58 protein-coding genes and 1 pseudogene are annotated in these 56,010 nt (G+C 72.3%); 38 read left to right on the top strand and 21 right to left on the bottom strand.

Features of this window, described 5'->3' with window-relative positions:
- Positions 1–615 precede the first annotated feature (615 nt).
- The 3 genes from L2C96_RS26525 (at position 616) to L2C96_RS26515 (ending at position 4,419) form a co-directional block, all read left to right on the top strand.
- Positions 616–2,928 (top strand): SulP family inorganic anion transporter, encoded by a 2,313-nt coding sequence (locus L2C96_RS26525; protein WP_237338186.1) that lies wholly within the window; start codon positions 616–618, stop codon positions 2,926–2,928.
- A gap of 38 nt (positions 2,929–2,966) precedes the next feature.
- Complete coding sequence (bioD, locus tag L2C96_RS26520; protein WP_237338185.1) at positions 2,967–3,701, top strand: dethiobiotin synthase; 735 nt, start codon at positions 2,967–2,969, stop codon at positions 3,699–3,701.
- A 121-nt stretch (positions 3,702–3,822) separates the two neighbouring features.
- The gene (locus tag L2C96_RS26515) at positions 3,823–4,419 is read left to right on the top strand and encodes a DUF2567 domain-containing protein (RefSeq protein WP_020421849.1); all 597 of its coding nucleotides are present in this window, start codon (positions 3,823–3,825) and stop codon (positions 4,417–4,419) included.
- A 316-nt stretch (positions 4,420–4,735) separates the two neighbouring features.
- Here L2C96_RS26515 and L2C96_RS26510 read toward each other — a convergent pair whose 3' ends face one another.
- From L2C96_RS26510 to L2C96_RS26500, 3 genes are all read right to left on the bottom strand, one after another.
- Positions 4,736–4,996, bottom strand: a complete 261-nt coding sequence (locus L2C96_RS26510; protein WP_017984038.1) for a WhiB family transcriptional regulator — start codon at positions 4,994–4,996, stop codon at positions 4,736–4,738.
- 246 nt (positions 4,997–5,242) lie between these two features.
- Positions 5,243–5,956 carry an LON peptidase substrate-binding domain-containing protein gene (locus L2C96_RS26505; RefSeq protein WP_237338184.1) on the bottom strand — a complete coding sequence of 238 codons (714 nt, stop codon included), beginning with the start codon at positions 5,954–5,956 and terminating at the stop codon, positions 5,243–5,245.
- Between the two features lie 33 nt (positions 5,957–5,989).
- Positions 5,990–6,628 carry an NUDIX hydrolase gene (locus tag L2C96_RS26500; RefSeq protein WP_027934805.1) on the bottom strand — a complete coding sequence of 213 codons (639 nt, stop codon included), beginning with the start codon at positions 6,626–6,628 and terminating at the stop codon, positions 5,990–5,992.
- Between the two features lie 110 nt (positions 6,629–6,738).
- Here L2C96_RS26500 and nadA point away from each other — a divergent pair, with 110 nt between their 5' ends.
- Genes nadA through L2C96_RS26475 form a run of 5 tightly spaced genes read left to right on the top strand, consistent with a single transcriptional unit; the run spans position 6,739 to position 13,102 of the window.
- The gene (gene nadA / locus L2C96_RS26495; protein ID WP_027936432.1) at positions 6,739–7,746 is read left to right on the top strand and encodes a quinolinate synthase NadA; all 1,008 of its coding nucleotides are present in this window, start codon (positions 6,739–6,741) and stop codon (positions 7,744–7,746) included.
- Positions 7,743–9,389 carry an L-aspartate oxidase gene (locus tag L2C96_RS26490; protein ID WP_237338183.1) on the top strand — a complete coding sequence of 549 codons (1,647 nt, stop codon included), beginning with the start codon at positions 7,743–7,745 and terminating at the stop codon, positions 9,387–9,389. Before nadA ends, L2C96_RS26490 begins: the two co-directional genes overlap by 4 nt.
- A complete protein-coding gene (gene nadC / locus L2C96_RS26485) occupies positions 9,386–10,234 on the top strand; it encodes a carboxylating nicotinate-nucleotide diphosphorylase (protein ID WP_237338182.1) in 849 nt (282 codons plus the stop codon). The genes L2C96_RS26490 and nadC overlap by 4 nt, the downstream gene beginning before the upstream one ends.
- 60 nt (positions 10,235–10,294) lie before the next feature.
- Complete coding sequence (locus L2C96_RS26480; RefSeq protein WP_237338181.1) at positions 10,295–11,575, top strand: sensor histidine kinase; 1,281 nt, start codon at positions 10,295–10,297, stop codon at positions 11,573–11,575.
- 54 nt (positions 11,576–11,629) lie between these two features.
- The gene (locus L2C96_RS26475) at positions 11,630–13,102 is read left to right on the top strand and encodes a hypothetical protein (RefSeq protein ID WP_237338180.1); all 1,473 of its coding nucleotides are present in this window, start codon (positions 11,630–11,632) and stop codon (positions 13,100–13,102) included.
- On the opposite strand, the gene L2C96_RS26470 is transcribed toward L2C96_RS26475, so the two are convergent.
- Positions 13,099–14,175, bottom strand: a complete 1,077-nt coding sequence (locus tag L2C96_RS26470; protein WP_237338179.1) for a dihydrofolate reductase family protein — start codon at positions 14,173–14,175, stop codon at positions 13,099–13,101. The genes L2C96_RS26475 and L2C96_RS26470 overlap by 4 nt on opposite strands.
- Before the next feature lie 93 nt (positions 14,176–14,268).
- Here L2C96_RS26470 and L2C96_RS26465 point away from each other — a divergent pair, with 93 nt between their 5' ends.
- The gene (locus tag L2C96_RS26465; protein ID WP_237338178.1) at positions 14,269–15,309 is read left to right on the top strand and encodes an ROK family transcriptional regulator; all 1,041 of its coding nucleotides are present in this window, start codon (positions 14,269–14,271) and stop codon (positions 15,307–15,309) included.
- A 1-nt stretch (position 15,310) separates the two neighbouring features.
- Here the strand turns inward: L2C96_RS26465 and L2C96_RS26460 are convergent, their stop codons facing one another.
- Positions 15,311–16,381, bottom strand: a complete 1,071-nt coding sequence (locus tag L2C96_RS26460) for a type VII secretion protein EccE (RefSeq protein ID WP_237338177.1) — start codon at positions 16,379–16,381, stop codon at positions 15,311–15,313.
- An 84-nt stretch (positions 16,382–16,465) separates the two neighbouring features.
- On the opposite strand from L2C96_RS26460, the gene L2C96_RS26455 reads away from it, so the two are divergent.
- Entirely contained in the window at positions 16,466–17,101 is a 636-nt protein-coding gene (locus L2C96_RS26455; RefSeq protein ID WP_020421839.1) for a LuxR C-terminal-related transcriptional regulator, read from the top strand.
- 32 nt (positions 17,102–17,133) lie between these two features.
- On the opposite strand, the gene L2C96_RS26450 is transcribed toward L2C96_RS26455, so the two are convergent.
- A complete protein-coding gene (locus L2C96_RS26450; RefSeq protein ID WP_027934814.1) occupies positions 17,134–17,928 on the bottom strand; it encodes a carbon-nitrogen hydrolase family protein in 795 nt (264 codons plus the stop codon).
- Positions 17,929–17,977: 49 nt separating this feature from the next.
- Here L2C96_RS26450 and hisD point away from each other — a divergent pair, with 49 nt between their 5' ends.
- Genes hisD through L2C96_RS26430 form a run of 4 tightly spaced genes read left to right on the top strand, consistent with a single transcriptional unit; the run spans position 17,978 to position 21,148 of the window.
- Positions 17,978–19,303 carry a histidinol dehydrogenase gene (hisD, locus tag L2C96_RS26445; protein ID WP_237338176.1) on the top strand — a complete coding sequence of 442 codons (1,326 nt, stop codon included), beginning with the start codon at positions 17,978–17,980 and terminating at the stop codon, positions 19,301–19,303.
- The gene (locus L2C96_RS26440) at positions 19,300–20,397 is read left to right on the top strand and encodes a histidinol-phosphate transaminase (RefSeq protein WP_237338175.1); all 1,098 of its coding nucleotides are present in this window, start codon (positions 19,300–19,302) and stop codon (positions 20,395–20,397) included. Before hisD ends, L2C96_RS26440 begins: the two co-directional genes overlap by 4 nt.
- Positions 20,394–20,993 (top strand): imidazoleglycerol-phosphate dehydratase HisB, encoded by a 600-nt coding sequence (gene hisB / locus L2C96_RS26435; protein WP_017984025.1) that lies wholly within the window; start codon positions 20,394–20,396, stop codon positions 20,991–20,993. The genes L2C96_RS26440 and hisB overlap by 4 nt, the downstream gene beginning before the upstream one ends.
- A complete protein-coding gene (locus L2C96_RS26430) occupies positions 20,990–21,148 on the top strand; it encodes a CG2302 family histidine operon protein (RefSeq protein ID WP_017984024.1) in 159 nt (52 codons plus the stop codon). Before hisB ends, L2C96_RS26430 begins: the two co-directional genes overlap by 4 nt.
- On the opposite strand, the gene L2C96_RS26425 is transcribed toward L2C96_RS26430, so the two are convergent.
- Entirely contained in the window at positions 21,145–23,322 is a 2,178-nt protein-coding gene (locus L2C96_RS26425) for an MMPL family transporter (protein ID WP_237338174.1), read from the bottom strand. The two genes, L2C96_RS26430 and L2C96_RS26425, sit on opposite strands and share 4 nt — an antisense overlap.
- Positions 23,323–23,506: 184 nt before the next feature.
- On the opposite strand from L2C96_RS26425, the gene L2C96_RS26420 reads away from it, so the two are divergent.
- Positions 23,507–24,079 carry a TetR/AcrR family transcriptional regulator gene (locus L2C96_RS26420; RefSeq protein WP_020421834.1) on the top strand — a complete coding sequence of 191 codons (573 nt, stop codon included), beginning with the start codon at positions 23,507–23,509 and terminating at the stop codon, positions 24,077–24,079.
- A 1-nt stretch (position 24,080) separates the two neighbouring features.
- Here the strand turns inward: L2C96_RS26420 and L2C96_RS26415 are convergent, their stop codons facing one another.
- Entirely contained in the window at positions 24,081–24,506 is a 426-nt protein-coding gene (locus L2C96_RS26415) for a GNAT family N-acetyltransferase (RefSeq protein ID WP_020421833.1), read from the bottom strand.
- 17 nt (positions 24,507–24,523) lie between these two features.
- Complete coding sequence (locus L2C96_RS26410; RefSeq protein WP_237338173.1) at positions 24,524–25,069, bottom strand: RNA 2'-phosphotransferase; 546 nt, start codon at positions 25,067–25,069, stop codon at positions 24,524–24,526.
- Between the two features lie 93 nt (positions 25,070–25,162).
- Here L2C96_RS26410 and L2C96_RS26405 point away from each other — a divergent pair, with 93 nt between their 5' ends.
- Complete coding sequence (locus L2C96_RS26405; RefSeq protein WP_237338172.1) at positions 25,163–25,501, top strand: DUF2695 domain-containing protein; 339 nt, start codon at positions 25,163–25,165, stop codon at positions 25,499–25,501.
- 413 nt (positions 25,502–25,914) lie between these two features.
- On the opposite strand, the gene soxR is transcribed toward L2C96_RS26405, so the two are convergent.
- Entirely contained in the window at positions 25,915–26,376 is a 462-nt protein-coding gene (soxR, locus tag L2C96_RS26400; protein ID WP_020421831.1) for a redox-sensitive transcriptional activator SoxR, read from the bottom strand.
- A gap of 52 nt (positions 26,377–26,428) precedes the next feature.
- On the opposite strand from soxR, the gene L2C96_RS26395 reads away from it, so the two are divergent.
- Positions 26,429–27,127: a thiamine pyrophosphate-binding protein gene (locus L2C96_RS26395; RefSeq protein WP_237338171.1), complete on the top strand. Its 699-nt coding sequence runs from the start codon at positions 26,429–26,431 to the stop codon at positions 27,125–27,127.
- A 3-nt stretch (positions 27,128–27,130) separates the two neighbouring features.
- On the top strand, positions 27,131–28,030 hold the full coding sequence (locus L2C96_RS26390) for a transketolase family protein (RefSeq protein WP_237338170.1): 900 nt from the start codon (positions 27,131–27,133) through the stop codon (positions 28,028–28,030).
- A gap of 545 nt (positions 28,031–28,575) precedes the next feature.
- Here the strand turns inward: L2C96_RS26390 and L2C96_RS26385 are convergent.
- Positions 28,576–28,902, bottom strand: a complete 327-nt coding sequence (locus L2C96_RS26385) for a hypothetical protein (protein ID WP_235716187.1) — start codon at positions 28,900–28,902, stop codon at positions 28,576–28,578.
- 109 nt (positions 28,903–29,011) lie between these two features.
- Here L2C96_RS26385 and hisH point away from each other — a divergent pair, with 109 nt between their 5' ends.
- Positions 29,012–29,641 carry an imidazole glycerol phosphate synthase subunit HisH gene (gene hisH, locus L2C96_RS26380; RefSeq protein WP_237338169.1) on the top strand — a complete coding sequence of 210 codons (630 nt, stop codon included), beginning with the start codon at positions 29,012–29,014 and terminating at the stop codon, positions 29,639–29,641.
- A gap of 51 nt (positions 29,642–29,692) precedes the next feature.
- Positions 29,693–30,433, top strand: a complete 741-nt coding sequence (gene priA, locus L2C96_RS26375; protein WP_020419691.1) for a bifunctional 1-(5-phosphoribosyl)-5-((5-phosphoribosylamino)methylideneamino)imidazole-4-carboxamide isomerase/phosphoribosylanthranilate isomerase PriA — start codon at positions 29,693–29,695, stop codon at positions 30,431–30,433.
- On the opposite strand, the gene L2C96_RS26370 is transcribed toward priA, so the two are convergent.
- Both L2C96_RS26370 and L2C96_RS26365 read right to left on the bottom strand, forming a co-directional pair.
- Positions 30,417–30,797, bottom strand: a complete 381-nt coding sequence (locus L2C96_RS26370) for a PPOX class F420-dependent oxidoreductase (protein WP_237338168.1) — start codon at positions 30,795–30,797, stop codon at positions 30,417–30,419. The two genes, priA and L2C96_RS26370, sit on opposite strands and share 17 nt — an antisense overlap.
- A gap of 19 nt (positions 30,798–30,816) precedes the next feature.
- Positions 30,817–31,665 (bottom strand): DMT family transporter, encoded by an 849-nt coding sequence (locus L2C96_RS26365; RefSeq protein ID WP_237338167.1) that lies wholly within the window; start codon positions 31,663–31,665, stop codon positions 30,817–30,819.
- A gap of 34 nt (positions 31,666–31,699) precedes the next feature.
- On the opposite strand from L2C96_RS26365, the gene hisF reads away from it, so the two are divergent.
- Positions 31,700–32,473, top strand: a complete 774-nt coding sequence (gene hisF, locus L2C96_RS26360) for an imidazole glycerol phosphate synthase subunit HisF (protein WP_027936114.1) — start codon at positions 31,700–31,702, stop codon at positions 32,471–32,473.
- Entirely contained in the window at positions 32,470–32,856 is a 387-nt protein-coding gene (hisI, locus tag L2C96_RS26355; RefSeq protein ID WP_020419687.1) for a phosphoribosyl-AMP cyclohydrolase, read from the top strand. The genes hisF and hisI overlap by 4 nt, the downstream gene beginning before the upstream one ends.
- A 196-nt stretch (positions 32,857–33,052) precedes the next feature.
- Here hisI and L2C96_RS26350 read toward each other — a convergent pair whose 3' ends face one another.
- Positions 33,053–33,667 (bottom strand): TetR/AcrR family transcriptional regulator, encoded by a 615-nt coding sequence (locus L2C96_RS26350; protein WP_237338166.1) that lies wholly within the window; start codon positions 33,665–33,667, stop codon positions 33,053–33,055.
- 94 nt (positions 33,668–33,761) lie between these two features.
- Here L2C96_RS26350 and L2C96_RS26345 point away from each other — a divergent pair, with 94 nt between their 5' ends.
- From L2C96_RS26345 to L2C96_RS26295, 11 genes are all read left to right on the top strand, one after another.
- Positions 33,762–35,324, top strand: a complete 1,563-nt coding sequence (locus L2C96_RS26345; protein ID WP_020419685.1) for an anthranilate synthase component I — start codon at positions 33,762–33,764, stop codon at positions 35,322–35,324.
- Positions 35,302–35,853: a Trp biosynthesis-associated membrane protein gene (locus tag L2C96_RS26340; RefSeq protein WP_237338165.1), complete on the top strand. Its 552-nt coding sequence runs from the start codon at positions 35,302–35,304 to the stop codon at positions 35,851–35,853. Before L2C96_RS26345 ends, L2C96_RS26340 begins: the two co-directional genes overlap by 23 nt.
- Positions 35,854–35,998: 145 nt before the next feature.
- Complete coding sequence (gene trpC / locus L2C96_RS26335; RefSeq protein ID WP_027934829.1) at positions 35,999–36,808, top strand: indole-3-glycerol phosphate synthase TrpC; 810 nt, start codon at positions 35,999–36,001, stop codon at positions 36,806–36,808.
- Complete coding sequence (gene trpB / locus L2C96_RS26330) at positions 36,787–38,022, top strand: tryptophan synthase subunit beta (protein ID WP_027934830.1); 1,236 nt, start codon at positions 36,787–36,789, stop codon at positions 38,020–38,022. Before trpC ends, trpB begins: the two co-directional genes overlap by 22 nt.
- Positions 38,019–38,810: a tryptophan synthase subunit alpha gene (gene trpA, locus L2C96_RS26325; protein ID WP_020419681.1), complete on the top strand. Its 792-nt coding sequence runs from the start codon at positions 38,019–38,021 to the stop codon at positions 38,808–38,810. Before trpB ends, trpA begins: the two co-directional genes overlap by 4 nt.
- Positions 38,811–38,862: 52 nt before the next feature.
- Complete coding sequence (locus L2C96_RS26320) at positions 38,863–39,366, top strand: DUF3291 domain-containing protein (protein ID WP_237338164.1); 504 nt, start codon at positions 38,863–38,865, stop codon at positions 39,364–39,366.
- Entirely contained in the window at positions 39,363–40,040 is a 678-nt protein-coding gene (locus tag L2C96_RS26315) for an MOSC domain-containing protein (RefSeq protein ID WP_020419679.1), read from the top strand. The genes L2C96_RS26320 and L2C96_RS26315 overlap by 4 nt, the downstream gene beginning before the upstream one ends.
- Before the next feature lie 57 nt (positions 40,041–40,097).
- Positions 40,098–40,649 (top strand): Uma2 family endonuclease, encoded by a 552-nt coding sequence (locus L2C96_RS26310; RefSeq protein WP_039791676.1) that lies wholly within the window; start codon positions 40,098–40,100, stop codon positions 40,647–40,649.
- A gap of 23 nt (positions 40,650–40,672) precedes the next feature.
- Entirely contained in the window at positions 40,673–40,840 is a 168-nt protein-coding gene (locus L2C96_RS26305; protein ID WP_020419677.1) for a hypothetical protein, read from the top strand.
- Positions 40,841–40,877: 37 nt separating this feature from the next.
- Entirely contained in the window at positions 40,878–41,819 is a 942-nt protein-coding gene (gene lgt / locus L2C96_RS26300) for a prolipoprotein diacylglyceryl transferase (RefSeq protein WP_237338163.1), read from the top strand.
- Positions 41,820–41,864: 45 nt separating this feature from the next.
- Positions 41,865–42,179 (top strand): hypothetical protein, encoded by a 315-nt coding sequence (locus L2C96_RS26295; RefSeq protein ID WP_237338162.1) that lies wholly within the window; start codon positions 41,865–41,867, stop codon positions 42,177–42,179.
- Here L2C96_RS26295 and L2C96_RS26290 read toward each other — a convergent pair.
- Both L2C96_RS26290 and L2C96_RS26285 read right to left on the bottom strand, forming a co-directional pair.
- The gene (locus L2C96_RS26290) at positions 42,172–43,239 is read right to left on the bottom strand and encodes an NAD(P)H-dependent amine dehydrogenase family protein (RefSeq protein WP_237338161.1); all 1,068 of its coding nucleotides are present in this window, start codon (positions 43,237–43,239) and stop codon (positions 42,172–42,174) included. The two genes, L2C96_RS26295 and L2C96_RS26290, sit on opposite strands and share 8 nt — an antisense overlap.
- A complete protein-coding gene (locus L2C96_RS26285; protein ID WP_020419673.1) occupies positions 43,236–44,018 on the bottom strand; it encodes an SDR family oxidoreductase in 783 nt (260 codons plus the stop codon). The genes L2C96_RS26290 and L2C96_RS26285 overlap by 4 nt, the downstream gene beginning before the upstream one ends.
- Positions 44,019–44,137: 119 nt before the next feature.
- Between L2C96_RS26285 and L2C96_RS26280 the strand changes: the two genes are divergently transcribed.
- Positions 44,138–44,515, top strand: coding sequence for a tautomerase family protein (locus L2C96_RS26280; RefSeq protein ID WP_237338160.1), 378 nt, complete (start codon positions 44,138–44,140; stop codon positions 44,513–44,515).
- Between the two features lie 56 nt (positions 44,516–44,571).
- Here the strand turns inward: L2C96_RS26280 and L2C96_RS26275 are convergent, their stop codons facing one another.
- From L2C96_RS26275 to L2C96_RS26260, 4 genes are all read right to left on the bottom strand, one after another.
- Positions 44,572–44,724, bottom strand: a complete 153-nt coding sequence (locus L2C96_RS26275; RefSeq protein WP_237338159.1) for a hypothetical protein — start codon at positions 44,722–44,724, stop codon at positions 44,572–44,574.
- Positions 44,725–44,831: 107 nt separating this feature from the next.
- Positions 44,832–45,608 carry an ABC transporter ATP-binding protein gene (locus tag L2C96_RS26270; protein WP_237338158.1) on the bottom strand — a complete coding sequence of 259 codons (777 nt, stop codon included), beginning with the start codon at positions 45,606–45,608 and terminating at the stop codon, positions 44,832–44,834.
- Positions 45,605–46,633: a FecCD family ABC transporter permease gene (locus tag L2C96_RS26265; protein WP_020419670.1), complete on the bottom strand. Its 1,029-nt coding sequence runs from the start codon at positions 46,631–46,633 to the stop codon at positions 45,605–45,607. The genes L2C96_RS26270 and L2C96_RS26265 overlap by 4 nt, the downstream gene beginning before the upstream one ends.
- On the bottom strand, positions 46,626–47,549 hold the full coding sequence (locus L2C96_RS26260) for an ABC transporter substrate-binding protein (protein WP_372491271.1): 924 nt from the start codon (positions 47,547–47,549) through the stop codon (positions 46,626–46,628). The genes L2C96_RS26265 and L2C96_RS26260 overlap by 8 nt, the downstream gene beginning before the upstream one ends.
- A gap of 521 nt (positions 47,550–48,070) precedes the next feature.
- On the opposite strand from L2C96_RS26260, the gene gltB reads away from it, so the two are divergent.
- From gltB to L2C96_RS26240, 4 genes are all read left to right on the top strand, one after another.
- Positions 48,071–52,645 (top strand): glutamate synthase large subunit, encoded by a 4,575-nt coding sequence (gene gltB / locus L2C96_RS26255; protein WP_237338157.1) that lies wholly within the window; start codon positions 48,071–48,073, stop codon positions 52,643–52,645.
- Positions 52,638–54,146 (top strand): glutamate synthase subunit beta, encoded by a 1,509-nt coding sequence (locus tag L2C96_RS26250; RefSeq protein WP_020419667.1) that lies wholly within the window; start codon positions 52,638–52,640, stop codon positions 54,144–54,146. Before gltB ends, L2C96_RS26250 begins: the two co-directional genes overlap by 8 nt.
- A 134-nt stretch (positions 54,147–54,280) precedes the next feature.
- Positions 54,281–55,210: a trypsin-like serine peptidase gene (locus L2C96_RS26245; RefSeq protein ID WP_237338156.1), complete on the top strand. Its 930-nt coding sequence runs from the start codon at positions 54,281–54,283 to the stop codon at positions 55,208–55,210.
- Positions 55,211–55,257: 47 nt separating this feature from the next.
- On the top strand, positions 55,258–55,794 hold the full coding sequence (locus L2C96_RS26240) for a GNAT family N-acetyltransferase (protein WP_020419665.1): 537 nt from the start codon (positions 55,258–55,260) through the stop codon (positions 55,792–55,794).
- A 57-nt stretch (positions 55,795–55,851) separates the two neighbouring features.
- Here the strand turns inward: L2C96_RS26240 and L2C96_RS26235 are convergent.
- Positions 55,852–56,010, bottom strand: a pseudogene (locus L2C96_RS26235) (transposase); the annotation flags it as partial.

The raw sequence follows: 56,010 nt of genomic DNA, 5'->3' as shown, positions 1-56,010 counted from the left end.
AGGGGGGTGGTCGGTCTCGCGGCGGCAGTTGTCCGGGTGGGGCCGGCTCGCGGGGACGGGGATCCCGGGATGTGCCGCACCGGGTGGGGCGCCACAGAGGCGGTCGTCGAGGGGGCCGTGGTCGGTCTCGCGGCGGCAGTCTCCGGGTAGGGCCGGCTCACGGGGACGGGGGACCCCGGACGTGCCGCACCGAGCCGTGCGCTCACCCGCGGTCATCCCGCGTCCGCCGCACCCTGGTCCGGTCCCAGCCGCGCACGCCCACGAGCGCGGCTGGGGACCAGTCGCGAGGGTGGTCTGAAGCGCTAATACCTGCCGCCGTGAATAATTCACCCAATCCAGTGTGACCGGGGACACTCAGCCCGCCGTCGTGCACCCTCAGTCACGTTTCGTGTCGATCATCAAGCTGCTCGGTGTCCTGTGTCACGCACACTGATGGCCTGACGCCAATACGCCGTTACTCATCAGTCATGACACTTTGTGAACAAAACGTGAGAATTTCTTTGCATACCGGACATCCCGGGCGTTTTTCGGTATCTCTGGTGCTACAGGCCGTCACTGGGGCCGGTCTTCCTCGGTTCATCCCCATGTTCGGGCACTTCCGCACCGGAGGCGTGAATGATTGACAACTCTGCCCAGGAGCGTGAGCACGCTCCGCCCCGCTCGTGGCGGTCCGCGCTGGACAACCTCCGCCACGACGTGCCGGCCTCGCTGGTCGTCTTCCTCGTCGCGATCCCGCTGTCGCTGGGCATCGCGCTGGCCTCCGGGGCGCCGATCGTCGCCGGGCTGATCGCCGCGATCGTCGGCGGCATCGTGGCCGGCGCGCTCGGCGGCGCGCCGCTGCAGGTCAGCGGCCCCGCCGCGGGCCTGACGGTGATCATGGCGGAGACCATCAACGAGTTCGGCTGGGCCGCCACCTGCGCCATCACCGTCCTGGCGGGCGCGCTGCAGATCCTGCTCGGCCTGAGCCGGATCGCGCGCGCCGCGCTGGCCCTGTCCCCGGCCATCGTGCACGGCATGCTGGCCGGCATCGGGGTCACGATCGTGCTGGCCCAGCTGCACATCGTGCTGGGCGGAAGCGCGCAGAGCTCGCCGATCGACAACCTGCTCCAGCTGCCGGCGCAGATCCTCGACCCGCACGGGCCCGCCACCCTGATCGGCCTGATCACCATCGGCATCCTGCTCGTGTGGGGCAAGCTCCCCGCCGCGGTGCGGAAGGTGCCCGGTCCGCTCGCCGCGATCGTCGCGGTCACCGTGTTCTCGCTGGTCGCCGGCCTGGAGGTGCCGCGCGTCGACATCCCGGCGAACGTGCTCGACATCAGCTTCGCGCCGGACTTCCCGGACACCGGCTGGTTCGACTTCGGCGTCGCGGTCGTCACCATCGCGCTGGTCGCGAGCGTCGAGAGCCTGCTCTCCGCCGTGGCTGTCGACAAGATGCACACCGGCCCGCGCGCGAACCTCAACCGCGAGCTGCTCGGCCAGGGCGCGGCCAACATGACCTCGGGCGCGCTCGGCGGCCTGCCGGTCACCGGCGTGATCGTGCGGAGCTCGACCAACGTGCAGACCGGCGCCCGCACCCGCGTTTCCGCCGTCCTGCACGGCGTCTGGGTGCTGCTGTTCGTCGCCGTGCTGGCCGGGCTGTTGCGCAACATCCCGCTGGCCGCGCTCGCCGGCCTGCTGGTGCACGTCGGCGCGAAGCTGGTCAACCTCAACCACATCAAGCAGGTGCTGCGGCACGGTGACCTGCCGGTCTACCTGATCACGCTGCTCGGCGTCGTGGCCATCGACCTGCTCACCGGTGTGCTGATCGGCGTCGCCGCGGCCGCGCTGATCATGCTCCGCCGCCTGCTGTGGTCCGGCATCCACGCCGAACGCGACGGCGACAAGTGGCGCGTCGTCGTCGAGGGGGCGTTGTCCGCGCTCTCGATCCCGCGCCTGACCTCGGTACTGGGCACCATCCCGCGCGGCGCGACGGTGACCCTCGAACTCGTCGTGGACTACCTCGACCACGCAGCGTTCGACACGCTTTCGGCCTGGCAGCACTCCCACGAGGAGGCCGGCGGCCAGGTGATCGTGGACGAGATCGGGCACCCCTGGTTCGAGCGGGGCAAAGCAGGCGAGCCGACCGTGCACAAGGCCAAGGCCCAGCGGATCGCGCCGCGCTGGTTCGCCCCCTGGTCCGACTGGCAGCAGGCCCAGCAGGAGGAGCCGGTCGAGGTCCCGGAGCAGCGGCAGCCGCGGGAGAGTTCGATGCGGCGCGGCATGGTCGAGTTCGAGCGGCGCACCTCGGAGCTGGTCCGCCCGATCCTGGGCAAGCTGGCCGACACGCAGAACCCGGAGACGCTGTTCATCACCTGCGGCGACGCGCGGATCGTGCCGAACCTGATCACCAGCAGCGGCCCGGGCGACCTGTTCACCGTGCGCAACATCGGCAACCTGGTGCCCGACCACGCGACGTGCGCGGCGGGTTCGGACGCGTCCATCGGCGCCGCGGTCGAGTTCGCGGTCGGGGTGCTCAAGGTGCGCGAGATCGTGGTGTGCGGGCACTCGTCGTGCGGCGCGATGAAGGCGCTGCTCGGTGGCGTGCCGGCGGGCGCGCCCGCGCTGGAGTCCTGGCTCCGGCACGCCGAGCCGAGCGTGGAGCGGGCGAAGACGCACGCGCCGATCCGGATCGGCGACTCGCTGCCCGCGTCCGAGGCCGACCAGCTGGCGCTGCACAACATCCTGCAGCAGCTGGACCGGCTGCGGGAGTATCCGACGGTCGCGGCCGCCGAGGCCCGCGGCGAGGTCGACCTGGTGGGGATGTACTTCGAGGTCGGCGCCGCCCGGGTGCACCTGTACGACCCGAAGGCGAACGCCTTCGTCTCGGCCGACAGCGTCGACGGCGTCGTGAACGGGACCGAGGAGAGCAACCCGATGGTCACCGGGTAGCCACACACCGGAAAGCCGGCCGGCCGGCGCCGGTATTAATGTCGGATCCCGTGAGCGTGCTGGTGGTGACAGGGACCGGAACCGGCGTCGGCAAGACCGCGGTGACCGCGGCCCTCGCCGCGCTCGCGCGCGCCGAGGGCCGCCGGGTGGCCGTGCTGAAACCCGCGCAGACCGGGGTCGCCCCCGGCGAGCCCGGCGACATCGACGAGGTGACCCGCCTGGCCGGGGAGGTCACCGCCCGCGAGCTGCGCCGTTACCCCGACCCGCTCGCCCCGGAGGTCGCGGCGCGGCGCAGCGGCATCGCGCCGGTCGGGCCTGCCGAGGCCGCGGGGGCGGCGAGCGAGCTGGCCGAGACGCACGACCTCGTGCTGGTCGAGGGCGCCGGAGGACTGCTGGTGCGCTTCGACGCCGACGGCGGCACCCTCGCCGACGTCGCGTGGTCGCTGTCCGCGCCGCTGCTGGTGGTCGCCGAGGCCGGGCTCGGCACCCTCAACGCGACGGCCCTCACAGCCGAGGTCGCGACCGCGCGTGGTCTCAACGTGCTCGGTGTCGTCATCGGGTCCTGGCCCGCGCAACCGGACCTGGCCGCCCTGTGCAACGTGTCCGACCTGCCGGTGGCCGCCGGATCGCCCCTGCTCGGCGCCCTCGCCGAGGGTGCGGGCGGGCTGGACCGCGACGCCTTCCTGGAGGCCGCGCGCGCCGGGCTGTCGCCGTGGTTCGGCGGCGACTTCGACGCCGAACGGTTCGAAAAAGGCTTGAACGCCCAGTCCTGACCCGCGTTCTCCGGGTGCACCCGGCGGCTGGATCGGCGACGCGGCCGACACGGTGCGTACACGGGTGGGGTGACCGGCTAATCTCGGTGCGGCGGATCAAGCGGCAACGGAAAGAGGTGCGGTGGCCGACTCGTCGCCGGTGCAGGCCAGGCCGGGAGCACCCGGTCCGGAGCTGTCCGCTGTGCTGTTCCACCGGCGGCCACCCCAGCCGCGGGTGGTCGTGAAGGCCGACCTGCTGCCCGCGGTCAGCCTGCTGTCGCTGATCGGCGTGCTCGGCATCCCGCTCGGCTGGCTCTGGTCGCTGCTCGCCCCGCCCGAACGGGTGCGCGTGTTCGACGGCGGCCAGTTGATCCCGCTGCAGCTGGAGAGCTGGCACCGCTTCGACGACCTCGCGATCTACGCGTTGCTGGGCCTCGGCCTGGGTGTCGTCACCGGGGCCGCGGTGTGGATGCTGCGCGAGCGGCGCGGGCCCGTGGTGCTGATCGCCGCGGTGCTCGGCGGCCTGCTCGCCGCCTGGCTCGGCGTCCAGATGGGTGTGGCCTTCGCCAACAGCGCCTACGCGGTCACGACCACGCCGGCGGTCGGCGACGTGATCGAACGGGCGCCGCGCATCGAGTCGTTGTGGGTCCTGGTGGCCCAGCCGCTGGGCACCGCGCTGGCCTACGGCCTGCTCGCCGGCTGGAACGGCCGCGACGACCTCGGCCGCAGGCTGGGCTAGGTCCTGTCCTGTAGTTGATCTAGCTGCGGTTCGGGCGTGGGCGCGGATCGAGGGGCTCGCGGTCGACGGGGCTGCCGCTGCGGTGCTGCTCACTGGAGGCCAGGCCGGTGGCGATCCGCAACTGCTGCCGCTCCCGCCTTCGACTCTGAGGCCTGCAAGCGGCGCAACGTGGTCGAACGCTGTTTCAAGCGGCTCAAACAGTTCCGCGACTTGGCTGGCCGCCATCATCCTCTGGCTCCGATGACTTACCGGACACTTCCTGGAAACGCGAAACGGCCGGAACCCCGTGCTCGGGGTCCCGGCCGTTCGGCTTGTCTCAGGCCGCCTCGGCGCGCCGGCGGGAGCGGATCAGGCTGCGCCGCTCCTGCTCGGTGGTGCCGCCGAAGATGCCGTTGTCGAGACCGGAGTCCAGTGCGTAGGCCAAGCATTCGGCGCGCACCGGACAGCTTGCGCACACCGCCTTGGCCCGTGCGACCTGCCGGGCGCCCGGGCCCATTTCGGACACGGGGAAGAACAGCTCAGGGTCCTCGTCCCGGCAGGCGGCACGAGTACGCCAGTCGATCACGTCGCGGCTCATGGCGTGCCGCCTCCTTCCATGCGTTTCGTTTCTCAGCTGGCGCTCCAGGCACCAGCAACGGTGACAGGCACGCGTAAGGGCCCATCTGGTTTTTCTTGCTGCGGTATCTGGGTTGCCACGCCGGGCTCGGATCAATCACCTTGATCCGGCGGGCTGGTGGCAGGGGCTGTTGCCAGCGCCGAAGGTCCAACGGTACCAGGAAGATCGTTGTTCCCGCTCACCTGCGGAAACGTTGTGGCCAGCGTCTCAGTTCAGGCTGGCGGGCAGGCCGAGCTGGATCAGCTCGGGTGGGGGAGCGGGCACCGCGCGCAGCTTCGACAGGAAGCCGGCCTCGCGCCGCAGCATCCGGCTGACCATCCGCAGCCGGCGCAGCGGCTGGGTCTCTTCGAGCAGCTGCTGCCGGTCGGCCAGCGGCAGCAGGCAGTCGGCGGCGAGCAGGTACGACAGCGCGCCCGGCCCGGTCTCCGATTCCGGCGCCGCCCACGAGTCGCGGTGCCAGGCGGCCTCGCAGTACGCCGCGTGCGCGGACAGGGCCGCGTCGCGCAGCCCGGCGACCGCCCGTCCGGCGGCAGGCGGCAGCGGGGCGTCGTCGACCCATTCGACGGTGCCGACCAGGTAGGGCGCCCGGCTGTTGTCGATGTCCAGTACGCGGAAGCGGCGCTCGCCGCGGGTGATGATGTCGAACCGGCCGTCGGGCAGCCGCTCGCTCTCGCCGAGCAGCGCGGTGCAGCCGATGCCGTGGACGTGGTCGAGGTGCTCGACCTCACGCACCGCGGAGTTCCGGATCGCGACGATCCCGAACCGGCGGTCCGGCACCGTGCCGGTCAGCAGGTCGACCGCGAGCTGCCGGTAGCGCGGCTCGAACAGGTGCAGCGGCAGCGTCGCGCCGGGCAGCAGGACGGTCTGCAGAGGGAACAGGGGGATGGTCTCTGTCGTTCTTTCCTGCCGCTCCGCATCCACGGCTACACGGTACGTCGATCCGGTGGTTCTCGCTCAACGTCGTTTGGGCGGTGGGCGGAACACCGCGAACGGGTCGGTGACCTGGATGCCCTTCCCGGTGAAGGAGAACAACGCGGCCGGCCGTCCCCCGCTGCGGCCCGGCGCGGCCGTGTGCCCGGTGGGCGAGAGCAGGCCGCGCCGGGCCAGCACGCGCTGCAGGTTCGTCGCGTCGACCTTGTAACCCAGCGCGGCCGAGTACAGCTCGCGCAGCGCCGAGATGGTGAACTCGCGTGGCGCGAGCGCGAAGCCGACGTTGGTGTAGGACAGTTTGGAGCGCAGGCGGTCGCGGGCGCGCAGCACGATGTCGCGGTGGTCGAACGCGGTGCGCGGCAGGTCGTCCACCGGGTGCCAGCGCGTGTCCTCGGGGACCTCGGGGTCGACGTCCGAGGGGACCAGCCCGAGGAACGCCGTGGCGACCACGCGTGGCCCCGGCACGCGGTCCGGCGCGCTGAACACCGCAAGCTGCTCGACGTGACTCAGCTGCCGGACGTCGACCTTCTCCGCGAGCTGGCGGCGGATCGAGGTCTCCACGTCCTCGTCCGGCCGCAGCCGCCCGCCGGGCAGCGACCAGCGCCCGACGTGCGGATCCAGCGCCCGGCGCCACAGCAGGACCTGCAGTGTGGCGCAACGCACCTGCAATACCGCCGCCAAAACCTCGTGTGCCAGGGGGGCGCTGCTGTTAATATGACTTCGCACGGTTTTCGATTGTAAGACGAAAACCAGCGACTGGTCCAGGAGGGCCGATGACTGCAGCGACTGTGGACCTGACCCCGTACGGCGGCGTGGAGCCGGACGAGGCGTGGGCGGAAGAGGTGCGCAAGCTGGCGCGCGAGCGGGATGCCGTGCTGCTGGCGCACAACTACCAGGCTCCGGCGATCCAGGACATCGCCGACCACACGGGGGACTCCCTCGCGCTGTCGCGGATCGCCGCCGCCAGCGACGCGTCGACCATCGTGTTCTGCGGCGTGCACTTCATGGCCGAGACCGCGAAGATCCTGTCGCCGGACAAGACGGTGCTGATCCCCGACGCCCGCGCCGGCTGCTCGCTCGCCGACTCCATCACCGGCGCTCAGCTGCGCGAGTGGAAGGCGCAGCACCCCGGCGCGGTCGTGGTGTCCTATGTGAACACCACCGCGGAGGTCAAGGCGGAGACGGACATCTGTTGCACGTCGTCCAACGCGGTCGACGTGGTGGCCTCGATCCCGGCCGATCGCGAGGTCCTGTTCGGTCCGGACCAGTTCCTCGGCGCGCACGTCAAGCGCAAGACCGGGCGCGAGAACATGCACATCTGGGCAGGCGAGTGCCACGTGCACGCCGGGATCAACGGTCCCGAGCTGGCGCAGCGCGCGGCCGACCACCCGGACGCGGACCTGTTCATCCACCCCGAGTGCGGTTGCGCCACCTCGGCGCTCTACCTGGCCGGCGAGGGCGCGGTGCCCGCGGACAAGGTGAAGATCCTGTCCACTGGGGACATGGTGCACGAGGCCCGCGCGACGAAGGCGAAGTCGGTGCTGGTGGCCACCGAGGTGGGCATGCTGCACCAGCTGCGCAAGGCCGCGCCGGGCATCGACTTCCGCGCGGTGAACGACCGGGCGTCGTGCGCCTACATGAAGATGATCACCCCGGCCGCCCTGCTGCGCGCGCTGCGCGAGGGCGCCGACGAGGTGCACGTCGACCCGGAGATCGCTGCCAGGGCCCGCGCCTCGGTGCAGCGGATGATCGAGATCGGGCAGCCCGGCGGCGGCGAATGACCGGCCCGGTTATCGACGAACAGACGAAAACCGCCTGCTGGGAGGCTCGCGCGGATCTGGTGGTGCTCGGCACCGGCGTCGCCGGGCTGACCGCGGCGATCCGCGCGCAGGAGCTCGGCCTGCGGGTGCTGGTCGTGACGAAGGCGGCGGTCGAGGACGGCAACACCCGCTGGGCGCAGGGCGGCGTCGCCGTGGTCATGGAGGACCAGCACGACGAGGGCGACTCCGTCGCGCGACACGTCGACGACACGTTGATCGCGGGTGCCGGGCTGTGCGATGCCGATGCGGTCGCGGCGATCCTCGCCGACGGCCCGCGTGCCGTGTCGTGGCTGCGGTCGGTGGGCGCGCGGTTCGACCCGGGCGCCTCCGGGCTGCTCGCCCGCACCCGTGAGGGCGGGCACAGCGCGTTCCGCGTGATCCACGCCGGTGGTGACGCGACCGGGGCCGAGGTCGAGCGGACGCTCGTCGCCGAGGCGACCGGCCGCAGGCTGCCCGTGCTGGAGCGGCACATCGCGGTCGATGCGCTGCGCACGCCGCGGGGCGACGTGGCCGGGGTGACGGTGCTCGACCCGGAGGGGCGGCCGGGGGTGCTGCGCGCGCCCGCGGTGCTGCTCGCCACCGGCGGCATGGGGCAGCTCTACCAGGCCACGTCGAACCCGGAGATCGCCACCGGTGACGGCGTCGCGCTCGGGTTGCGGGCCGGTGCGGTGGCCGCGGACCTGGAATTCGTGCAGTTCCACCCGACCGTGCTGTACACGCCGGGCGCCCGCGGCCGGTGCCCGCTGGTCACCGAGGCCGTGCGCGGCGAGGGCGCGGTGCTCGTCGACGGCGCGGGGGCGTCCGTCATGCAGGGCGTGCACCCGCTTGGCGACCTGGCGCCGCGCGACGTCGTCTCCGGCGCGATCACGCGGCGGCTCGCCTCGGCACCCGGCGGGATCGACGACCACGTGTTCCTCGACGCGACCGGCGTGCCCGGGTTCGCCAAGCGGTTCCCGACGGTTTTCGCGGCCTGCCGGGCGATCGGCGTCGACCCGGCGCGTGATCCGATCCCGGTGACCCCGGCGGCGCACTTCGCGTGCGGCGGGATCGTCGCGGGCACCGACGGCCGCACCGGTGTCGCCGGCCTCTACGCGGCCGGCGAGGTGGCGCGGACCGGGTTGCACGGCGCGAACCGGCTGGCGTCCAACAGCCTGCTGGAAGGCCTGGTCACCGGACGCGCCGCCGCCGAGGCGGTGGCCGCCGACCTCGCCGCCGGCCTGCTGGCCGACCCGAAGCAGGCATCGGCACCCGCGTGGGGGCGGGTGCGGATGGCTGAGCGGGACGCGCTGCAGCGCGCGATGAGCCGTTACGCGGCCATCGGGCGGGACGCCGAGGGGCTGGCGGTGGCCGGCGCGGTCCTCGATCTGTCGACTTCGGACGGTCCACTGCGGACCCACGCGGACGTCGAGAACGCGTCGCTCACCTTGGTGGCGCAGGCGTTGCTGGCCGCGGCCGCGCGCCGCACCGAATCGCGCGGCTGCCACGTCCGCGCCGACCACCCCGGCCGGGACGACGTGACGTGGCAGCGCAGTCAGCTGATCCGGCTCAACCCGTCGGGGCAGCCGGTGCTGGCCGACCCCGTGTGCACGGAGGAAGTGGCATGAACCTGGACCTGGAGGACGCCCGCCGCGTCGTGGAGATCGCGCTGGCGGAGGACTTGCGGTACGGACCGGACGCGACCACCGCCGCCACGGTGCCCGAGTCGGCGACCGCGGTCGCGGAGATCACCCCGCGCGTGGACGGGACGCTCGCCGGTGTGCCGGTGGCGCTGCTGGTGTTCGACGCGGTGCTCGGCGACGGGTACGAGGTGCTCGACCGCGCCGAGGACGGCACCCGGCTCGTGGCGGGCAAGCCCGCGCTCGTCGTGCGGGGACCGGTGCGCGGGCTGCTCACCGCGGAGCGGACGGCGCTGAACCTGCTGTGCCACCTCTCCGGCGTGGCGACCGCGACGGCCGCGTGGGTGTCCGCTGTGGACGGCACCGGCTGCGCGATCCGGGACTCCCGGAAGACGCTGCCCAGCCTGCGGCTGCTGGAGAAGTACGCGGTGCGCTGCGGTGGCGGCGTCAACCACCGGATGGGCCTCGGCGACGCGGTGCTGATCAAGGACAACCACGTGGTGGCCGCCGGTTCGGTCACCGCCGCGCTGGCGGCGGCCAGGGAGCACGCGCCGGCGCTGCCGTGCGAGGTCGAGGTCGACACGCTCGACCAGCTCGACGAGGCGCTGGCCGCGGGCGCCGACGAGGTCCTGCTGGACAACTTCACGCCAGGGCAGTGCGCGGAAGCCGTGCGCCGCAAGGACGAGGTGTCGCCGAAGACGCGGCTGGAGGCCTCCGGCGGGCTGAAGCTGGCGAACGCGCGGGCCTACGCCGAGACCGGCGTGGACTACCTGGCGGTCGGCGCGCTGACCCACTCCTCGCCCGCGCTCGACCTCGGCATGGATCTCCGCTGAACCTTGTTCCGGCCTCCCCCGGCTTGCTATGACTGGGGTCCGGGGGAGGAAGGAACGGGCATGGCTGGCAACTTCCTGCTCACCTTGCTGCGCAAGGGGGCGGGGGTGCTGGCGTCCACGCCGGGCGAGTTGCCGGCGGAGATCGACGATCCGGAGCCGGTGTCCGCGCTCAAGCGGATGGGCGCCGTCGCGGCGAGCAGCACCGACGGGCCGCGCTCCTCGCTGATGGTGCGCGCGACCCGGTACGCGGTGCTGCTGCCGCTGGTCTACCGGATCGGGGTGCTGCCGATCGCTTGGGTGTGGCTGGTGGCCGCGCACGGTTTCGTGCTCTCGGCGACGGTGGTCGCCTGGGTGGGTGTGCTGGCGAACCTGACCGCGCTGGTGTGGGTGCTGCGCGTGCCGGACCGCAGCGGCCGCACCACGGGGTTGCTGCTGGCGGCCGATCTGGTGTTCGCGGTCGCGGCGGGCGTGGCGGTCAGCGCGACGGCCCCGGCGGAGCTGTACTGGGCCGCGGCGTGGGTGCCGTTCCTGAACCTGACCGGGACGGTCGGGTTGTGGACGATGTGCCGGGGCGTGCCGGCCGGGCTCGCGCTGGTGGTGCTCGGGGTGCCGTTCCAGGTGGGGGCGCTCGCGCTCGGCGGGCAGCTGTCGATGTGGGTGCCACCGCTGGTCAGCGGGACCGGGACGATGCTGGTCGCGGTGGTGACGGCGGCCGGGACGCTGGTGCTGCTCGGGGTGGCGACGCGCTTGGCGCTGGCGATCGGGATGCGGCTCGGGGTCGCCGGGGAGCGGGCACGCACGGAGCGGGCGCTGCACGACACGGTGCTGCAGGCGCTCGAAGCGATGGCGATGCACCGGGGCGGGGATCCGGCCGCCGAGCTGGACCGGGTGCGTGCGCAGGCGCGGGCGCAGGCGGCCGAGCTGCGGCGGGGGCTGGGCACGCCGGGCGGTGGCGGCCAGGGGCTCGCGGGGGAGCTGACCGGGCTGGCGACGGAGATGGCGCGGGAGGGGTTGCGGGCGCAGCTGGCGCTGTCCGACCTGGCCGACGACACCCTGACGGAGGCCCGCCGAGCAGCGGTCCGCGACGCGGCGCGCGAGGCGTTGCGGAACACGCTGAAGCACGCGGGCACCCGGGAGGTCGTGATGCGCCTCGCCGAGCACGAGGGCGGAATCGCGGTGGTGATCCGGGACCACGGAGTCGGCTACGACGAGGACGCACGCCCGGCGGGCTTCGGGGTGAGCTCGTCGATGAAAGCGCGCCTCACCGAGGCCGGCGGCTGGTGCCGAATCGACTCCAAACCAGGCCACGGCACGCGGGTGACGTTGTGGGTGCCGCGTTAGCGGTTTTGGGAAAAGGGCCGACAGATCCGATTCGTTCGTGCGATGCTCACTTTCGTGAAGCAGGCTGACCTTCGCATCGGACACGAATACGCCTTTCCGACGTACTCACCCTACGATGACGCGCCGCTGGCAGCGCGTGTTTCCGTGGTGTCGATCGACGGCGGTGGGAAAGTGACCGTGCAAGTGGTCGACCCAGGGCCGAGGCCTCCGGCACGCGGTTGGCGAGCCGTTCATGTCAAAAAGAGCGAACAGCGCCAGATCAAGACCAGGGACATCGCCTGTCCCTGGTCGGAGTGGGCGGAGCGAGCTGCATCCATAGGGGCGGAGAAGAAGGCTCGGATTGCCGAGCAGCGCGCTCGGCACGACGAATGGGACCGCGAACGTGCGGATCGACTGGCCATCGATCCGGGCCGTGCTCTACCCAAGGAATACGACGAGGAGGTCCACTTCAGGAGCATTGACCTCGAGGAACGCTCGGAGCTTACGAGTGCGTACATCACTGCCCGCAACCTCGGCCCGTACGCCACTCCGGAGAGCATCGCGCCCCTCCTTTCCGATCTCCCGGTCATGGTGCTTCGGGATATCCTCGCCGCGAATAAGTACCGGGAGCCGGTTGAACCCGGCTCGGTAGCAGCCACCTTCGCACGTGCGGCGTGGATCCTCGATATCGCCCGCGTCGCCCTCCGGGAAACCCACGACGGGCGTGTGCTGGGTGAGCCTCCGCAGCCCGAACGAGTCTTGAATGAAGTCGACCTGAAGTTCGCCGAAGCGGTGCGTGTGCACATCGTGGCCGCCGGTGGTGCGCTGTTGCTGCCCCCGGTGCCGGCTCTGCCGAGTTGGCTCGACGAACCTGAACGCGCCTTTCTGGGCACATTCGGTTGGCTTCGCCTGGCAGTGGGCGACACAAATGGCCGGTTGTTGCATTCGCCCGGTTGCTCGTCGGTGCGATCCCGCCCGGTCCTGGAGGCGGATTCCATCCCATGGTGGCAAAGGGCGCTGGAGATTCCCGAACGTGTGTGCGGCCGCTGCGGCGGACCCGCAGTTCGTGACCTCGTTCCGTTGGCGGGCTTCGTCGCTGCCGCGGATGTCTGGAACGATCGCGGGCGCGACCGGGTCGAACAGTGGCAACAGGCGGCCTTCCAGAGGCTGCTGGCCGCAACCGCGTCCGCCCGCGCGCAGGCGCTCGAACCGGACATCACTCTTGCCTGGCGCATCGTCGATGCCTTCGCCGCTGATCCACTGGGCGAGGAGGGCTGGGCCGCGTACGCGACTATCGTGCCGACCGGTTGGAGTCACGAGGAGCTCGCCGGTCTCACCCCGTCCGGCCGTGAGGCCGCCCGTGCTCTCGTGCGCGAGCGGATTGTCAAGCTGGAGGCCCTGCTGCCGGAGACTGAGCGACTGCTGCCGTTGCCGAAAGCGGCCGATGTGCAGGTTCTCCGACAGCGCCACCGCCACTGGAAGGACCGCCTCCGGCAGTCGGTGCCGCAGCTCGATCGGCTCTTGTTCACACTGCCGGGCGCGGACTAGCCGTTCCCGAGGGGCAGGTGCGCGTTCGTCGCCTTGACGAGGGGTGCCAGGTCGGGCAGTTCGCGCACCTCGCGGCCCGCCGCGCGCAGGGTTTCCGCTCCCACGCAGTCCACGAACAGGTTCGGCTCGCGCCAGGCGAACACCACCCGCGGGATTCCGGCGTCCAGGATGTGCCGCGTGCACGACACCGCCCGCGACGCCCGCGAGCTGCACGGCTCCAGCGACGAGTAGATGGTCGCGCCCGTGACGTCCGCGTCGCCCAGTTTGGCGATCGCCACCTCTTCCGCGTGGTCGTGCGGGTCGGTCTCGCCCGAGTACCCGGTGGCCAGCACCTCGTCGGCGGCGTCCACCACGATCGCGCCGACCCGGAACGTCGTCGACGGCGGGCACTTCTCCGCCAGCTCGATCGCCTCCCGCAGCCTGCGGTGGTCCCGCGCCGCCTGCCCCAGGTGGTACCGCATGAACACGACGTCCCCGATGCGGCGCGTCTCGGTCAGCTGCAGCCGTCCCGGCGGGAACCGGCCGGGCCCGACGAACCGCGGCGCCTCCGCCTCGCCCACGAACACCGGCGCGATCGCCAGCTGCAGTTCGTCCACCACGCCCGCGGTGAGGAACATCGTGTGGACCGCGCCGCCGCCCTCGACCATCAGCCGCTCGATCCCGCGGCCGGCCAGGTCCGCCAGCACGTGCCGCAGGTCGAGCGGGTCCCCGCCGTCCGCCACGGTCGCCACCGCGCCCAGCCGCTCCCGCACCTTCGGAACCGCCGCGGCCGGGGCGTACACCAGCTTCTCGACGTCACCGGTGGTGAAGAAGTTCGCCGACGGGTCGAGGTCGCCGCTCCCGGTGATCGTGACCTTCGCCGGGTTGCCGCGCCCGGAGCGCACCAGCAGCCGCGGGTTGTCGGTGCGGATCGTGCCCGCCCCGACCAGGATCGCGTCCACCCCGGCACGCACGTCGTCGACCCGCGCGAAGTCCTCCTCGTTGGACAGCAGGAGCCGCCGGTCGCTGGTGTCGTCGAGGTAGCCGTCCAGGGAAACCGCCGCCGAGGCGAGGACGTACGGGCGCGTGCTCACCCCCCGGAGTCTGCCACCGTCCCGCATGCCGGGCGGTTTTGACGTGGTCGGCTACTTTCGTGCACGGTGGAACGAAGTCCTGGGGGGTGCGCAGTGTCGAACGCCGCCGCGGTGCTCGGCGCGATCAGGCGGGAAGGCCCGCTGTCGCGGGCCGCGATCGCCGAGCTCACGTCGCTGAGCATGCCGACGGTCAGCCGGCAGGTCACCGCGCTCGCCGAGGCCCGGCTGGTGCGGGACGCGCCGGACCTGGCCCGCGCCGGCGCCGTCGGACGGCCCAGGGTGCCGGTCGACATCGACGACAGCGTGCTCGCCGCGTGCGGGGTGCACATCGGCGTCCGCACCACCACGTTCGGCATCGTCGACCTGCGCGGGCGGCTCGTGGGCAGCGAGAAGATCCCGACGCCGCGGGGCAGCGCCGAGGACGGGCTGGCGTTCCTCGCCGCGAAGGTCCGCGCGTTCCTGCGGCGCTGGCGGGAGCGGCGGGTCGTCGGGCTCGGGCTCGCCACCGGCGGCCAGGTCGACATCGCCCGCGGCCTGATCACGCACGACCGGCTCGGCTGGCACCGCGCCCCCGCGCAGGCGGTGCTGGCGCGCGGGACGGGCCTGCCGGTGCACGTCGACGGCCACGTGCCCGCGATGGCGCACGCCGAGCTGCTGTTCGGCGAGGGCAAGCAGTACCCGAGCCTGCTCTACTTCTACGCCCGCCAGGTCGTCGGCGCGGCGCTCGTCGTCAACGGCGTGCTGCACCGCGGCCCGGGCCAGGCCGGGTCGGTCGCGCACCTGCCGGTCGGCGGCGATGTGCGCTGCGCGTGCGGCCGGACCGGCTGCCTCGAAGCAACCGTCAACGACCAGACCGACCGGGGCGCGCTGGCCGAACGCGCCGCGACGATGGGCCGGGCGGTCGCCATCCTGCGCGACGTCGTCAACCCGGACCAGGTCGTCCTCGGCGGCCAGAACATCACCGACGCGCCGGAGCACCTGGCGACCCTGCTGCACGCCTTCGCGGCGACGACCGCGCTGCCCGGCACCGACCTGGTGACCGTGACGCGGTTCGGCCCGGACGTCCAGGCCGTCGCGGCGTGCACCGGCGTCCTGGCGGACATCTTCGCCGACCCGACGCCGCTGATGGCGTGACTCAACCCGGCAACGCGAGCGGCAGCGTGCGCCGCACCGCGGCGGCGTGCCTGCCGTACAGCGGCACGACCGGCACGTCCAGGTCGCGGGTCCGGGGCGGGCGCCGCGTCCCGGCGTAGCGCGCCAGCCGCAGCGTGACCTCCTCCACGAGCCGCCCGAAGCGGTTGCGGCGCAACGTGAACGAAGCGACCGTCAGCGCCGCGCCGCGAGCCGTCGACGTCAGCAGCACGGGCACGTCCTCACGCGTCAGCGGGACGAACCCGGCCTGCGCGGTCCCGCCCGCCGACCACGACCGCCAGCCGTCCGTCACCGGCGCCGGGGCGTCGGCGCCGAGGGTGGCGCGCAGCTCCGTCGCCAGCTCGCCGGCTTCCAGCAGCGTGCTGCCATACCCGGCCTTCGCGAGCGCGCCCATCAACGCCAGCGCCGCGCGGGTCGTCGCCCGCAGCTCGCCCGCCTCACCGCCGCCGCGGGCCAGCGCCGCCAGCGGCGCCTCGCTCGCCCGGTACCGCACCGCGACCAGGTACGTCCGCTCGCCGAAGCTCGTCCGCACCAGCAGCTGGGCGCCGGCCAGCGGGATCTCCGGGTTGTCGCACGCGGCGCGCAGCAGGTCCAGCACCTTCGCCACGTCCGGCTCCACGCCCTCGCGCAACCGGATCACCGTGGTCCAGCCGTCGCCGACCCCGGCGACCCCGAACCGGTTCCCGGCGCGGTCGACGTGCTGCCGCAGCCGGAAGTCGTGGGCGAGCACGCGCAGCGGGTCGGCGGCCTGGCGGCGTTCGTCGTGCTGCAGCAGCCGGTAGGACACCCAGGTGAGCGCCCAGCCCGCCAGGTGCCGTCCCGCGAACCGGACGGACGTCGAGGCGATCACCAGCAGCGCCAGCACGGTCACGACGAGCTTCGCCGGCAGCACGTCGTGCACCGCCAGCAGCGTCGCGACCAGCGCGGACTCCCAGACCGCGATCTGGGCGAACCCGATGGGCAGCACGAACGGCGCCACGGTGAACCGGCGGGGCCGGGGTGCTTCGGGTGCGGTCCCGCCACCGGCGGAGACCCCCGCGTCGGCAGCGGTCAACTCGCTTCTCCTTGATCCTGGTACAGAATAAACGGGGAACCGGTATTCGCTGCCGGGAAAAATGCCCACAGGGAGTGAGGTCCCATGGCCGCGAGCGAGGGCGGGCCCATCCGGGTCGGCGTGATCGAGGACCACCCGCTGTACCGCTACGCGGTGGCGAACGTGCTCTCCGAGGCGCGGGACATCGAGCTGGGACCGGTCGCGGAGTCCGTCGCCGCGTTCGCGAGCAGCCACGAACCGGCCGGGTGCGTCGTCGTGCTGGACCTCAAGCTGCGTGGCGTGACCGACTCGCAGGCCGTGCAGGAGGTCGTGCGGATGGGGCACAAGGTGCTGGTGGTGTCCGCGCACGCCGGCCAGGACGAGGTGCTGGGCGCGATCTCGGCAGGCGCGCGGGGGTACCTGTCGAAGGACGCCGACGGCGACGACATCCTGCACGCGATCCGCGAGATCGCCGCGGGCAACTCCTACGTGTCGCCGACGCTGGCGTCGTTCCTGCTCGACTCGACGCGCCCGCGGGCCGGGGTGGGCAGCGTGCTGTCCGACCGCGAGCGGCAGGTGCTGTCGCTGGTCGCCGCGGGGGAGCGGGACGCCGACATCGCCGAGGCGATGTCGATCAGCGTCCGCACCGTCCGCTCGTACCTGGACCGGATCCGCGACAAGACGGGCCGCCGCCGGCGCCCGGAACTGACCCGGCTGGCCATCGAAGAGGGCATGGCCTAGCCAGGCGCGCCGCCCGGCTCACCACGAGATCGTCAGAGCCGCCGGTTGGCGAGCGCCCCCGTCGCGTTGCGGGCCTTCTCCGCGACCTCCGGGTCGATGTCCACGACGACCGACTCCGGCCCCGCGCCCAGCTGGGCGTGCACGCGCCCGAACCCGTCCGCCACCGTCGAGTACCCGATGCCGGTCGGCGCCTTCGGGTTCACCTCGACGCCGGACGCCGCCGGGTCGGCCTGGCCGCAGCCCAGCACCCAGCAGCCGGAGTCGAGCGCCCGCGCCCGCACCAGCACCTCCCACTGGTCCCGCTTGCCCTCGCCGGCGCCCCAGGACGTGGGCAGCACGACCGCGGACGCGCCCCGGTCGGCCAGCGCCCGGAACAGCTCCGGGAACCGCACGTCGTAGCAGGTCGCGAAGCCCAGCGTCACGCCGTCGACCTCGACGGTCACCGGTGAGGCGCCCGGCGCGACCGTGTCGGACTCGCGGAAGCCGAACGCGTCGTAGAGGTGGATCTTGTCGTAGCCGGTGTGGTGCCCGAGCCCGGTGATGAGCAGGGTGTTGCGCACCCGGCCGTCCTCGTGCGGCGTGAACATCCCGGCCACCACCAGCACGCCGTGCTCGTCGGCGATCGCGGCGACCGACTTGGCCCACGGCCCGTCGAGCGGCTCGGCGACCGGCCCGAGCGGCACCCCGAACCGCGCCATCGCCGCCTCCGGGAACACCACGACCCGCGCTCCCTCACCTGCCGCGCGCGCCACGCCCTCGCGGATCGGGGCGAGGTTCTCCGCGGGCTCGGCACTCGATGTGAGCTGGCACAAGCCGATCCGGAGCACGGGCTACCTCCCTGGTCGTCGTCAACGTTCCAACTCGTACCCTAGACCCATGTTGAACCGCATCGACCTGCGTGGACGCGTGCTGTCCGCCACCGAACTCCGAGCCACGCTCCCGCGTGCCGAGATCGACGTGGACGCGGCGCTGCATCAGGTCCGCCCGGTGGTCGAGGCGGTCCGCGAGCGCGGGGTCGAGGCGGTCCTGGAGTACACCGAGCGGTTCGACCGCGTGCGCCCGGCGAGCGTCCGCGTGCCGCGCGCGGAGATCGAGGCCGCGCTGACCACGCTGGACCCGGCGGTGCGCGCCGCGCTGGAGGAGGCCATCGAGCGCGCCCGCAAGGTGCACGCCGACCAGCGGCGGGCCGACGTGACCACGACGGTCGCCGACGGTGGCACGGTCACCGAGCGCTGGGTGCCGGTCGAGCGCGTCGGCCTCTACGCCCCCGGCGGGCTCGCGGTCTACCCGTCGAGCGTGGTGATGAACGTCGTCCCGGCACAGGTCGCGGGCGTCGGCTCGCTGGTGCTGTGCTCGCCGCCGCAGGCCGAGTTCGGCGGCAGGCCGCACCCGACGATCCTGGCCGCCGCCGCGCTGCTGGGCGTGGACGAGGTGTGGGCGGTCGGCGGCGCGCAGGCCGTGGCGCTGATGGCCCACGGCGGCACCGACACCGACGGCGCCGAGCTGGTCCCGGTCGACCTGGTGACCGGCCCCGGCAACATCTACCTGACCGCCGCCAAGCGCCTGCTGCGCGGCCTGATCGGCATCGACTCCGAGGCGGGGCCGACGGAGATCGCGATCCTGGCCGACGAGACGGCCAACCCGGTGCACGTGGCGGCCGACCTGGTGAGCCAAGCCGAGCACGACCCGCTCGCCGCGAGCGTGCTGGTCACCACGTCGGAGGAGCTGGCCGACGCCGTGGACCGGGAGCTGGCCGGCCGCGTCGCCGCCACCAAGCACACCGAGCGCATCGGCGAGGCGTTGCACGGCAAGCAGTCCGGCACCGTGCTGGTGTCCACTGTGGACGAGGGTCTGCGGGTGGTGGACGCCTACGCGGCCGAGCACCTGGAGATCCAGACGGCCGACGCGCGGGCCGTCGCCGCCCGCGTGCGCAACGCCGGCGCGGTGTTCGTCGGCCCGTACGCGCCGGTCTCGCTCGGCGACTACTGCGCGGGGTCGAACCACGTGCTGCCCACCGGCGGTTACGCGCGCCATTCGTCGGGGCTGTCCGTGCAGAGCTTCCTGCGCGGCATCCACGTCATCGACTACAGCGAGGAGGCGCTGCGCGAGGTGGCCGGCAAGGTCGTCGCGCTCGCCAACGCCGAAGACCTGCCCGCACACGGGGAAGCGGTCACCGCCCGCTTCCCGGGAGGAGCCGAGTGAGTTCCGACGACGTCCGTCTCGAGGACCTGCCGCTGCGCGAGGACCTGCGGGGCCGCAGCCCCTACGGCGCCCCGCAGCTGGACGTCCCGATCCGGCTCAACACGAACGAGAACCCGTACCCGCCGCCGCAGGCCCTGGTCGACGACGTCACCGAGGCCGTCCGCGAGGCCGCCGCCGGCCTGCACCGCTACCCGGACCGCGACGCGATCGCCCTGCGCCAGGACCTCGCGGCGTACCTGTCCGGCGCGACGGGCGTGCCGCTGACCGAGCGGAACCTGTGGGCCGCCAACGGGTCCAACGAGGTGCTGCAGCAGATCCTGCAGGCCTTCGGGGGTCCCGGCCGCAGCGCGCTCGGCTTCGAGCCGTCGTACTCGATGCACCCGATCATCGCGGCGGGCACCCGCACCGACTGGGTCGCGACGCCCCGGCGGGACGACTTCACGCTCGACACCGAGGCCGCCGCGCGGATCGTCGCCGAGCGCAAGCCCGACGTCGTGTTCGTGACCAGCCCGAACAACCCGACCGGCGGCTCGATCCCGTTCGACGAACTGGAGCTGGTGTTGCGCGCCGCCCCGGGCATCGTCGTGGTGGACGAGGCCTACGCGGAGTTCTCGTCGCAGCGCAGCGCGGTCGAGCTGATCGAGGCCTACCCGGCGCAGCTGATCGTGTCGCGCACGATGAGCAAGGCGTTCGCCTTCGCCGGCGGGCGGCTCGGCTACCTCGCGGCCGCCCCGGCGGTGATCGACGCGCTGCAGCTGGTGCGCCTGCCCTACCACCTGTCGGTGCTGACGCAGGCGGCCGCGCGGGCGGCGCTGCGGCACGCGGACGAGACGCTGGCCTCGGTCGCCAAGCTCGCCGCCGAGCGCGAGCGTGTCGTCGAGGGTCTGCTGGGCCTCGGCTTCACGCCGGTGCCCAGCGACGCCAACTTCATCCTGTTCGGCCGCTTCGCCGACGCGCGGGCGAGCTGGCAGGCCTACGTGGACAACGGGGTGCTGATCCGTGACGTCGGCATCGAGGGTCACCTGCGGGTGACCGTCGGCACCCCGGAGGAGAACGACGCCTTCCTGGCGGCGAGCAAGGAGGTCCCGCGGTGAGCCGCGTCGGCAAGGTTTCCCGGACCACGAAGGAGTCCTCGATCACGGTGGTGGTCGACCTGGACGGCACCGGGCAGGTGGAGGTGTCCACCGGGGTCCCGTTCTACGACCACATGCTCAACTCGTTCGGCGTGCACGGCTCGCTCGACCTGAAGGTCGACGCGACCGGCGACATCGAGATCGACGCGCACCACACGGTCGAGGACACCGCGATCGTGCTGGGCCAGGCGATCCGCCAGGCGCTGGGCGACAAGTCGGGCATCCGCCGCTTCGGCGACGCGTGGATCCCGATGGACGAGACGCTCGCGCACGCCGCGATCGACGTGTCCGGCCGCCCGTACTGCGTGCACGTCGGCGAGCCGGAGCAGTTCAACACGTTCACCATCGGCGGCAACTACCCGTTCGTGCTGACCAGGCACGTGTTCGACTCGCTGTCGTTCCACGCGCAGATCGCGCTGCACGTCCGCGTCATCCACGGCCGCGACCCGCACCACATCGCCGAGGCCCAGTACAAGGCCGTCGCGCGTGCGCTGCGGGCGGCCACCGAGCCGGACCCGCGCGCCGGCGGCATCCCGTCGACGAAGGGTGTCCTGTGAGCAAGGAACTGGTCGCCGTGCTGCTGCTGGCGCTCGGCGGCTTCCTGGTCGGCGGCGTGTACAGCACGTGGAAGACGGCCAAGGTGCTCGCGATGCTGTTGCTGGTCGCGGCACTCTTGGCCGTCGGCGGCGCGATCGCCTGGCTGGTTTCCTAGCTCCGCGCGCCTTCCAGTTCACGGCGCTCGTCGAGGTGCTTGGCGAGGCTCTCGCCCTCCACGTCGACGTTCGGCAGCGCGCGGTGCAGCCACTTCGGCAGCCACCACGCGTGCTTGCCGAGCAGCGACATCACCGCGGGCACGATCGTCATGCGCACCACGAACGCGTCCACCAGGACGCCGAACGCCAGCGCGAACCCGATCGACTGGATCAGCGACAGCTCGGCCGCGATGAACCCGGCGAACACGCTGATCATGATCAGCGCGGCCGCGACCACGACCCGGGCGCCGTGCTTGAACCCGCTCACCACGGCGTCGCGGGCGTCCGCGCCGTGCACGTAGTCCTCGCGCATCCGGGTCACCAGGAACACCTGGTAGTCCATCGCGAGGCCGAACAGCACGCCGATCAGCAGGATCGGCAGCATGCTCATGATCGGGCCGGTCGAGTCGACGCCGAGCAGGTCGGTGAGCCAGCCCCACTGGAACACCGCGACCACCGCGCCGAAGGTCGCCACGACCGAGCCGAGGAAGCCCAGCGTCGCCTTCAGCGGCACGATGATCGACCGGAACACCAGCATCAGCAGCAGGAACGCGAGCCCGACGATGAGGCCGAGGTAGGGCAGCATCGCGCCGGCCAGCTTCTCCGACACGTCGATCTGCAGCGCCGTCTGACCGGTCACCGACAGCTTCGCGCCGGTGGCCCCGGACAGGCGGTCGGACTGGTCGCGGATGCTCCCGACGAGCTGCTCGGTCGCCTCGCTGCTCGGGCCGCTCTTCGGGATCACGGTGACCAGCGCGGTGTCACCCTCGGCGTTGAACTGCGCCTGCGTCACCGCGGCGACGTCCGGCAGGCGCGAGATCGAGTCGGTGGCCTCGGTGGCGGCCAGGCGCGGGTCGGGCGCGTCGGCGGAGTCGATGACGACGATCAGCGGGCCGTTGGTGCCCTCGCCGAAGCCCTTGCTGATCAGGTCGTAGGCCTTGCGCTGGGTCGACTCGGGCGCGGCGGTGGCGTCGGTGGGCAGGCCGAGCTGCATGCTCAGCGCCGGGATCGCGACGACGAGCAGGCCGACCACCGCGGTCACCAGCACCGGGACGCGGTGCCGTCCGACGTACCGGGCCCAGCGCTCGCCCATCGCGGGCTTGCCGTTCTGCTTCGGACGGGCGTGTTTGCCGACGACCTTGCGGCCGGCGAAGCCGAGCAGCGCGGGCAGCAGCGACAGGGCGATGAGGACCGCGACGGCGACGGTCCCGGCGGCCGCGACGCCCATCTGGCCGAGGATCGGGATGCCCACGACGGTGAGCCCGACCAGGGCGATGATCACCGTCAGGCCGGCGAACACCACGGCGGAACCCGCGGTGCCGACCGCGCGCCCGGCGGCCAGTTCCGGATCGTGCCCCTCGGCCAGCTCGTGCCGGTAGCGGGAGACGATGAACAACGCGTAGTCGATGCCGACGGCGAGGCCGAGCATCAGCGCGAGGATCGGGGTGTTGGAGTTCAGGTCGACGAACCCGGACACGGTCATCACGCCGGCCATGCCGACACCGACGCCGATGAGGGCGGTCAGCAGGGGCAGCCCGGCGGCGACGATCGAGCCGAAGGTGATCGCCAGGACGATGGCCGCGACGATCACGCCGATGCCCTCGGTGGCCTCCGTGGCGGGCACGCCCTGGATCGCGTCACCGCCGAATTCGACGGTGAAACCGGCGCTCTTCGCCGCGTCGGCGGTTGACTTGAGCGCTTCGCGGTCACTGTCGGTCACCTCGGGGGCCGGGGCCTTGTAGCTCACCTGGGCCATGGCGATGCGGCCGTCCGCGGAGATCGTCTTGGCCTGGTACGGGTCGGCGACCATCGCGACACCGGGCGCGGTCTTGATCTTGCCGACCATCTCCTCGACGGTCGCGCGGGCGGCCGGGTCGGTGAGCGCCTGTCCGTCCGGCGCCTCGATCGCCACGCGCGCGGTCGCGTTGCCTGCCGCTGCCTGTGGGAACTTGTCCTTGAGGTGGTCGATGGCCTGCTGCGCCTCGGTGCCCGGGATGGTCACCGAGTTCGACATCTGGCCGGACAGCGTCAGCGCGCCGCCGCCCAAGACGAGCAGAACCGCCGTCCAGACGCTCGCGACGAGCCAGCGCCGGCGGAACGAAAACCGGGCTAGGCGGTAGAGCAGGGTGGCCACGTACTCGGCTCCAATTCAGTCGAGTGACATCCGATCCGGTGATACTCAAGCTAGCCGATCGGCAAGTGGAGCTCCAAGCCGATCGGCTAGTGTGTGACTAGCCGCACGGCTAGCGCCTCAAACGTTTGCCGGAGGATTTCGGGTCGCGTACTCTTCGGCTGCTGACGAGGAGGTTCACCAGTCGATGGCAGCCGTGGCCGGACACGAAGACACCCGCACCCGCCTGCTCGCCACGGCATTGCGGCTGTTCACCGCGCACGGGGTCGAGGGCACGTCGCTGCAGATGATCGCCGACGAGCTCGGCGTCACGAAGGCCGCGGTGTACTACCACTTCAAGACGAAGGACGAGATCACCGAAGCCGTGGTCGAGCCCGGGCTGCGCGAGCTGGAGTCGATCGTCGGGGAGGCGGAGCGGGAGCGCAGGCCGGGCGCGCGTATCGACCACATGCTGGCCGGGTTCGTGGACCTCGTGGTGCGGCACCGGGCGCTGGTCGCGTTGTTCTCCAGCGACCCCGGGGTTGCGCGGGCGCTGGAGAAGCACTTCTTCGGCAAGGAGAGCTGCATGGTCGGGATGATGACGATCCTGACCGGCCCCGATCCCGATCCGGCGCGGGTGGTCGCCGCGCACGCCGCCGTCGCGGGGATCGCGCTGGCCGGCGGTTCGCCCGACCTGGCGCACTACGACGACGACACCCTGCGCGAGTCGCTGCTCGAGGTGGGGCGCAAGCTGCTCGGCAGGCCCCGCCGGCGCGGTTGATTCAGGAGAGCGGCAGCGTCAGGCAGGTCGCGGTCTCGGCGAAGCCCAGCCGCTCGAAGTAGCCGGGGATGTGCCTGGCGATGACGTGCACTTCGACGGCCCCCGCGCGCCGCGCCCGCCGGACGACCGCGTCGACGAGCATCGCGCCGATGCCCTGCCGTCGATGCGCCTGCGCGACCACGAGTTCCAGCAGGTGGCTGACCGGGCCGCCGGCGTGCAGCGACAGGACCCGGGCGGCCAGCACGTAGCCGACGACCTCGCCGTCGGTGTCGGCCACCAGGAAGTCGGTGTCGTCGTAGGTCATCGCCGCGATGAGCTGCTCGTAGTGGTGGTCGAACGCCGCCCGCCGTGGTTGTCCGCCGGCGGACTGGTCCAGCAGGGTGTAGACGGCTACGGCGTCGGTGACATCGGCTGGCCTGATCCGCACCCGTTCATTGTGATCGGTCAGTGACGGCTCAGGTACTGCGGAGGCACCGCACGGGTGAGCCAGACGCCGTTCGCGCTCACCTGGAAGCGGTGGCCGTCGCGGGTCATTCCGGCTGCGTCGACGACCAGCACGACGGGTTTGCCGTGCCGGGAGCCGACGCGGACGGCGGTCTCGGTGTCGCTCGAAAGGTGCACGTCGTGGCGGGAGCGCGGGCGCAGGCCCTCGCGGAGGATGGCGGGCAGGAACCGTTCGGCGGTGCCGTGGAAAAGGGTGGCGGGCGGGTCGGTGTCCGGCAGGCCGAGGTCGACGTCCACGCTGTGCCCCTGGCTGGCCCGGATGAGCGTCCCGGTCTCGTCGAAGGCGAAGCGGCGCTTGTCGTTGCCCGCCACGACTTCGTCGAGTTGGGCCCGGGAGAGCGGCAGCCCGTGGCGGGCGAGCGCGGCGAGCAGTTCGGTGACCGGGACCCAGCCGCCGGGGCCGAGGGCCAGCCCGATCGCGCCGGGCTCGTGCCGCAGGTGCCGGGACAGCCGCTTGGACACCCGGATGATCGTTCTTTCGTCCATGTTGTTTCCAGTTGCGCACGATCGGGTGAGGCGGCGCAAGGTTTTTGTCGGAGGCCGCTGGTAGTCAGAGAGCACGAACCGAAGGAGGGTCCGATGACGAACGCCGGCCTGCTCGACCTGTGGACCGAGCCGCAGGAACGGGAATGCCTGAGCTGCTACGTGAGCCGCCTGCTGGCCGATTTCGGCTGCGACGGCACGCTGCGGTGGACGCGACGCTGGCGCGGCTTGCGTGCCCCAGGCGTGGTCGCGATCGACCGGATGTTCCGAAGACGCGCCGTGAACTGCGACTGCGGAGTGCCGGCCGCCCTCGGAGCCGCGACGAGCTCCGGCACGCCCCCACCATGCGCCGGAGTCCGCCGCGGCTCGACGAGGCCCTGCTCGATGTGGGGCAGGCCTGACGCTCCCGGGCGAGCCCGCGGCTCGCCGACTTGAGCGCCAGCTCCCGTCTCGCGGACCTCAAGCCGGTGGTGCCCCGGCACTCCCGCGAAATCGTGCACCCATCGCGCTGATTGGGCGCCATCTCGGAGCTTCCGCGACGTGCACCCATCGCGCCGATTGAGCGCCATCTCGTAGCTTCCGCGACGTGCGCCCATCGCGCTGATTGAGCGCCATCCGGGGCCGACTTGGCTCCCTGCGCCCGGCTGCAGCCGAGACCACCCGTCATCCCCGTATTGCGGTCAACAGAAGGAGGCGATGCCCCGGCACTCCCGAAATCAAGCACCCCTTGCCAGCTGGTGGCACCCCTCGCCGGCTGCGCGCCACCGTCGCTGGCTGGCTGCGCGCCACCGTCGCTGGCTGGCTGCGCGCCACCGTCGCTGGCCGACTGCGCGCGACCCGTCGGCCGACTACGCGCCACCCTCGGTGGCCGGCTTGAGTCCCCGCGCGCCAGGGCCGTACTGCGCCATCCGGTCGTCGGTGTTGTAGAGCCCGCACACGCGCAACGACAGGCACCCGCACCCGACACAACCCGTCAGCCTGTCGCGCAGCCGCTGCAGGGCGTCGATCCGGGCGTCGAGTTCGTCCTGCCACCCGCGGGACAGCCGGGCCCAGTCGGCCTTCGTCGGGGCGTGGTCGCGTGGCAGGGTGGACAGCGCGTCGTGGATTTCCTCGAGGCTGAGCCCCACCCGCTGCGCCGCCCGGATGAACGCGATCCGGCGCAGCACCGATCGCGGGTACCGGCGCTGGTTCCCGGCCGAGCGCTCGGAGGTGATCAGGCCCCGGTCCTCGTAGAAGCGCAGCGCCGTGTGCGGCACGCCGCTGCGCTCCGCGACCTGGCCAATGGTCAGGTGGTCGGCAAGCTTGGTCACGGCGCCAGCCTAGCCTTGACTTCGACTTAAGTCGAGGTTGCACGGTCGAAGCATGGAAAACACGACCAGGGGGATGGGCTACGCCGACCTGCCGGCGCTGATCGACGCCATGCGCGGCGACGAGAAGCATTCCGGCGCGGCGGAGTCCACAGTAGATGTGCTGTGGGTGCTGTACGACCGGGTGCTGAACGTGTCGCCCGACGCGCCGGACGATCCGGCCCGCGACCGGTTCCTGTTGTCGAAGGGCCACGGGCCGATGGCCTACTACGCGGTCCTGGCGGCGAAGGGGTTTCTCGACCCCGCGGAACTGGCCGGCTGGGCGGGCAGCGAGTCGAGGCTGGGCTACCACCCGGACCGGACGCTCGTGCCCGGCGTGGAGATCTCCAGCGGCTCGCTGGGGCACGGGCTCGCGCTCGGCGTCGGGACGGTGTTCGGGCTGCGCGCGCAGGGCCTGACGGAACCGAAGGTGGTGGTGCTGACCGGGGACGCCGAGCTCGACGAGGGCTCCAACCACGAGGCGATCGCGCTCGCCGGGCGGGCGTCGATGGCCCAGCTGACCGCGGTGGTGGTCGACAACCAGTCGGCGACGCATGGCTGGCCGGGCGGCATCGCGCAGCGCTTCGCGGTCGAGGGCTGGGCCACGCGCACGGTCGACGGCCGCGACCACGACGCGTTGCACGCCGCGTTCACCACGCCGCACCCGGACCGGCCGCTGTGCGTGGTCGCCGTCGTCGAACCGAAGGGGAGCTGAGCCATGAGCGGAATGCGCGAGACCTTCCTGTCCACAATGGAGCAAGTGCTCGACGAGGATCCGCGAGTCGCGGTCGTGCTGGCCGACATCTCCGCCGCGTCGCTGGAAGCCGCCAGGCGCAGGCACCCGGACCGGGTCATCAACGTCGGCATCCGGGAGCAGGCGCTGATCGGCGTCGCGGGCGGGCTGGCGCTGGCCGGGATGCGGCCGGTGGTGCACACGTTCCCGTCGTTCCTCGTGGAGCGGCCGTACGAGCAGGTCAAGCTGGACCTGACCCACCAGGGCGCGGGCGCGGTGCTCGTCTCGTGGGGCGGTTCGTACGACATGTCGACCGCCGGCCGGACCCACCAGTCGCCGGGGGACGTCGCGCTCATCGACACCATCCCGGGCTGGACCGTGCACGTGCCAGGGCACCCGGACGAGGCGGTGTCGCTGCTGCGTGAGGCGCTGCCCGGCGACGGCACGGTGTACCTGCGCCTGAGCGGCCAGTCGAACGCGCGCCCACGCCCGGGGCCGGGCCTGCAGGTGGTGCGCCGGGGCGGGCGCGGGGTCGTGCTGGCGGTCGGCCCGATGCTGGACCGCGTGCTGGCCGCGGCCGAGGGCCTGGACGTGACGGTGCTCTACGCGAAGACCGTCCGCCCCTTCGACGCCGCGACCCTGCGCGCGGCGGTGGCCGAGACGGGCGTGGCGGACGTGGTGCTGGTCGAGCCGTACCTGGCCGGCACGTCCGCCCACCAGGTCAGCGAGGCCCTCGTGGAGGTCCCGCACCGCCTCCGGGCACTGGGCACCCGCCGGGACGCGGAGGTGCGCAGGTACGGCGACGTCACCGACCACGACCTGGCGCACGCCCTCGACGAGGCGAGCATCGCGGCCGCCCTGAAGGCCTTCCTGCGCCCGGACTGAGCGGACGAAGTGGAGGCCCAGAAGCACCCGAGCGGGCTTCACCCACACGGACTGTCGGCGCTGACCCGGCCGCTGGCGGGTGGTGGCTGCGCCAGCCCGGTGGTTGGCATGGCGGGCGTGGGTGGCCGCGCCGGCCCGGTGGTTGGCCTGGCGGGGTGGGTGGCTGCGCCAGCCCGGTGGTTGGAATGGCGGGCGTGGGTGGCTGCGCCGGCGGGCGGGCGGCCTGGCGGGTGGGTGGCTGCGCCCGCCGCGCTGGCGTCGGCTGTGCCGCCTGCCGGTGCGCCGGCGGCCTGGCGGCTGGGCCGCCCCGCGTGCCGTTGCCCGGCGGGCCAGTGGTCGCGGCGCTGCTGCCCACTGCGCCGCACGCGCCGCTGCTGCTGCCTGCCGCGCCGGTGGCGGCACCGGCCCCGCCGCTGCCGCGCCGGTGGCGGCGCCCGCCCCGCCGCTGCCGCGCCGATGGCGGCACCGGCCCCGCCGCTGCCGCCCCGCCGCCGTTGCCGTCCGCGCAGCAGCCTCGGAACTCGTGAGCCGTGGCACCCGCCGGCTCAATCCTCCGGCGTGTGCTCCGGCAGCAGACGGCACAGCGCCTCGGCGCTCACCTGCAGGTCTTCGGCCGCCGCGGCGGCCTGTTCCAGCTTGCTGCGGATCGTCTGGAACGCGAGCAGCCCCAGTTCGTGCTCCCGCTCCCGCAGCACCGGGCACGCCCGCAGGTCGTCGAGCACGCGCGTCACCGCCGTGGCGAGCGTGGTCAGCCCTTCGAGCAGCTCGCGCACCTCGTCCGGGCCCAGCCGGCCGCTGTCCAGCTCGTCCAGCGTCTTGGCCAGCTCCCTGGCCAGCTCACCGGACCCGTGGGCTTCGCTCTGCGACGACATCGTCACTCCCTACCGCGGCGCCCTCCCGCAGCCTTCCCCCGCCTGCCGCAATCAAACGCCTCCGAGCCGCCCGGCGGAACCACCCACACGAAGCCTCTAGACTGGTCAGGTGGCTCGCGTCGTGATTCTGGACTACGGATCGGGGAACCTGCGCTCCGCCGAGCGCGCTGTGCGCCGCGTCGGCGCCGAGGTCGAGGTGACCGCCGACCCGCATGCGGCGCTGGAAGCCGACGGCCTCGTCGTCCCCGGCGTCGGCGCCTACGCGGCCTGCATGGCGGGCCTGCTGTCCGTGGGCGGGGAGAAGATCATCGGCAGCCGTCTCGCCGGCGGTCGTCCCGTCCTGGGCATCTGCGTCGGCATGCAGATCCTGTTCGAGCGTGGCGTCGAGCACGGCGTGGAGACCGAGGGCACCGGCGAGTGGCCCGGCACGGTCGACCGCCTGCACGCCGACGTCGTCCCCCACATGGGTTGGAACACCGTCCGCGCGCCGGAGGACTCGCAGCTGTTCGCCGGCCTCGACGCGGACGCCCGGTTCTACTTCGTGCACTCCTACGCCGCCCGCAGCTGGCAGCTCGAGTCCGGCCTGCCCGGCCAGCAGCCCAAGGTGGCGTGGGCGCACCACGGCGAGGACTTCGTGGCGGCCGCGGAGAACGGCCCGCTGTGGGCGACCCAGTTCCACCCGGAGAAGTCCGGCGACGCGGGCGCCCACCTGCTGGAGAACTGGCTGCGCAGCCTCTGACCAGTCCCACCCTCCGGGCAGCTGAGCGCCGTTGCTCCTTATAGTGGCCGCGTGACGTTCACCCTCCTTCCCGCCGTCGATGTGGCCGATGGCCAGGCCGTGCGTCTCGTCCAGGGCGAGGCGGGCACGGAAACCTCCTACGGCAGCCCGCTCGACGCGGCGCTCGCCTGGCAGCGGGACGGCGCGGAGTGGATCCACCTCGTCGACCTCGACGCCGCGTTCGGCAAGGGCGACAACAAGGAGCTGATCGCCCGCGTGGTCGGCGAGCTGGACGTGCAGGTCGAGCTGTCCGGCGGCATCCGCGACGACGCGTCGCTGGAGGCCGCGCTCGCCACCGGCGCCCGCCGGGTGAACCTGGGTACCGCGGTGCTCGAAGATCCGGAGTGGACCGCGAAGGTCGTCGCCACCTACGGCGACCGCGTCGCGATCGGCCTCGACGTGCGCATCACCGAGGACGGCCACCGGCTCAAGGGCCGCGGCTGGACCAGCGACGGCGGCGACCTGTGGGAGGTCCTGGAGCGCCTGGACCGCGACGGCGCCTCGCGCTACGTGGTCACCGACGTCAGCAAGGACGGCACCCTCAAGGGTCCGAACCTGGAGCTGCTCGCCGAGGTCGCCGCCCGCACCGACGCGCCGGTGATCGCCTCCGGCGGGGTGTCCAGTTTGGACGACCTGCGCGCGCTGGCCGGCCTCGCCGCGGACGGCGTCGAGGGCGCCATCATCGGCAAGGCCCTCTACGCGGGCGCGTTCACGCTGCCGCAGGCCCTGGACGCGGTCAGCCCGCGAGTTTGATCGCGAGGCCGATCGTCTTCTGGCGGCCCCGCAGCCTGCTGAAGAACATCGTCACCTGACCGACCACCCCGTACTTGCGTGCGATCGCCGAGCGCGCCCGCTCGGTCGCCGCGTCGTCCAGGAGCCGGGCCTGCCCGGTCACCACCGGCCCGTGGGTCTCGCGGCCGCGGAAGTCGCAGCCCTGCAGCGTGACCTCGGGGTTGTTGCGGATCCGCTTGACCTTGCCCGCCGTCCGGTCGCTCCACACGACGATCTCGCCGTCGTGCCCGGCGGCCCACACCGGCGTCGGCACGGGCGTGCCGTTCTTCCGGAACGTCGTCAACAGGAGGTACTTCTCGGCGGCGATGCGCTCGAAATCCGACATGCCCCCAACGGTAGCGTGATCAGCGCCGCACCGGTGTCCGCTGTGGACTGTCGACCTCGCCGAACCGGGCCAGGGCCAGCGCCGCCGCCACCGCGACCACGAACCCGGCCACGGCCGCCGGCGCGAACCCGGCCCGCGTCGAATCGCCCAGCAGGACCACGCCGATCAGCGACGGGACCACCGTTTCGCCGACCACCATCAGCGCGGTGGCCGTCGTGACGCTGCCGCGCTGCAGCGCCGAGGCGTAGAACAGCATCGCGAGCACCCCCGCCGCGGCGAGGGCGTACGCGGCGGGATCGGTCAGCACCGCGATCACGCCCGTCGCGTCCAGCACCCGCCCGGCCAGCGCGACCACGCCGAAGCACAACCCGGAGACCAGCCCGAGAGCCGGTGTGCGGACGTGCTCGGGAGCGCGCCCGACGGTCCAGCCCGCGACCGCCAGCAGCGCGACGGCTACGAGCAGGGCGACGTGGAACGCCGTGCCCACCGGCTCGGAACCCTCGCTCCGCGCGGACACGCCGAGCAGCGCGAGCCCCGCGCACACCAGCGCGATCGCGCCCCACTCCCGGCCGGACAGCCGTACGCCGAGCGTGAGGGCCGCCACGGCGGTGACGGCGAGGCTCGCCGCGAGCGCGGCCTGCACCACGAACAGCGGCAGCACCCGCAACGCGACCAGTTGCGCCACGAACCCGACGACGTCCAGGCCGAGCCCGAGCACGTACCGCCACTGCCGCAGCACGCGCACGAGCAGCCGCGGGTCCACCCCGGACCCGCCGTCGTCCACCGCGCGGGCCGCGACGGCCTGGAACACGGACGCGACCCCGTAGGCGACCGCGGCGGCCACCGCGCACAGCAACCCCCACCACACCCACGCCACTCTAGGGAACATCTACCCTGGTGGCATGGGTGTAGCGGTCAGGGTGATCCCGTGTCTGGACGTCGACGCGGGCCGGGTGGTGAAGGGCGTCAACTTCGCCGACCTCAGGGACGCCGGCGATCCGGTCGAGCTGGCGCGGGCCTACGACGCGGAGGGCGCCGACGAGCTGACCTTCCTCGACGTGACCGCGTCCTCGGGCAACCGCGAGACCACCTTCGACGTGGTCCGGCGCACCGCCGAGCAGGTGTTCATCCCGCTGACCGTCGGCGGCGGCGTGCGTGCCTGCGACGACGTCGACCGCCTGCTGCGCGCGGGCGCGGACAAGGTGAGCATCAACACGGCGGCGATCGCCCGGCCCGAGCTGCTGCGCGAGGCGTCCCGCCGCTTCGGCGCGCAGTGCATCGTGCTGTCGGTCGACGCGCGGCGCGTGCCGGAAGGCTCGGAGCCGACGCCGTCCGGGTTCGAGGTGACCACCCACGGCGGCCGCCGCGGCACCGGCATCGACGCGGTCGAGTGGGCCCAGCGCGGCGAGGAGCTGGGTGTCGGCGAGATCCTGCTGAACTCGATGGACGCCGACGGCACCAAGGCCGGTTTCGACCTGGAGCTGATCGAGAAGACCCGCAAGGTCGTCACCGTGCCGGTGATCGCCAGCGGGGGAGCGGGCGCGGTCGAGCACTTCCTGCCCGCGGTGCGGGCCGGGGCGGACGCCGTGCTCGCGGCCAGCGTGTTCCACTTCGGACAGTTGAAGATCGGCGCGGTCAAGGACGCCCTGCGCGACGGCGGGGTCGAGGTCAGGTGAGCCTGGCACCCGAGCTGGCCCAGCGGCTCAAGCGCAACGCCGACGGCCTGGTGTGCGCGGTCGTGGTCGACCACGCGACCTCCGACGTGCTGATGGTGGCCTGGATGAACGACGAGGCGCTGGAGCGCACGCTGACCACCCGTCGCGGCACGTACTTCTCGCGCAGCCGCCAGGAGCTGTGGGTCAAGGGCGAGACGTCCGGGCACGTGCAGCACGTGCGCGAGGTCCGCCTCGACTGCGACGCGGACACGCTGCTGGTGCGCGTCGACCAGACCGGCCCCGCCTGCCACACCGGCACCCGCACCTGCTTCGACAGCGACGACCGCCTGCTGCTTGAAGATGACGGAAGTGGCTTGCGTGGCGGTGCGGGGAGCGGAACCTGAGGCGGCCCCTGGCTGTGGGATCGCCTCCTCATGAATGCCAATTCACCACGTCGGCGCTGTCCTCGCCAGGAACCGCCCACCCGCCAGCCCGCCACCACCCTCAGCGGACGCGCTCCGCGCGGCGGCGCCCATTCACACCCGCGGCGGTGCCGGTTGACGGCCCACCGCAAACGGCTCCGCCGCTTATGAAACAGGCTTAGTCGATGTCGCCGGTCAGGTAGCGCTGCAACGTCGGGCCGACGGCCGCCGCGATGGTGTCGATGTCCGTGGTCGAGAACGGCTCGAACTTCGCCACGTACCGGGCCATCCCCATGCCCACCATCTGCGACGCGCACAGCGTCGCGCGCAGCTCCGGCCGGTCCGGCGACACCCGGCCGACCACGTTCTCCAGCACGTGCCGGATCAGGAAGTCCTTGAGGCTCAACGCGGCCTGGTCGTGGCTGGCGATGCTGCGCACCAGCGCGGGGAACGCGCCGCCCTCGGTGGCGTCCCACACCGTCAGGAACCGCCGCACGATCCGCTTCCCGAGCTCGTCCACCGGCCCGTCCATGAGCTGCGAGAGGAGCTCGACCGGGTCGAACGGCAGCTGCAGCACGGCCTGCGCGAACAGGCCCTCCTTGCCGCCGAACCAGTGGTTCACCATGGCGGCGTCGACGCCGGCGCGGGCGGCGATCGCGCGCACGGTCGCGCCCTCGTAGCCGCTCTCGCTGAAGACCTCGCGCGCGGCGGCCACGAGCGCGGCCCGGGTGTCCTGGCCGCCGGGGCGGCGGCCGCGCCGCTTGGCTGGCGTAGGCTGTTCCGCGGTGCTCACCCCTCCATCATGGCGCGGGCGGGACCAGAATTCAACGGAGCCTGAATTAACGCCCGGTGCGAAGAGTGTCGGACCCGGGCGGCACAATGGCCCCATGGTCAGTGCGAATCCCACCGACGGCGGCCTCGGTTCGGTGAGCCCCGCACGCGACGAGTTCCGCGCCCTCGCCGAGGGTCGTCGCGTGATCCCGGTGGTCCGTCGGCTGCTCGCCGACGGCGAAACGCCCGTCGGGGTCTACCGCAAGCTCGCGGCCGACCGCCCGGGCACGTTCCTGTTCGAGTCGGCCGAGAACGGGCAGTCGTGGTCGCGCTGGTCCTTCATCGGCGTGCGCAGCCCCGCCGCGCTGACCGTGCGGGACGGCAAGGCCGTGTGGGAGGGCACCCCGCCGGTGGGCCTGCCCGCCGAGGGCGACCCGCTGACCGTCCTGCGGGAGACGGTCGCCGCGCTGCACACCGAGCCGCTGCCCGGCATGCCGCCGCTGACCGGCGGGATGGTCGGCTACCTCGGCTACGACGCCGTGCGCTGGCTGGAGAAGCTGCCGGAGCTGGCCGAGAAGGACCTCGACATCCCCGAGCTGACCATGCTGCTGGCCACCGACCTGGCCGCCGTGGACCACCACGAGGGCACGGTCACGCTCATCGCGAACGCGGTCAACTGGGACGACAGCCCGGAGCGGGTCGACGCGGCCTACGACGACGCCGTCCGCCGCCTGGAGGAGATGACCGAGCGGCTCGGCGCCGCGGCCCCCGCGACCGCCGCCGTCTTCGACCGCCCGGCGCCGGAGTTCGAGCGCCGCCGCACGCAGGCCGACTACTTCGCCGCGGTGGAGAAGGCCGTCGAGGCGATCAAGGCCGGCGAAGCGTTCCAGGTGGTGCCCTCGCAACGGTTCGAGATCCCCACCCAGGCCGACGCGCTGGACATCTACCGCGTGCTCCGCACCTCCAACCCCAGCCCGTACATGTACCTGCTGCGGCTGGACGGCTTCGACATCGTCGGCTCCAGCCCCGAGTCGCTGGTCACCGTGCGGGACGGCCGCGCCACCACGCACCCGATCGCGGGCACCCGCTGGCGCGGCGCGGACCCGGAGGAGGACGCGCAGCTGGCCAAGGACCTCCTTGCCGACGAGAAGGAGCGCGCCGAGCACCTCATGCTGGTCGACCTCGGCCGCAACGACCTGGGCAAGGTCTGCAAGCCCGGCACCGTCCGGGTGGTCGACTTCTTCGCCATCGAGCGCTACAGCCACGTCATGCACATCGTGTCCACCGTCACCGGTGAGCTGGCCGAGGACAAGACCGCGTTCGACGCGGTGGCCGCGTGCTTCCCGGCGGGCACGCTCTCCGGCGCCCCGAAGGTGCGCGCGATGGAGCTGATCGAGGAGCTGGAGCCGACCCGCCGCGGTCTCTACGGCGGCGTCGTCGGCTACCTCGACTTCGCGGGCGACGCCGACACGGCCATCGCGATCCGCACCGCCCTGATCCGGGACGGGATCGCGTACGTGCAGGCGGGCGGCGGCGTGGTGGCCGACTCGGTGCCCGAGTACGAGGACAACGAATGCCTGAACAAGGCCCGCACGGTGCTCTCCGCGGTCGCCGCCGCGCAGACCATGGCGCCGCCGCGGAAGCTGGACCCGGCCGATGACGTCGCCAGCGTCCAGTAAGCGTCCACTGTGGATCGTCGCGGCCGCGCTGCTGCTGGCCGCGGCCGCGCTGTGGGGTTCCTCGCGGCTGGTCTGGGCGGCCGAACTGCGTGACGCGGGCGTGCGCGGGATGGTGCTGGACAAGCACACCGGCGAGCAGGAGTCCGTGGCGCTGGTGCCGCTGGCCGTGCTCGCGCTGGCCGGGGTCGCCGGGCTGATCGCCGCGGGCGGCTGGCTGCGCCGTGTGCTGGGCGTGCTGGTCGCGTTGGCGGGGATCGCCGCGGGCTGGATCGCGATCGACGGCTGGCGCTTCGGCGGCTTCCCCGAAGGCGCGCCCACCGGGCAGATCTTCGCCGGGCGCGGACTGGCGCTGCTGGCGGGAATTCTGATGCTCGTCGCGGGGTTGTTCGCGATCAAGGGTGCGGGCCGCATGGCGAAGCTGGGCGCGCGCTACGAGGCCCCGGCCGGCCGGAAGAAGGCCGCGAAGGATCCGGACGCGGAGCTGTGGGAGGCGCTGTCGGAGGGCGAAGATCCGACTACTGATCGGTAGGCGGCGATTTCCGCTGCCGGACAAGGCAAGTCCGACCCGGAACCGGTCCGCACAGGTGGGCGGGTTAGCATCTTTTCTGCGGGAAGGGGAAGGTGTTTGTGAGCCAGCTTTCGAGTGAATGTGCGACAACCGGTGAGGTTGCGCCGTGACCGTTCTCGAAGACATCGTCGCCGGCGTCCGGGAAGATCTCGCCGAGCGGGAGAAGGCGCTCCCGTTCGACGAGCTGAAGCGGCTCGCCGCGCAGGCGCCGCCGCCGCGGGACGCCATGTCCGCGCTGCGTGACTCGTCGATCGGCGTCATCGCCGAGGTCAAGCGCCGCAGCCCGTCCAAGGGCGCGCTGGCCGACATCCCCGACCCCGCCGCGCTGGCCAAGGACTACGAGGCGGCGGGCGCGCGGGTCATCAGCGTCCTCACCGAGGAGCGCCGGTTCGGCGGCTCGCTGGCCGACCTGGACGCCGTCCGCGCCGCGGTCGACATCCCGATCCTGCGCAAGGACTTCATCGTCACCCCCTACCAGGTCCACGAGGCCCGCGCGCACGGCGCCGACCTGGTCCTGCTGATCGTCGCCGCACTGGAGCAGAACGCCCTCATGGCACTGCTCGACCGGGTCGAGTCGCTGGGCATGACCGCGCTGGTCGAGGTGCACAACGCCGAGGAGGCCGACCGCGCGCTGGAGGCCGGCGCCAAGGTCATCGGCATCAACGCCCGCAACCTGCACACCCTCGAGGTCGACCGGGACGTCTTCGGCCGTCTCGCGCCGGGCCTGCCGTTCGACACGGTGAAGGTCGCCGAGTCCGGCGTCCGCGGCCCCGGCGACCTGATGGCCTACGCCGGTCACGGCGCCGACGCGGTGCTGGTCGGCGAGGGCCTGGTGGCCTCGGGCGACCCGAAGGGCGCCCTGATGAAGCTGGTCACCGCCGGATCGCACCCCGCATGCCCGAGGCCGAGCCGATGAGCGAGCACGAGCAGCACGACGCGCACGACCCCGACGAGCGCGGCTACTGGGGCCCCTACGGCGGCCGGTTCATGCCGGAGGCGCTGATCGGCGTCGTCGACGAGGTGTCCGCCGAGTACGACAAGGCCCGGCTCGACCCGGAGTTCCAGGCCCAGTTCAAGCGCCTGCTGCGCGACTACGCCGGACGGCCGTCGCTGCTCACCGAGGCCGAGCGGTTCGCCGAGCACGCGGGCGGCGCGCGGATCTTCCTCAAGCGCGAGGACCTCAACCACACCGGCTCTCACAAGATCAACAACGTGCTGGGCCAGGCGCTGCTCACCAAGCGGATGGGCAAGAAGCGGGTCATCGCCGAGACCGGCGCGGGCCAGCACGGCGTCGCCACCGCCACCGCGTGCGCCCTGATGGGTCTCGAGTGCGTGGTGTACATGGGCGAGGTCGACACCGAGCGGCAGGCGCTGAACGTGGCGCGGATGCGGCTGCTCGGCGCCGAGGTGATCCCGGTCAAGACCGGTTCGCGCACCCTCAAGGACGCGATCAACGAGGCGCTGCGCGACTGGGTCGCCAACGCCGACACCACGCACTACCTGTTCGGCACCGCCGCCGGGCCGTACCCGTTCCCGATGATGGTGCGCAACTTCCACAAGGTCATCGGCGAGGAGGCCCGCGCGCAGATCCTCGAGCAGACCGGGCGGCTGCCGGACGCGGTCGCGGCCTGCGTCGGCGGCGGGTCCAACGCGATCGGCATCTTCCACGGCTTCATCGACGACCCGGACGTGCGGCTCGTCGGCCTGGAGCCGGGCGGCGAGGGCATCGACGGCAACCGCCACGGCGCCACCCTGACCAAGGGCACGCCGGGCAACCTGCACGGCGCGATGTCGTACCTGCTGCAGGACGAGGACGGCCAGACGGTCGAGTCGCACTCGATCTCGGCCGGCCTGGACTACCCGGGCGTCGGCCCCGAGCACGCGTGGCTCAAGGACAGCGGCCGCGCCGAGTACCGGCCGGTCACCGACGCCGAGGCGATGGACGCGTTCGCGCTGCTGTCCCGCACCGAGGGCATCATCCCGGCGATCGAGTCGGCCCACGCGCTGGCCGGCGCCATCCAGCTCGGCAAGGAGCTGGGCCGGGACGGGCTCATCGTGGTGAACCTGTCGGGCCGCGGCGACAAGGACATGGACACCGCCGCGAAGTACTTCGGATTGGTGGAGAAGTGACCGGGCTGCAGGATCTGTTCGCTCAGACGAAGAGCGAGGGCCGCGCCGCGCTGGTCGGCTACCTGCCCGCCGGGTACCCGACAGTGCCGGGCTCGAAGGACCTGCTGGCGGCCCTGATCGACGGTGGCGCGGACCTCGTCGAGGTCGGCGTGCCCTACTCCGACCCGGTGATGGACGGCCCGACGATCCAGCTCGCCGCGGACGCCGCGCTGAAGAACGGCTTCCGGCTGCGGGACCTGTTCGAGGTCGTCGAGTCGGTCTCGGCCCGCGGTGGCCGCGCGGTCGTGATGACCTACTGGAACCCGGTGCGCCAGTACGGGGTGGAGAAGTTCGCGCGCGACCTCGCCGCCGCCGGTGGCCTCGGCCTCATCACGCCGGACCTGATCCCGGACGAGGCGGGCGAGTGGATGGCCGCGTCCGAGCAGCACGGCCTGGACCGGATCTTCCTGGTCGCGCCGTCCTCGTCCGAGGAGCGGATCGACCTGACCGTCAAGGCGTCCTCCGGGTTCGTGTACGCGGCCGCGGTCATGGGCGTCACCGGCGCGCGGGACCAGGTCAGCAGTGGCGCGGCCGAGCTGGTGGCCCGCACCAGGGCGCACACGGACCTGCCGATCGGCGTCGGCCTGGGTGTCCGGTCGCGTGAGCAGGCGGCCGAGATCGCCGGGTTCGCGGACGCCGTGATCGTGGGGTCGGCGCTGGTGTCGGCCGCCGCGGGCGGCACCGAACCGGTGCACGCGCTGGCCGGTGAGCTCGCCGAGGGCGTGCGCCAGGCCGTCGCCACGGCGTGAGCCCGGGCTAAAACACGTGGCCGCCGGGCCCGCTGATCGGCAGACTGGCGGCATGGCCTATGAACTCGCGCAGGTGAACGTCGGCCGCTTGGTCGCCCCGCTGACGTCGCCCCAGCTCAAGGACTTCGTGGACGCGCTCGACCCGATCAACGCCCTCGCCGACGCCGCACCCGGTTTCGTGTGGCGCATGCAGACCGAGGACGGCAACGCGACCGCGATCCGCGCCTTCGAGTGGGACACGGGCACCAGCGCGGGGGTCATCGTCAACATGTCGACCTGGCGTTCGGTCGAGGACCTTGCCGCGTACGTGTACTCGGGGGAGCACCGGGCCGTGCTGAAGCGCCGCCGCGAGTGGTTCGAGCGGATGCCCGAGGCGTTCACCGCGCTGTGGTGGGTGCCCGAGGGGCACCGCCCGGGCACCGCCGAGGCCGAGGACCGGATCCGGCACCTGCGGGCGCACGGGCCGACGCCGTACGCGTTCACCTTCCGCGAAACGTTCCCGCCCGGCGGCGCCGTGCCCGAGCCCGGGCAGGCCGACTGGTTCTGCAAGGCATGAGCATGGCGAAGGTGCTGTCGGTCAACATCGGGTCGAAGCGCGAGGTGCGGGAGGCCGATCTCGGGGTCACCGGGATCGACAAGCGTCCCGTCGACGGGCCGGTGGCGGTGGCCGCGCCCGGCCCGCGCGGGGTCGGCGCGAGCGGCGTGGCCGGTGACGTGATCTGCGACCTGCGCCACCACGGCGGCGACGACCAGGCGGTGTACGCGTACGCGCGGGAGGACCTGGACGTCTGGGCGGCGGAACTGGGCCGCGACCTGCCGCCGGGCGTGTTCGGCGAAAACCTGACCACGGTGGGCGTCGACCTGACCGGGACGCTGATCGGGGAGCGGTGGCGGGTCGGGTCGTCGCTGGTGCTGGAGGTGACGTCGCCGCGCATCCCGTGCCGCACGTTCGCCGGCTGGCTCGGCGAACGCGGCTGGGTGAAGACCTTCACGCAGCGTGCGCTGCCCGGCGCGTACTTCCGGGTGCTGGAGCCGGGCCCGGTTCAGGCCGGCGACGCGGTGACGGTGCTGTCGCGGCCGGACCACGGGGTGACGATCGGGACGGCGTTCCGGGCGTTCACCACGGAGCCCGCGCTGCTGCCCGACCTGGCCGCCGTGGAGGCCCTGCCGGAGTACGACAAGCGCAAGGTACGCCGCGCCCTCGAGCGGCGAGGAGCGTCCGCGGGCTAGGGCGGCCGGTGCCGGGTGGAAGGGTGCCCTCGCGTTTCGGATGAACCGGGGGACGATATGCCACACTGGCCTGCCGAACCGGGCCACCTCGTGTTGCGGGTCGAGCCGTGGACGGTCGAGGACGTGCTCGACTTGCCCGAGGATCGCGGCTGCCGGATCGAGCTGGTCGATGGTGCTCTGCTGGTGAGTCCGGCACCCCGGTCCGGACACCAGCGCCTCCTGCAACGGTTGCTGATCGGATTCCCGCCGGTGCTTCCGGCGGGAACCGAACTGCTGCCGGGGGTGAACGTCCGGTTGGGCGGGCAGCGGTTGCTCATCCCGGACTTCGTCGTCATGAACCGGAGCGGGCACAGCGGCCTGTATTGCCAGGCTCAGGATTTGCTGCTGGCGGCGGAGATCGTCTCGCCGTCGAGCCGGGTGCAGGACCGGGTGCTCAAGCGGCAGCTCTACGCGGAGGCGGGCGTCCCGTTCTACCTCCTCGTCGAGACCGACGGCCCGGCGGTGCTGTTCGAGCTCGCCGACGGCGAGTACCGCGAGAGCGCGCGCAGCGAGGGCGGCAAGCTCACCTTCTCCCAGCCCTTCGCGGCCACCCTCGACCTCACCCGCTGATCCGGGCGTGGCAGGCTGTCCGCATGGCCCGGCCTTCTCCCCTGCAGGTGCGCAGTCTCGTCATCGCCGTGGTGGCGGCTCTCGTGGCGGTCTGGAACGTCACTCAGGGTGGCCCGTGGTACCTCACGGCCATCTTCGGCGTCGGGTGTGTGCTCGCGATCGGGTCGGCCGTCCTCAACCGCGCGGGCTGACCCACGCACTTCACACCGCGCACGTTACGGTGAGCGCGTGAATTCCGCCTCGGCTGTGTTCCTCGCGACGATCCCGAGCCCGGACCGCGGCGTCTGGCACCTGGGACCGATCCCGATCCGCGCCTACGCGCTGTGCATCATCGCCGGCATCATCCTCGCCATCTGGTGGGGCGACCGCCGCTGGGTGCAGCGCGGCGGCACCAAGGGCACGGTGGTCGACATCGCCGTGTGGGCCGTGCCGTTCGGGCTCGTCGGCGGGCGCCTCTACCACGTCATCACCGACTGGTGGCGGTACTTCGGCGAGGGCAAGGACCCAGTCAAGGCGCTCTACATCTGGGACGGCGGCCTCGGCATCTGGGGCGCGATCGCTCTGGGCGCGGTCGGCGCGTGGATCGGCTGCCGCCGCAAGGGCGTGCCGCTGCCCGCGATGGCCGACGCGATCGCCCCCGGCATCATCGCCGCGCAGGCCATCGGCCGCCTCGGCAACTACTTCAACCAGGAGCTCTACGGGGCACACACCACGCTGCCCTGGGGCCTGGAGATCTACCAGCGCTTCGACCCGAACAACCCGACGATCCCCGACCAGGGGCCCAACGGCATCGCCTTTGGGCACATCCCGCTCGCCGACAGCCCGGTGCACCCGACGTTCCTGTACGAGCTGATCTGGAACCTGCTCATCGCGGCGCTGGTCGTCTACGCCGACCGCAAGATGCGCCTCGGCCACGGCCGCGCGTTCGCCCTGTACGTCGCCGGGTACACGCTGGGCCGCTTCTGGATCGAGCTGATGCGCACCGACGACGCCACCCACATCCTCGGCCTGCGGGTCAACACGTGGACGTCGATCCTGGTGTTCGCCGGCGCGATGGTCTACTTCTTCCTCGCCAAGCGGCGGGGGCCGCGCGAGGCGCCGGAAACGTTGCGCAGCAAGGACGACGACACGGCCGACGACACCGACAAGGTCGCCCCGGAACGCGAGTAGTTCTACTCAGGCGCGCGACCGGCCGGGCGCGGCAGACTGGCGATCATGACCGCGCCCGACCCGCTCCGGCCCCGGCCGGGAGTCGCCTTCCTGGGGTTCGCGCTCGCGGCCGGACTGCTGATCGGGGTCGTGGTCGCCCTGGCCCGGGACGCGATCACCGGCTGGCACGCCGGCGAATACACCTACGCGTTCATCGGGGTCACCTTCGGCGCGATCATCGGCGGGTGCCTGTGCCGGCTCGCTCGGCCGCCGTGGCGTTCCCTGGGCAGCGGACTGCTCCTCGGCGGCGCGCTCGGGTTCGCCGCCCTCGTCGCGGCGGGTGTGGTGCTCTACATCGGCCTGACGCAGTGGTCTAGCTGACCAGGCCGCGCCCCGTCACCAGCGGCAGATCCAGCGCCGTCAGCAGCCCGGGCGGCGCCGCGACCACCGCGGGGATCGCGTTCACCAGGCGCATCGCGGTCGCCTTGAGGCCGGCCGTGTTGTGGTCGCCGTCCGTGCCGACCAGCCGCAGGTCCAGCGTGTAGTTCGGCTCGCCGGTCACCTGCACCCGGTAGCAGCCCTGCCCGGACGGCTGCGGCCAGTCCGGCCCCAGGTCCGGCCGCAGCCGCGTCACGTGTTCCAGCACGCACACCGGCCGTCCGCCACGCATGCCGCGCACCTCGAACCGCAGCGCGGCCGCCGTGCCCTCGGCGATGGTGCCGCACGAGATGTCGAACGTCGTCGGCGCGGGAAGCCGTTCGTAGCTCTCCTCGACCGCGTCCAGCTCCACGCCCAGCCCGGCCGCCAGCTGACGCACCACGCTGCCCCACGCCAGCGACAACACGCCGGGCTGCAGCAGCATCGGCTTCTGGTCCAGCGGGCTGCCGAAACCCATGATGTCGAAGACGACCTTGCGGTTGTCGTAGGTCGAGTAGTCCAGGATCTCGAAGCAGCGCACCTCGTCGATCCGCTCGCACACGCCGGTCAGCACCAGCGGCAGCCAGTCGTTGGCGAACCCGGGGTCGACGCCGTTCACCCACAGGGACGCGCCGCCCTCGGCCGCGGCCGCACGCACGGGCGCGGACACCTCCTCGGGCACCACGCCGTCCGGGAACTGCAGGAACACCGGGCTGCTCGACACCACGTTGACGCCCGCCCGCAGGATCCGCTGCAGGTCGGCCAGCGCTTCCATCAGACGGTCGTCCGCCATCGCCGTGTAGACCACGCAGTCCGGCTTCAACGCCAGCAGCGCGTCGGCGTCGGTGGTCGCCTCGACGCCCAGCGTCCGGCCAAGGCCGGCCAGCTCACCGGCGTCGCGGCCGGCCTTGTCCGGGTTCGACACCCAGACGCCGGCCAGTTCCAGCTCCGGATGGGCGTCGATGCCCGCGATCGCGTGCCGCCCCACGTTGCCGGTGCTCCACTGCACCACCCGGTGCGTCACAGGTCCGGCAATCCGAGTTCGAGGTTGGGTGCCTGCAGCCCACCGTCCACTTCCAGCACCTTCCCGGTGACGAACGAGCCGGCAGGGGAGGCCAGGTAGACGATCGCGGCCGCGATGTCCTCGACCTCGCCGAGCCGGCGCAACGGCGTGTCCGCCTCCATCTTCCCCTTGATCTCCGGGTTGTTCACCACCACTTCGAGCGCCGAGGTCGCCACCGACCCGACGGCGATCGCGTTGACCCGGATCCGCGGCGCGAGGTCGTAGGCGGCCAGGCGCGTGTAGTGGGCGAGCGCGGCCTTGGCGGTGCCGTAGGCGGCGAACCCGCGCCCGGCGACACGGCCCATGTTCGACGAGATGTTGACGACCGCGCCGCCGTCGGTCATGAACGGCACGGCCGCGGTGGTGAGGGCGTGCGCGGTGGAGACGTTGAAGCGGAAGGCTTCCTCCAGGAACTCGGGTGTGGTCTCCAGCAGCGGGCGGGGGTAGGTGCCGCCGACGTTGTTGACCACGATGTCCACGCGGCCGAACTCGCCGACCGCGGCCTGCGCGAGCGCGGCGGCCGCGGCGGGATCGCTGAGGTCGGCAGGCACGACGTGCGCGCGCCGCCCGGCGTCGGCCACGCGCGCGGCGACGGCGTCGAGGTCGGTCTTCGTGCGGGAGGAGATCACCACGTCCGCACCGGCTTCGGCCAGCGCCACGGCGGCTCCCGCGCCGATGCCGCGCCCGGCCCCGGTGACCACGGCGACCCTGCCGGTCACGCGGAAACGATCGAGGATCATGCGCCCGACTGTAACAGGTTCTAGTTCTGTGCGGTCAACGTTCACCCCGCGGCCCGGACGTCGAGCCTAGGAGTTCAGGTGACCGCAGGAGTGATGCGCCGTGCGACCCCGTCGCCCCGGTGACCCGTTCCGTCTCCTGGCTGTGGCTGCACCGGCCGACCGGCGTCTACGTCGGCGGAGCACCCGCGGACGCACCTCGCTACAAGGTCGTCCCGTCCGTTCCCGAGGGCCGGCTCGACGAGCAGAAGCGTGCGAGCGTCATCGCCGAGGTCACCGAGGCGATCCTCGACGCGGAGAACGGCGCCTGGCCGCGTGACGCCAGCCGGATCTGGGTGTTCCCCACCGAGATCCCCGAGGGCCACTGGGGCGGCTGGGGCAAGATCAGGCCGCTCGCGACGATCCTCGCCCGGCTCACGGGCGACGACACCAAGCGGGCCCGTGCGCTCGCGCGTGAGCGGCTCGCTGCCACCCGAGCCGAACACGCCCGCCTGCCCTGATGAGCGGCGGACCGGGCAGCTAAGTCACTACGGGGCAAGGGTTTTCCGCGGCGGCGTTAGTTCCGTGCGGGGTGGAAGAACCGGTCGATCCAGGGGCCGAACTCCCGCGTGCAGTCGGCGCGCAGCGCGTCCACGAACGCGTCGATCGCCGAGTCTTTCTCCCCGAGCGGGCGAAGGGCGCCTTGCGCGCCGGTCACGTCGTCGACCACCCGCCAGCGGTCCCCGGGTCAGGGCCGCGTCGGGCGGATCGGCAGTACGGCTAGTTCGCCATGGTCGCCGACGCGGACCTCCGCTGCCGTGCCAGCGCTTCCCCGGGTCAGGGCCGCGCCGGGCGGATCGGTAGCACCGCCAGTTCGCCACGGTCGCCGACGCGGACTTCCGCCGCTGCGCCGTAATGCCGGGCCAGCGTCTCCGTGGTGAGCACCTCCGCGGGCGGCCCGGCGGCGACCGCCCGGCCGTCGTCGAGCAGGAGGAGCTGCTCGGCGTACTGCGCGGCGAACGTCAGGTCGTGCAGCGTCGACACCACGGTGATCCCGTCCTCGTGCCGCAGCCGGTCGATCAGCTCCAGCAACGCCTGCGCGTGCCCGATGTCGAGGCCGGTGGTCGGCTCGTCGAGCAGCAGCAGGCTCGCCCGCTGCGCCAGCACCCGCGCCAGGACCGCCCGCTGGCGTTCGCCGCCGGAGAGCATGTCCATTCGCCTGCCCGCCAGCGCACCCAGATCGAGCCGGGCCAGCACGTCCTCCACAATGGACAGATCGGCCCGACTTTCCCGTGCCAGCAGCCCCAGGTGCGGCGTCCGGCCGAGCAGCACGTAGTCGGTCACCGTCAGGCCGGCTGGCACGGCCGGGTCCTGGGGCGCGTAACCGACCACGCGCGCCAGTTCCTTGCGCGGCAACCCCGACCTGCCGTCGATGAGCACTTCCCCTTGCGGCGGCAGGAGTCCCGCCACCGTTTTGAGCAAAGTGGACTTCCCGGCGCCGTTCGGGCCGACGATCGCCAGCCAGCCGCCGGGCGGCACCTCGACCGACACCCCGTGCACCACCGGGCAATCGCCGTAGCCTGCCCGCACCGAGCGCAACGACAACGCGGTCACGAGAACCTCCTCCGCGACGAGCGCAGGATCCAGGCGAAGAACGGCGCCCCGGTGAACGCGGTGACCACGCCCAGCGGCAGCTCGCCCGGCATGACCGTGCGCGCCAGCTGGTCGGCCAGCACCAGGAACGCCGCGCCGCCGACCAGCGACAGCGGGATCACCACCCGGTAGCTGGCCCCGGCGAGCATCCGCACCACGTGCGGCACCACGATCCCGACGAACCCGATCAGCCCGCTCACCGACACCGCCGCCGCGGTCGCCAGGGACGCCGCCGCCAGCACGACCAGCCGGATCCGGCCTGGCCGCAGCCCCAGCGACGCCGCCTCCGCGTCGCCGAGCGCGAGCACGTCCAGCAGCCGCGCCGACAGGCACAGCACGACCGCGGCGACCGCCACGTACGGCACCGCGATCAGGACCTCCCGCCACCCGCTCACGTTCAGCCCGCCCAGCATCCACGTGTAGACCTGCCGGATCGTCTCCGTGTTCAGCTGCTGCGCGAACGTCTGGATCGCGGTGAGGAACGACGCCACCGCGACCCCGGCCAGCAGCAGCGTGCTCGTGCTGCCGCCGGCCGAGCGGCCGACCAGCCAGCTCAGCCCGACCCCGCCGAGCGCGCCGGCGAACGCGGCCAGCGGCAACGGGCCGACGACCCACCCGCTGACCGCCGGGGCGAACACCACGACGAGCGTGGCCGCCATGCCCGCCCCGGCCGCCGCGCCCAGCAGGTACGGGTCGGCGAGCGGGTTGCGGAACACGCCCTGGAACGTCGCCCCGGACACCGCGAGCGCCGCGCCCACGATCCCGGCGAGCAGGACCCGCGGCACCCGCAGCTGCCACACGATCGCGGCCTCCCGCGCGGACAGCGGCGACTGCCCGCCGGTGACCTGCGCCCAGATCTCGGCGAGCACCCGCTGCCAGCCGAGGTCGCTCGCCCCGACAAGCACGGCGAACAGCAGGACGGCCACGAGCACCACGAGCCCGGCGACCAGGACCGGGGCTCGCAGCCGCGTGCGGGTGTCAGGCACCGGCCTTGGTGATCACGTCGGCGACCGTGCGGACGAGGTCGACGATCCGCGGGCTCCAGCGCGAGGCGATGTCGTCGTCGAGCGCGATCACCTGTCCGCGTTGCACAGCGGTCAACGTGCTCCAGCCCGGCCGGGCGGCGACGGTCTGCGCGTTCTGCCCGCAGCACTTGCTGTCCGCGAGGAAGATCAGGTCCGGGTTGGACTGCAGGATGCGTTCGGCCGACAGCTGCGGGTAGCCGCCGGAGGCGTTCGGATCGGTCCCGTCGGCGATGTTGGTGAGGCCGAACCGGGTGAGGACCTGCCCGGCGAAGGTAGCCGACGTCACGCTGTAGAACGTCTGGTCCAGCTCCCAGTAGTAGGTCAGCGACCGCTTCGGGGTGTCCGCGACGATCTTGTCGATGTCGTCGCGGGTCTGCCGGGCCAGGCTCTCGCCCTCGGCCTGGTGCCCGGTCGCCTTGCCCAGCACCTCGAACTGCGCGTAGGCGTCGTCGAGCGTCTTCGCGTCGGGCATCACGAGGGTCTTGGTGCCGGTCCTGGCCAGCGCGTCGGCGAGGCCGGTGGTGTCGGCGTAGACCACGACGAGGTCGGGCCGGTAGGCGGCGATCGCCTCCGGATCCGGGCTGAGGCCGGACAACTGGGTCCGCGGCGCCTGCTCCGGGAAGTTCGACGCCGAGTCGACGGCGACCACCTGCGGTCCCGCGCCGAGCGCGAACAACGTCTCGGTGGCGGCGGGCGACAACGACACGATCCGCTGCGGCTGCCGGTCGAGCGTCACCGCCGGTGCGCCGGGCGCGGCGACCGTGACCGGGAAGGCGCCCTGCGTTTCGGGCGGGGCGGTCGAATCCTCGGACGGCCGGGTGGCGCACCCGGCGAGTACGAGTAGAACGGCGAACAACGGTGCGATACGACGGAACACGGGAAGACCTCGGTTTCCGGCCGGCGTCCCGGGGCCCCGTCCCGCACCCAGGCGTAACGGACGCCGCACCCCTGAGCCGGAGGCGAAAGGCGTCGGCGCGGCGGCAGGCGACCTGGCTCGACCGGGTGAGCACGGAGCGCACCCGAGTCATCACAGTTGCGGCACAGCACCGGGTTCCCACCGGTTTCGCGGCCGCCGCGTCACTGGTCGGCAAGCCGCTGACCAGCGTGAGGAACGCTACCACCGGCGAATCTGGCCGCCGGGCGGGATCCTCGCGTAATCTTGATGGGATCGCGCGACGCGTATGCTCGGTAAGCAGAACCGAACCAGCCCATCAAGAACGACGTCGTTCCTCGCAGCCAGATCGTTACCGATCGGATGAGAAAATCCACACTCCGAGAGGGTGCCGTCATGTTTCCTGGGTGTTAAGGTCGCGCTAATCCAAGGGCCATCGTCGTCCCTGCAGCAGTACCGGGGGAACTTTCCGAACTGAGCATTGAGACGACGAAGGAGGTCCCCGCATGATCTTCTCCGCCAACCCGGGCAAGCAGGGCCTGTACGACCCTGCCATGGAGCAGGATTCCTGCGGTGTGGCGATGGTGGCCGACATTCAGGGCCGGCGCACGCACGCCATCGTCACGGACGGGCTGACGGCGCTGATCAACCTGGACCACCGGGGCGCCGCGGGCGCCGAACCGACTTCCGGCGACGGCGCCGGGATCCTCGTGCAGCTGCCCGACCAGCTGCTCCGCGAGGAAGCCGGCTTCGAGCTGCCCGAACCCGACGCGCAGGGCCACCACCGCTACGCGGCCGGCATCGCGTTCCTGCCCGCCGAGGAGGAGGCGCGCGGCAAGGCCGTGGCGCTGATCGAGCGCCTCGCCGATGAGGAGAGCCTCGAGGTGCTGGGCTGGCGCGAGGTCCCGGTCGACGCCGACGGGGCGGACATCGGCCCTACCGCGCGTTCGGTGATGCCGCACTTCGCCATGCTGTTCGTGGCGGGCAGGCCGGACGCCGAGGGCGCGCGGCCCTCGGGCTTGGACCTGGACCGGCTCACCTTCTGCCTGCGCAAGCGCGTCGAGCACGAGAGCGTCGTGGCCGAGTGCGGCACGTACTTCCCGTCGCTGTCCTCGCGCACGATGGTCTACAAGGGAATGCTCACGCCCGAGCAGTTGCCCGCGTTCTTCGGCGACCTGCGCGACCCGCGGCTCACCAGCGCGATCGCGCTGGTGCACAGCCGCTTTTCCACCAACACGTTCCCGTCGTGGCCGCTGGCGCACCCGTTCCGGTTCGTCGCGCACAACGGTGAGATCAACACGATCCGCGGCAACCGCAACCGCATGCGGGCCCGCGAGGCGCTGCTCGAATCGGGCCTGATCCCGGGCGACCTGACCCGGCTGTACCCGATCTGCTCGCCGGAGGCGTCGGACTCGGCGTCCTTCGACGAGGTGCTCGAACTGCTGCACCTGGGCGGTCGCAGCCTGCCGCACGCCGTGCTGATGATGATTCCGGAGGCGTGGGAGAACCACGCGACCATGGACGCGCAGCGCCGCGCGTTCTACCAGTTCCACGCCAGCCTGATGGAGCCGTGGGACGGCCCCGCGTGCGTCACCTTCACCGACGGCACGCTCGTCGGCGCGGTGCTGGACCGCAACGGCCTGCGCCCGTGCCGCTGGTGGCGCACCGCCGACGACCGCGTCGTGCTGGCCAGCGAGGCCGGCGTCCTGGACGTGCCGCCGGACCAGGTGGTCGCGAAGGGCCGCCTCAAGCCGGGCCGCATGTTCCTGGTGGACACCGAGGCAGGCCGCATCGTCGCCGACGACGAGGTCAAGTCGGAGCTGGCGAAGCAGCACCCGTACGAGGAGTGGCTGCACGCCGGCCTGCTGCAGCTGGCCGACCTGCAGGACCGCGACCACGTCACGCAGAGCCACGACTCGGTGCTGCGCCGCCAGCTCGCCTTCGGCTACTCCGAGGAGGAGCTGAAGATCCTGCTCGCGCCGATGGCCGAGAAGGGCGCCGAGCCGCTGGGCTCGATGGGCACCGACACCCCGCCCGCCGTGCTGTCCAAGCGCTCGCGGCAGCTCTACGACTACTTCAAACAGGCCTTCGCCCAGGTGACCAACCCGCCGCTGGACGCGATCCGCGAGGAGCTGGTCACGTCGATGAGCCGGATCATGGGTCCCGAGCGCAACCTGCTCGACCCTGGCCCGGCCTCGTGCCGGCACATCCAGCTGCCGTACCCGGTCATCGACAACGACGAGCTGGCCAAGCTCATCCACATCAACGACGACGGCGACCTGCCCGGCTTCGCCTGCACCGTCCTGTCCGGACTGTTCGAAGTGGACGGCGGCGGCAAGGCGCTGGCGGAGGCGATCGAGCGGGTGCGCCGCGAGGCGTCCGAGGCGATCGCGGCGGGCGCGCGCACGCTCGTGCTGTCCGACCGGGACTCCGACCACAAGATGGCGCCGATCCCGTCGCTGCTGCTGGTTTCCGCGGTGCACCACCACCTGGTGCGCACCAAGGAGCGGCTGCGCGTCGCGCTCGTCGTCGAGACCGGTGACGCCCGCGAGGTGCACCACATCGCGCTGCTGCTCGGTTACGGCGCGGCCGCGGTGAACCCGTACCTGGCCTTCGAGACGATCGAGGACATGATCGCGCAGGGCGCGATCACCGGCATCGAGCCGCGCAAGGCCGTGCGCAACTACGTCAACGCGCTCGTCAAGGGCGTCCTGAAGATCATGTCCAAGATGGGCATCTCGACGGTCGGCGCCTACACCGCGGCGCAGGTGTTCGAGTCCTTCGGGCTGTCGCAGGAACTGCTCGACGAGTACTTCACCGGCACGGTGTCCAAGCTCGGCGGCGTCGGTCTCGACGTGCTCGCCGAGGAGGTCGCCGTCCGGCACCGCCGGGCGTACCCGGACAACCCCACCGACCGCGTGCACCGCCGCCTGGACAGCGGCGGCGAGTACGCCTACCGCCGCGAGGGCGAGCTGCACCTGTTCACCCCGGAGACCGTGTTCCTGCTGCAGCACGCCAGCAAGACGCGCCGCGACGAGGTGTACCGGAAGTACACGGAAGAGGTGCACCGCCTGTCCCGCGAGGGCGGCGCGCTGCGCGGGTTGTTCAAGTTCCGCAAGGAAGGCCGCGCCCCGGTGCCGATCGACGAGGTCGAGTCGGTCGAGTCGATCTGCAAGCGGTTCAACACCGGCGCGATGTCCTACGGTTCGATCTCGGCCGAGGCGCACCAGACGCTCGCGATCGCGATGAACCGCATCGGCGGCCGCTCCAACACCGGTGAGGGCGGCGAGGACCCGGAGCGGCTCTACGACCCCGAGCGGCGCAGCGCGATCAAGCAGGTCGCCAGCGGCCGCTTCGGCGTGACGAGCGAGTACCTGGTCAACGCCGACGACATCCAGATCAAGATGGCGCAGGGCGCCAAGCCCGGCGAGGGCGGCCAGCTGCCGCCGAACAAGGTGTACCCGTGGATCGCGCGCACCCGGCACTCCACGCCGGGCGTCGGCCTCATCTCGCCGCCGCCGCACCACGACATCTACTCGATCGAGGACCTGGCCCAGCTGATCCACGACCTGAAGAACGCCAACGAGCAGGCCCGCATCCACGTGAAGCTGGTCAGCTCGCTCGGCGTCGGCACGGTCGCGGCCGGCGTGTCCAAGGCGCACGCGGACGTCGTGCTGATCTCCGGCCACGACGGCGGCACCGGCGCCTCGCCGCTGAACTCGCTCAAGCACGCGGGCACGCCGTGGGAGATCGGCCTTGCCGAGACCCAGCAGACCCTGATGCTGAACGGGCTGCGCGACCGCATCACCGTGCAGGTCGACGGCGCGATGAAGACCGGCCGCGACGTCGTGGTCGCCGCGCTGCTCGGCGCCGAGGAGTACGGCTTCGCGACCGCGCCGCTGATCGTGGCCGGCTGCATCATGATGCGCGTCTGCCACCTCGACACCTGCCCCGTCGGTGTCGCCACGCAGAGCCCGGAGCTGCGCAAGCGCTACACCGGGCAGGCCGAGCACGTGGTGAACTACTTCCGGTTCGTCGCGCAGGAGGTCCGGGAACTGCTGGCGGAGCTGGGTTTCCGCACCCTGGACGAGGCGATCGGCCGTGCCGACGTGCTGGACACCGACGACGCCGTCGACCACTGGAAGGCCAGCGGCCTGGACCTGTCGCCGATCTTCCAGATGCCGACCGACACCCCGTACGGCGGCGCCCGGCGCAAGATCCGCGAGCAGGACCACGGCCTCGAGCACGCTCTGGACCGCACGCTGATCCAGTTGTCCGAGGCGGCGCTGGAGGACGCGCACCCGGTCCGGCTGGAACTGCCGGTGCGCAACGTCAACCGCACCGTCGGCACACTGCTGGGCTCGGAGATCACCCGCCGCTACGGCGGGGAGGGCCTGCCCGACGGCACGATCCACATCCGGCTCACCGGGTCGGCGGGGCAGTCGCTGGGCGCGTTCCTGCCGCGCGGCGTCACGCTGGAGATGGTGGGCGACGCCAACGACTACGTCGGCAAGGGCCTGTCCGGCGGCCGCATCATCGTGCGGCCGCACCCGGACGCGACGTTCGCCGCCGAACGTCAGGTCATCGCCGGCAACACGCTGGCCTACGGCGCCACCGCGGGGGAGATGTTCCTGCGCGGGCACGTGGGCGAGCGGTTCTGCGTACGCAACTCGGGCGCCACCGTCGTCGCCGAGGGCGTGGGCGACCACGCCTTCGAATACATGACCGGTGGCCGTGCCGTGGTGCTCGGACCGACCGGCCGCAACCTCGCCGCGGGCATGTCCGGCGGTATCGGCTACGTCCTCGACCTCGACGAGGGCAGCGTCAACCGCGAGATGGTCGAGCTGCTCCCGCTCGAGCCCGAGGATCTGAACTGGTTGAAGGACATCGTGACCCGTCACCACGAACTCACCCGCTCGGCGGTCGCCGCCTCGCTGCTCGGCGACTGGCCGCGCCGGTCGGCGAGCTTCACGAAGGTCATGCCGCGCGACTACAAGCGCGTGCTGGAGGCGACCAAGGCCGCGAAGGCCGCGGGCCGCGACGTCGACGAGGCGATCATGGAGGTGGCGTCTCGTGGCTGACCCCAAGGGCTTCCTGAAGTACGAGCGGGTCGAGCCGCCCAAGCGCCCCAAGGAGCACCGCGCCGAGGACTGGCGCGAGGTCTACGTCGACCTCGAACCGGCCGAGCGCGACCAGCAGGTGCGCACCCAGGCCACCCGCTGCATGGACTGCGGCATCCCGTTCTGCCACTCGGCCGGTTCCGGCTGCCCGCTGGGCAACCTGATCCCGGAGTGGAACGACCTGGTGCGCCGCGGTGACTGGACCGCGGCCAGCGACCGGCTGCACGCCACCAACAACTTCCCGGAGTTCACCGGGAAGCTGTGCCCGGCGCCGTGCGAGGCGGGCTGCACGCTGTCCATCTCGCCGCTGTCCGGCGGCCCGGTCGCGATCAAGCGCGTCGAGGCGACGATCGCGGAGAAGTCGTGGGAGCTTGGCCTGGCCCAGCCGCAGGTCGCCGAGGTGGCCAGCGGTCAGCGCGTCGCCGTGGTCGGGTCCGGCCCGGCCGGTCTCGCCGCCGCCCAGCAGCTCACCCGCGCCGGGCACGACGTGACCGTCTTCGAGCGGGACGACCGGCTCGGCGGGCTGCTCCGCTACGGCATCCCCGAGTTCAAGATGGAGAAGAAGCACCTCGACAAGCGCCTGGCCCAGCTCAAGAAGGAGGGCACGCAGTTCGTCACGGGCTGCGAGGTGGGCGTCGACATCACCGTCGAGGAGCTGCGGGCCCGCTACGACGCGGTCGTGCTCGCCGTCGGCGCGCTGCGCGGCCGTGACGACACCACCACGCCCGGCCGGGAGCTCAAGGGCATCCACCTGGCGATGGAGCACCTGGTGCCGGCCAACAAGCAGTGCGAGGGCGACGGCCCGTCGCCGGTCCACGCGCACGGCAAGCACGTGGTGATCATCGGCGGCGGTGACACCGGCGCCGACTCCTACGGCACCGCGATCCGCCAGGGCGCGGCCTCGGTGGTCCAGCTGGACCAGTACCCGATGCCGCCGACGACCCGCGACGACGAGCGGTCGCCGTGGCCGACGTGGCCGTACGTGCTGCGCACCTACCCGGCGCACGAGGAGGGCGGCGAGCGGAAGTTCGGTGTCGCCGTGCGGCGGTTCGTGGGCGACGAGAACGGGCACGTCCGCGCGATCGAGCTGCAGCAGGTCAAGGTCGTCAAGGACCCGGAGACCGGGCGCCGCGAGGTGCTGCCGGTGTCGGACGAGATCGAGGAGATCCCGGCCGACCTGGTGCTGTTCGCCATCGGGTTCGAGGGCGTGGAGCACATGCGGCTGCTCGACGACCTGGGCATCCGGCTGACCCGGCGCGGCACCATCTCGTGCGGCCCGGACTGGCAGACCGAGGCCCCGGGCGTGTTCGTCTGCGGTGACGCCCACCGCGGCGCGTCGCTGGTCGTGTGGGCGATCGCGGAGGGCCGCTCGGTGGCCAACGCCGTCGACGCCTACCTGACCGGGGCGTCGGACCTGCCGGCCCCGGTGCATCCGACGGCTCTGCCGCTCGCTGTGGTGTAACTCTCCGGGTAACGCAACCAAATAACGCGCATCGGCCGTTCGGGCTCACCCTGGGCCCGAACGGCCGATTGTTCACCCCGTCGCGCCCGCCTAACTTTCGGTGACAACGGATCGACCGGCAGACGGGTGGCGTCATGAAGCGAACAGGTATCCGGGCACTGGTTCTCGCGGCGGTCGCCGCGGTCACCACGGCCGTGTTCAACGCGCCGGCCACGGCGGCGCCCGGCCCGGCGGTCCACGTCCACGGCGCCGGTGCCGCGGAGTACTGGACGCCGGAGAAGATGCGCTCCGCCAAGCCGCTCGACGGCCTGGTGACCGCCGCCCGCGACCTCGGCGCCGACGTCCGCGCCGCGGTGCCGCGCCTGCTCCCGTCGCGGACCTCGAAGGTCAGCACCGGCGACCCGTGGGCCGGCGGCGGCGCGGTCACGCGCACCGCGGGCCGGGTGTTCTTCACCTTCAACGGTTCCCCGGCCTCGTGCAGCGGCGACGCGGTCACCAGCGCCAACCGCAGCGTCGTCATCACCGCCGGGCACTGCGTGAAGTTCGAGGGCAGCTGGCACACCAACTGGGTCTTCGTGCCGGGCTACGACAACGGCAACGCCCCGTACGGCGAGTGGGCCGCCACCACGACCCTCACCACGCCGCAGTGGCAGGCGAACGAGGACCTCAACTACGACGTCGGCGCCGCCGTGGTGGCCCCGCTCAACGGCCAGTACCTGACGGATGTCGTCGGCTCGCAGGGCATCGCGTTCAACCAGCCGCGCGGCCAGGCGATGCACAGCTTCGGCTACCCCGCCGAGCCGCCGTACGACGGCAGCGAACTGACCTACTGCGCCGGCCGGACCTTCAACGACACGTTCGGCAGCAACGACCTCGGAATGCGCTGCGACATGACCGGCGGTTCCAGCGGCGGCCCGTGGTTCCTCAGCTTCGACGAGGCGACCGGGACCGGCATCCAGAACTCGGTGAACAGCTTCGGTTACACCTTCCTGCCCGGCGTGATGTTCGGCCCGTACTTCGGCGCGGACGCGGAGGCGCTCTACAACGCGGCGGCTGCGCGGTAGTTCATATTCGGTTGCCGCGGCCCGGCCCGGTCGGATAGGAAGCCCGCATGCTGAAGGGCGAGAAGGTCGGGCTGCGGGCCCGGTACGAGGAGGACATCCCGATCCTGCGGACCGAGCTCTACGACGACGTGGAGGGCGGTTCCCGGGCGGAAAGCCGGCCGTGGCGGCCGATCTCGCCGAGCTCGAAGGACCGGCGGCTGCACGTCGACGACAGCGTGGCGGAACACGTCCCGTTCTCGATCGTGGAGCTGGCGGGCGACACGCTGATCGGCACCGCGAACCTGTGGGGCATCGACACGCACAACCGCACCGCGCACATCGGGCTGGGACTGCTGCCGTCCGCGCGCGGCAAGGGTTACGGCAGCGACGTGGTCGCGGTGCTGTGCCACTACGGCTTCGTGGTGCGCGGCCTGCAGCGGCTGCAGATCGAGACGCTGGCGGACAACTACGCGATGCTGCGCGCGGCGGAGCGCAACGGCTTCGTGCGGGAGGGCGTGCTGCGCAAGTCGGCCTGGGTGATGGGCGAGTTCCTCGATGAGGTGCTGCTCGGGCTCCTGGCTCATGAGTGGAAAGCGATGTCCTAGGGCCTGTCCTCAAAGCCAGATGAGCAGTGTGGCCAGGTCGATCATGCTCCGGTAGGAGGTGGCGGTCTTGCCCGGGCCTGGCTGGTGGAACTCGATGCCTGCCATGACCTGCGTGAACATGACGCAGTCGTTGACGTTGCCGCCGGTCAACAGGGTCGACAAAGGGCCGTCCGTGGCCGTCGCAGGCGAGGTGGATCTTGGTGGTTGGTCCGCCGC

It is taken from the genome of Amycolatopsis tucumanensis, assembly GCF_021654135.1.
Classification (GTDB): domain Bacteria; phylum Actinomycetota; class Actinomycetes; order Mycobacteriales; family Pseudonocardiaceae; genus Amycolatopsis_E; species Amycolatopsis_E tucumanensis.
This window is presented reverse-complemented; position numbering and strand designations above follow the sequence as displayed.

Excerpts from the sequence above, each read along its gene's own strand:
- L2C96_RS26525 (WP_237338186.1), top strand. The coding sequence starts at position 616 with ATGATTGACAACTCTGCCCAGGAGCGTGAGCACGCTCCGCCCCGCTCG.
- bioD (WP_237338185.1), top strand. The coding sequence starts at position 2,967 with ATGTCGGATCCCGTGAGCGTGCTGGTGGTGACAGGGACCGGAACCGGC.
- L2C96_RS26510 (WP_017984038.1), bottom strand. The coding sequence starts at position 4,996 with ATGAGCCGCGACGTGATCGACTGGCGTACTCGTGCCGCCTGCCGGGAC.
- nadA (WP_027936432.1), top strand. The coding sequence starts at position 6,739 with ATGACTGCAGCGACTGTGGACCTGACCCCGTACGGCGGCGTGGAGCCG.
- L2C96_RS26490 (WP_237338183.1), top strand. The coding sequence starts at position 7,743 with ATGACCGGCCCGGTTATCGACGAACAGACGAAAACCGCCTGCTGGGAG.
- nadC (WP_237338182.1), top strand. The coding sequence starts at position 9,386 with ATGAACCTGGACCTGGAGGACGCCCGCCGCGTCGTGGAGATCGCGCTG.
- L2C96_RS26480 (WP_237338181.1), top strand. The coding sequence starts at position 10,295 with ATGGCTGGCAACTTCCTGCTCACCTTGCTGCGCAAGGGGGCGGGGGTG.
- L2C96_RS26455 (WP_020421839.1), top strand. The coding sequence starts at position 16,466 with ATGGCCGCGAGCGAGGGCGGGCCCATCCGGGTCGGCGTGATCGAGGAC.
- hisD (WP_237338176.1), top strand. The coding sequence starts at position 17,978 with ATGTTGAACCGCATCGACCTGCGTGGACGCGTGCTGTCCGCCACCGAA.
- L2C96_RS26420 (WP_020421834.1), top strand. The coding sequence starts at position 23,507 with ATGGCAGCCGTGGCCGGACACGAAGACACCCGCACCCGCCTGCTCGCC.
- L2C96_RS26410 (WP_237338173.1), bottom strand. The coding sequence starts at position 25,069 with ATGGACGAAAGAACGATCATCCGGGTGTCCAAGCGGCTGTCCCGGCAC.
- L2C96_RS26405 (WP_237338172.1), top strand. The coding sequence starts at position 25,163 with ATGACGAACGCCGGCCTGCTCGACCTGTGGACCGAGCCGCAGGAACGG.
- L2C96_RS26395 (WP_237338171.1), top strand. The coding sequence starts at position 26,429 with ATGGAAAACACGACCAGGGGGATGGGCTACGCCGACCTGCCGGCGCTG.
- L2C96_RS26390 (WP_237338170.1), top strand. The coding sequence starts at position 27,131 with ATGAGCGGAATGCGCGAGACCTTCCTGTCCACAATGGAGCAAGTGCTC.
- L2C96_RS26385 (WP_235716187.1), bottom strand. The coding sequence starts at position 28,902 with ATGTCGTCGCAGAGCGAAGCCCACGGGTCCGGTGAGCTGGCCAGGGAG.
- L2C96_RS26370 (WP_237338168.1), bottom strand. The coding sequence starts at position 30,797 with ATGTCGGATTTCGAGCGCATCGCCGCCGAGAAGTACCTCCTGTTGACG.
- hisF (WP_027936114.1), top strand. The coding sequence starts at position 31,700 with ATGGGTGTAGCGGTCAGGGTGATCCCGTGTCTGGACGTCGACGCGGGC.
- L2C96_RS26345 (WP_020419685.1), top strand. The coding sequence starts at position 33,762 with ATGGTCAGTGCGAATCCCACCGACGGCGGCCTCGGTTCGGTGAGCCCC.
- L2C96_RS26340 (WP_237338165.1), top strand. The coding sequence starts at position 35,302 with ATGACGTCGCCAGCGTCCAGTAAGCGTCCACTGTGGATCGTCGCGGCC.
- trpB (WP_027934830.1), top strand. The coding sequence starts at position 36,787 with ATGCCCGAGGCCGAGCCGATGAGCGAGCACGAGCAGCACGACGCGCAC.
- L2C96_RS26320 (WP_237338164.1), top strand. The coding sequence starts at position 38,863 with ATGGCCTATGAACTCGCGCAGGTGAACGTCGGCCGCTTGGTCGCCCCG.
- L2C96_RS26315 (WP_020419679.1), top strand. The coding sequence starts at position 39,363 with ATGAGCATGGCGAAGGTGCTGTCGGTCAACATCGGGTCGAAGCGCGAG.
- L2C96_RS26310 (WP_039791676.1), top strand. The coding sequence starts at position 40,098 with ATGCCACACTGGCCTGCCGAACCGGGCCACCTCGTGTTGCGGGTCGAG.
- L2C96_RS26305 (WP_020419677.1), top strand. The coding sequence starts at position 40,673 with ATGGCCCGGCCTTCTCCCCTGCAGGTGCGCAGTCTCGTCATCGCCGTG.
- L2C96_RS26295 (WP_237338162.1), top strand. The coding sequence starts at position 41,865 with ATGACCGCGCCCGACCCGCTCCGGCCCCGGCCGGGAGTCGCCTTCCTG.
- L2C96_RS26285 (WP_020419673.1), bottom strand. The coding sequence starts at position 44,018 with ATGATCCTCGATCGTTTCCGCGTGACCGGCAGGGTCGCCGTGGTCACC.
- gltB (WP_237338157.1), top strand. The coding sequence starts at position 48,071 with ATGATCTTCTCCGCCAACCCGGGCAAGCAGGGCCTGTACGACCCTGCC.
- L2C96_RS26245 (WP_237338156.1), top strand. The coding sequence starts at position 54,281 with ATGAAGCGAACAGGTATCCGGGCACTGGTTCTCGCGGCGGTCGCCGCG.
- L2C96_RS26240 (WP_020419665.1), top strand. The coding sequence starts at position 55,258 with ATGCTGAAGGGCGAGAAGGTCGGGCTGCGGGCCCGGTACGAGGAGGAC.